The 57,671-nt window shown below is 63.8% G+C and carries 46 protein-coding genes and 8 pseudogenes (1 of these 54 running past the window's edge); 29 read left to right on the forward strand and 25 right to left on the reverse strand.

What is annotated here, in order from left to right:
* Nucleotides 1-274: 274 nt before the first annotated feature.
* Both ACFQDL_RS00005 and ACFQDL_RS00010 read left to right on the forward strand, forming a co-directional pair.
* Nucleotides 275-1,041, forward strand: a pseudogene (locus tag ACFQDL_RS00005) (SDR family NAD(P)-dependent oxidoreductase).
* Between the two features lie 24 nt (nt 1,042-1,065).
* Nucleotides 1,066-1,820, forward strand: a pseudogene (locus tag ACFQDL_RS00010) (SDR family NAD(P)-dependent oxidoreductase).
* 102 nt (nt 1,821-1,922) lie between these two features.
* Here ACFQDL_RS00010 and ACFQDL_RS00015 read toward each other — a convergent pair.
* From ACFQDL_RS00015 to ACFQDL_RS00025, 3 genes are read right to left on the reverse strand one after another with little or no spacing between them, the layout of a single operon-like run.
* Nucleotides 1,923-2,183 (reverse strand): response regulator, encoded by a 261-nt coding sequence (locus tag ACFQDL_RS00015; protein WP_379907211.1) that lies wholly within the window; start codon nt 2,181-2,183, stop codon nt 1,923-1,925.
* Entirely contained in the window at nt 2,183-3,115 is a 933-nt protein-coding gene (locus tag ACFQDL_RS00020) for a response regulator (RefSeq protein WP_379907212.1), read from the reverse strand. The genes ACFQDL_RS00015 and ACFQDL_RS00020 overlap by 1 nt, the downstream gene beginning before the upstream one ends.
* Nucleotides 3,115-4,320: an EAL domain-containing response regulator gene (locus tag ACFQDL_RS00025; RefSeq protein ID WP_379907213.1), complete on the reverse strand. Its 1,206-nt coding sequence runs from the start codon at nt 4,318-4,320 to the stop codon at nt 3,115-3,117. The genes ACFQDL_RS00020 and ACFQDL_RS00025 overlap by 1 nt, the downstream gene beginning before the upstream one ends.
* Before the next feature lie 394 nt (nt 4,321-4,714).
* Here ACFQDL_RS00025 and ACFQDL_RS00030 point away from each other — a divergent pair, with 394 nt between their 5' ends.
* The 5 genes from ACFQDL_RS00030 to ACFQDL_RS00050 all read left to right on the forward strand — a co-directional run bounded on the left by ACFQDL_RS00030 (nt 4,715) and on the right by ACFQDL_RS00050 (nt 11,738).
* The gene (locus ACFQDL_RS00030) at nt 4,715-5,170 is read left to right on the forward strand and encodes a hypothetical protein (RefSeq protein ID WP_379907214.1); all 456 of its coding nucleotides are present in this window, start codon (nt 4,715-4,717) and stop codon (nt 5,168-5,170) included.
* Entirely contained in the window at nt 5,152-9,612 is a 4,461-nt protein-coding gene (locus ACFQDL_RS00035) for a PAS domain-containing hybrid sensor histidine kinase/response regulator (RefSeq protein ID WP_379907215.1), read from the forward strand. Before ACFQDL_RS00030 ends, ACFQDL_RS00035 begins: the two co-directional genes overlap by 19 nt.
* Nucleotides 9,613-10,019: 407 nt before the next feature.
* Entirely contained in the window at nt 10,020-10,319 is a 300-nt protein-coding gene (locus ACFQDL_RS00040) for a patatin-like phospholipase family protein (RefSeq protein WP_379907216.1), read from the forward strand.
* Nucleotides 10,235-11,020, forward strand: coding sequence for a patatin-like phospholipase family protein (locus ACFQDL_RS00045; RefSeq protein ID WP_379907217.1), 786 nt, complete (start codon nt 10,235-10,237; stop codon nt 11,018-11,020). Before ACFQDL_RS00040 ends, ACFQDL_RS00045 begins: the two co-directional genes overlap by 85 nt.
* Nucleotides 11,021-11,024: 4 nt before the next feature.
* A complete protein-coding gene (locus tag ACFQDL_RS00050; protein WP_379907218.1) occupies nt 11,025-11,738 on the forward strand; it encodes a GntP family permease in 714 nt (237 codons plus the stop codon).
* A 1,718-nt stretch (nt 11,739-13,456) separates the two neighbouring features.
* Here ACFQDL_RS00050 and ACFQDL_RS00055 read toward each other — a convergent pair.
* The 3 genes and pseudogenes from ACFQDL_RS00055 to ACFQDL_RS00065 all read right to left on the reverse strand — a co-directional run bounded on the left by ACFQDL_RS00055 (nt 13,457) and on the right by ACFQDL_RS00065 (nt 17,752).
* Nucleotides 13,457-14,827: an FAD-dependent oxidoreductase gene (locus tag ACFQDL_RS00055; RefSeq protein WP_379907219.1), complete on the reverse strand. Its 1,371-nt coding sequence runs from the start codon at nt 14,825-14,827 to the stop codon at nt 13,457-13,459.
* 190 nt (nt 14,828-15,017) lie between these two features.
* A pseudogene (locus ACFQDL_RS00060) lies at nt 15,018-16,474 on the reverse strand (aldehyde dehydrogenase family protein).
* A 96-nt stretch (nt 16,475-16,570) separates the two neighbouring features.
* The gene (locus tag ACFQDL_RS00065) at nt 16,571-17,752 is read right to left on the reverse strand and encodes an aromatic ring-hydroxylating oxygenase subunit alpha (protein WP_379907220.1); all 1,182 of its coding nucleotides are present in this window, start codon (nt 17,750-17,752) and stop codon (nt 16,571-16,573) included.
* A 774-nt stretch (nt 17,753-18,526) separates the two neighbouring features.
* Between ACFQDL_RS00065 and ACFQDL_RS00070 the strand changes: the two genes are divergently transcribed.
* The gene (locus tag ACFQDL_RS00070) at nt 18,527-20,224 is read left to right on the forward strand and encodes a BCCT family transporter (RefSeq protein WP_379907221.1); all 1,698 of its coding nucleotides are present in this window, start codon (nt 18,527-18,529) and stop codon (nt 20,222-20,224) included.
* Between the two features lie 169 nt (nt 20,225-20,393).
* Nucleotides 20,394-21,311: a transcriptional regulator GcvA gene (gene gcvA, locus ACFQDL_RS00075; protein WP_379907222.1), complete on the forward strand. Its 918-nt coding sequence runs from the start codon at nt 20,394-20,396 to the stop codon at nt 21,309-21,311.
* 16 nt (nt 21,312-21,327) lie between these two features.
* Here the strand turns inward: gcvA and ACFQDL_RS00080 are convergent, their stop codons facing one another.
* Both ACFQDL_RS00080 and ACFQDL_RS00085 read right to left on the reverse strand, forming a co-directional pair.
* Nucleotides 21,328-22,575, reverse strand: coding sequence for a M24 family metallopeptidase (locus tag ACFQDL_RS00080; protein ID WP_379907223.1), 1,248 nt, complete (start codon nt 22,573-22,575; stop codon nt 21,328-21,330).
* A 113-nt stretch (nt 22,576-22,688) separates the two neighbouring features.
* Nucleotides 22,689-23,669, reverse strand: coding sequence for a LysR family transcriptional regulator (locus tag ACFQDL_RS00085; RefSeq protein WP_379907224.1), 981 nt, complete (start codon nt 23,667-23,669; stop codon nt 22,689-22,691).
* Nucleotides 23,670-23,834: 165 nt separating this feature from the next.
* Here ACFQDL_RS00085 and ACFQDL_RS00090 point away from each other — a divergent pair, with 165 nt between their 5' ends.
* The 3 genes from ACFQDL_RS00090 to ACFQDL_RS00100 all read left to right on the forward strand — a co-directional run bounded on the left by ACFQDL_RS00090 (nt 23,835) and on the right by ACFQDL_RS00100 (nt 25,564).
* Nucleotides 23,835-24,983 (forward strand): NAD(P)/FAD-dependent oxidoreductase, encoded by a 1,149-nt coding sequence (locus tag ACFQDL_RS00090; protein WP_379907225.1) that lies wholly within the window; start codon nt 23,835-23,837, stop codon nt 24,981-24,983.
* Nucleotides 24,980-25,141: a hypothetical protein gene (locus ACFQDL_RS00095; RefSeq protein ID WP_379907226.1), complete on the forward strand. Its 162-nt coding sequence runs from the start codon at nt 24,980-24,982 to the stop codon at nt 25,139-25,141. Before ACFQDL_RS00090 ends, ACFQDL_RS00095 begins: the two co-directional genes overlap by 4 nt.
* A 72-nt stretch (nt 25,142-25,213) precedes the next feature.
* Nucleotides 25,214-25,564 carry an ethanolamine utilization protein EutQ gene (locus ACFQDL_RS00100; protein ID WP_379907227.1) on the forward strand — a complete coding sequence of 117 codons (351 nt, stop codon included), beginning with the start codon at nt 25,214-25,216 and terminating at the stop codon, nt 25,562-25,564.
* Nucleotides 25,565-26,136: 572 nt separating this feature from the next.
* Here the strand turns inward: ACFQDL_RS00100 and ACFQDL_RS00105 are convergent.
* From ACFQDL_RS00105 to ACFQDL_RS00135, 7 genes are read right to left on the reverse strand one after another with little or no spacing between them, the layout of a single operon-like run.
* Nucleotides 26,137-26,556: an amidohydrolase family protein gene (locus ACFQDL_RS00105; RefSeq protein ID WP_379907228.1), complete on the reverse strand. Its 420-nt coding sequence runs from the start codon at nt 26,554-26,556 to the stop codon at nt 26,137-26,139.
* A complete protein-coding gene (locus ACFQDL_RS00110) occupies nt 26,553-27,299 on the reverse strand; it encodes an amidohydrolase family protein (protein ID WP_379907229.1) in 747 nt (248 codons plus the stop codon). The genes ACFQDL_RS00105 and ACFQDL_RS00110 overlap by 4 nt, the downstream gene beginning before the upstream one ends.
* Nucleotides 27,287-27,760, reverse strand: coding sequence for an amidohydrolase family protein (locus tag ACFQDL_RS00115; RefSeq protein WP_379907230.1), 474 nt, complete (start codon nt 27,758-27,760; stop codon nt 27,287-27,289). Before ACFQDL_RS00115 ends, ACFQDL_RS00110 begins: the two co-directional genes overlap by 13 nt.
* 45 nt (nt 27,761-27,805) lie before the next feature.
* Complete coding sequence (locus ACFQDL_RS00120; protein ID WP_379907231.1) at nt 27,806-28,858, reverse strand: extracellular solute-binding protein; 1,053 nt, start codon at nt 28,856-28,858, stop codon at nt 27,806-27,808.
* Nucleotides 28,859-28,883: 25 nt separating this feature from the next.
* Nucleotides 28,884-29,681 carry an ABC transporter permease gene (locus ACFQDL_RS00125; protein WP_379907232.1) on the reverse strand — a complete coding sequence of 266 codons (798 nt, stop codon included), beginning with the start codon at nt 29,679-29,681 and terminating at the stop codon, nt 28,884-28,886.
* Nucleotides 29,678-30,595 carry an ABC transporter permease gene (locus ACFQDL_RS00130; RefSeq protein ID WP_379907233.1) on the reverse strand — a complete coding sequence of 306 codons (918 nt, stop codon included), beginning with the start codon at nt 30,593-30,595 and terminating at the stop codon, nt 29,678-29,680. Before ACFQDL_RS00130 ends, ACFQDL_RS00125 begins: the two co-directional genes overlap by 4 nt.
* A 1-nt stretch (nt 30,596) precedes the next feature.
* Nucleotides 30,597-31,607, reverse strand: a complete 1,011-nt coding sequence (locus ACFQDL_RS00135) for an ABC transporter ATP-binding protein (RefSeq protein ID WP_379907234.1) — start codon at nt 31,605-31,607, stop codon at nt 30,597-30,599.
* 211 nt (nt 31,608-31,818) lie between these two features.
* On the opposite strand from ACFQDL_RS00135, the gene ACFQDL_RS00140 reads away from it, so the two are divergent.
* Nucleotides 31,819-32,514 carry a GntR family transcriptional regulator gene (locus tag ACFQDL_RS00140; RefSeq protein ID WP_379907235.1) on the forward strand — a complete coding sequence of 232 codons (696 nt, stop codon included), beginning with the start codon at nt 31,819-31,821 and terminating at the stop codon, nt 32,512-32,514.
* A 64-nt stretch (nt 32,515-32,578) separates the two neighbouring features.
* Nucleotides 32,579-32,845 (forward strand): hypothetical protein, encoded by a 267-nt coding sequence (locus ACFQDL_RS00145; protein ID WP_379907236.1) that lies wholly within the window; start codon nt 32,579-32,581, stop codon nt 32,843-32,845.
* Between the two features lie 50 nt (nt 32,846-32,895).
* Here ACFQDL_RS00145 and ACFQDL_RS00150 read toward each other — a convergent pair whose 3' ends face one another.
* The 10 genes from ACFQDL_RS00150 to paaN form a co-directional block, all read right to left on the reverse strand.
* Nucleotides 32,896-33,396: a DUF2254 family protein gene (locus tag ACFQDL_RS00150; protein ID WP_379907237.1), complete on the reverse strand. Its 501-nt coding sequence runs from the start codon at nt 33,394-33,396 to the stop codon at nt 32,896-32,898.
* On the reverse strand, nt 33,353-34,243 hold the full coding sequence (locus ACFQDL_RS00155; protein WP_379907238.1) for a DUF2254 family protein: 891 nt from the start codon (nt 34,241-34,243) through the stop codon (nt 33,353-33,355). Before ACFQDL_RS00155 ends, ACFQDL_RS00150 begins: the two co-directional genes overlap by 44 nt.
* 76 nt (nt 34,244-34,319) lie before the next feature.
* On the reverse strand, nt 34,320-36,116 hold the full coding sequence (locus ACFQDL_RS00160; RefSeq protein ID WP_379907239.1) for a SulP family inorganic anion transporter: 1,797 nt from the start codon (nt 36,114-36,116) through the stop codon (nt 34,320-34,322).
* A gap of 391 nt (nt 36,117-36,507) precedes the next feature.
* Nucleotides 36,508-36,693 carry a hypothetical protein gene (locus ACFQDL_RS00165; RefSeq protein ID WP_379907240.1) on the reverse strand — a complete coding sequence of 62 codons (186 nt, stop codon included), beginning with the start codon at nt 36,691-36,693 and terminating at the stop codon, nt 36,508-36,510.
* A 305-nt stretch (nt 36,694-36,998) separates the two neighbouring features.
* On the reverse strand, nt 36,999-37,961 hold the full coding sequence (locus tag ACFQDL_RS00170; protein ID WP_379907241.1) for an MBL fold metallo-hydrolase: 963 nt from the start codon (nt 37,959-37,961) through the stop codon (nt 36,999-37,001).
* Nucleotides 37,962-37,996: 35 nt separating this feature from the next.
* Nucleotides 37,997-38,221, reverse strand: a complete 225-nt coding sequence (locus tag ACFQDL_RS00175; protein WP_379907242.1) for a DUF2783 domain-containing protein — start codon at nt 38,219-38,221, stop codon at nt 37,997-37,999.
* An 11-nt stretch (nt 38,222-38,232) separates the two neighbouring features.
* Nucleotides 38,233-39,909 carry an FAD-dependent oxidoreductase gene (locus ACFQDL_RS00180; protein ID WP_379907243.1) on the reverse strand — a complete coding sequence of 559 codons (1,677 nt, stop codon included), beginning with the start codon at nt 39,907-39,909 and terminating at the stop codon, nt 38,233-38,235.
* A 190-nt stretch (nt 39,910-40,099) separates the two neighbouring features.
* Complete coding sequence (locus tag ACFQDL_RS00185; RefSeq protein ID WP_379907244.1) at nt 40,100-40,939, reverse strand: LysR family transcriptional regulator; 840 nt, start codon at nt 40,937-40,939, stop codon at nt 40,100-40,102.
* Between the two features lie 522 nt (nt 40,940-41,461).
* Nucleotides 41,462-42,055: a phenylacetic acid degradation protein PaaY gene (paaY, locus tag ACFQDL_RS00190; protein WP_379907245.1), complete on the reverse strand. Its 594-nt coding sequence runs from the start codon at nt 42,053-42,055 to the stop codon at nt 41,462-41,464.
* Nucleotides 42,056-42,060: 5 nt separating this feature from the next.
* Entirely contained in the window at nt 42,061-43,749 is a 1,689-nt protein-coding gene (paaN, locus tag ACFQDL_RS00195) for a phenylacetic acid degradation protein PaaN (protein WP_379907246.1), read from the reverse strand.
* 508 nt (nt 43,750-44,257) lie between these two features.
* Between paaN and paaF the strand changes: the two are divergent.
* The 15 genes and pseudogenes from paaF to ACFQDL_RS00270 all read left to right on the forward strand — a co-directional run.
* Nucleotides 44,258-45,029, forward strand: a pseudogene (gene paaF / locus ACFQDL_RS00200) (2,3-dehydroadipyl-CoA hydratase PaaF).
* Nucleotides 45,030-45,145: 116 nt separating this feature from the next.
* Nucleotides 45,146-45,936 (forward strand): annotated as a pseudogene (gene paaG / locus ACFQDL_RS00205) (2-(1,2-epoxy-1,2-dihydrophenyl)acetyl-CoA isomerase PaaG).
* A gap of 69 nt (nt 45,937-46,005) precedes the next feature.
* Nucleotides 46,006-46,734, forward strand: a pseudogene (locus tag ACFQDL_RS00210) (3-hydroxyacyl-CoA dehydrogenase NAD-binding domain-containing protein); the annotation flags it as partial.
* 136 nt (nt 46,735-46,870) lie between these two features.
* Complete coding sequence (locus ACFQDL_RS00215; protein WP_379907247.1) at nt 46,871-47,479, forward strand: 3-hydroxyacyl-CoA dehydrogenase family protein; 609 nt, start codon at nt 46,871-46,873, stop codon at nt 47,477-47,479.
* A gap of 116 nt (nt 47,480-47,595) precedes the next feature.
* On the forward strand, nt 47,596-47,940 hold the full coding sequence (gene paaI, locus ACFQDL_RS00220) for a hydroxyphenylacetyl-CoA thioesterase PaaI (protein WP_379912782.1): 345 nt from the start codon (nt 47,596-47,598) through the stop codon (nt 47,938-47,940).
* A complete protein-coding gene (locus tag ACFQDL_RS00225; protein WP_379907248.1) occupies nt 47,937-48,077 on the forward strand; it encodes a hypothetical protein in 141 nt (46 codons plus the stop codon). The genes paaI and ACFQDL_RS00225 overlap by 4 nt, the downstream gene beginning before the upstream one ends.
* Nucleotides 48,074-49,284, forward strand: a pseudogene (pcaF, locus tag ACFQDL_RS00230) (3-oxoadipyl-CoA thiolase). The gene ACFQDL_RS00225 and the pseudogene pcaF overlap by 4 nt, the downstream one beginning before the upstream one ends.
* Before the next feature lie 90 nt (nt 49,285-49,374).
* A complete protein-coding gene (gene paaK, locus ACFQDL_RS00235; RefSeq protein WP_379907249.1) occupies nt 49,375-50,694 on the forward strand; it encodes a phenylacetate--CoA ligase PaaK in 1,320 nt (439 codons plus the stop codon).
* Nucleotides 50,695-51,132: 438 nt separating this feature from the next.
* Nucleotides 51,133-52,122, forward strand: coding sequence for a 1,2-phenylacetyl-CoA epoxidase subunit PaaA (gene paaA, locus ACFQDL_RS00240; RefSeq protein WP_379907250.1), 990 nt, complete (start codon nt 51,133-51,135; stop codon nt 52,120-52,122).
* A gap of 16 nt (nt 52,123-52,138) precedes the next feature.
* Nucleotides 52,139-52,420 (forward strand): 1,2-phenylacetyl-CoA epoxidase subunit PaaB, encoded by a 282-nt coding sequence (gene paaB, locus ACFQDL_RS00245; protein ID WP_379907252.1) that lies wholly within the window; start codon nt 52,139-52,141, stop codon nt 52,418-52,420.
* A 12-nt stretch (nt 52,421-52,432) separates the two neighbouring features.
* The gene (paaC, locus tag ACFQDL_RS00250) at nt 52,433-53,194 is read left to right on the forward strand and encodes a 1,2-phenylacetyl-CoA epoxidase subunit PaaC (protein ID WP_379907253.1); all 762 of its coding nucleotides are present in this window, start codon (nt 52,433-52,435) and stop codon (nt 53,192-53,194) included.
* 124 nt (nt 53,195-53,318) lie between these two features.
* Entirely contained in the window at nt 53,319-53,762 is a 444-nt protein-coding gene (gene paaD, locus ACFQDL_RS00255; protein ID WP_379907255.1) for a 1,2-phenylacetyl-CoA epoxidase subunit PaaD, read from the forward strand.
* A 151-nt stretch (nt 53,763-53,913) separates the two neighbouring features.
* Nucleotides 53,914-54,987, forward strand: a complete 1,074-nt coding sequence (paaE, locus tag ACFQDL_RS00260) for a 1,2-phenylacetyl-CoA epoxidase subunit PaaE (protein ID WP_379907256.1) — start codon at nt 53,914-53,916, stop codon at nt 54,985-54,987.
* Between the two features lie 15 nt (nt 54,988-55,002).
* Nucleotides 55,003-57,047, forward strand: a pseudogene (gene paaZ / locus ACFQDL_RS00265) (phenylacetic acid degradation bifunctional protein PaaZ).
* A gap of 242 nt (nt 57,048-57,289) precedes the next feature.
* Nucleotides 57,290-57,671: the 5' end (the start) of a TRAP transporter substrate-binding protein gene (locus ACFQDL_RS00270; RefSeq protein ID WP_379907257.1), read on the forward strand. It continues 638 nt past the right edge of the window; only the first 382 of its 1,020 coding nucleotides appear in the window; the start codon lies at nt 57,290-57,292; its stop codon lies off the right edge, out of view.

Here is a 57,671-nt window from a genome sequence, read left to right on the forward strand (position 1 = left end):
ATGACCCCAATCGAGTTTCGCGACAAGTTCCGGCTGCTGGCGTCCGTCAACTTCGATCAGGCCCGTATCGATGCCATCACCGCCGCAATCGACGATCTCGAACAGGCCGAAGACTGCAGCGAACTTCTCGAACAGGTTCTCAGCATCTGAGGAATGGTGTTGGGTTGCGGCCCTGCGGGCCTCTACCCAACCTACGCTCGAACCTTGATGTTACATGTTGGTTGGAGCCGAGCGCCCCCAACACCATTAATCATTGTAAAAAGGAATAATAACAATGCGATTCAACAATAAGGTCGTTGTGATCACCGGCGGCGCCGGCGGTGTCGGTCAAACCCTGGTCAGGCTGTTCGCCAGCGAAGGCGCGCGCATCATGATTGCCGACATGAACGAGGCCGGCTGCCGGCCGTGGCCGAAGAGGCCCGCCGGCTCGGTGCCGAAACCGAGTACCTGGCCGGCAACCTGCGTGAAAAGGAGTACTGCGAAGCGGTGATTGCCGGCAGCGTCGAGCGCTTCGGCGGCGTCGACATCCTGCTCAACAATGCCGGTATCATTCCCCGCGGCACCATCGAGGAGACGACCGACGAGATGTGGTTCACGGCGATGGACGTCAACCTCAACGCCGTCTTCTTCCTCTGCCGCGCCGCCATTCCCCATATGAAACAGCGCGGCGGCGGCGCCATCGTCAACACCTCCTCGGTCTGGGGCACCTATCCGGGGCCGGCCCACGTCGCCTACTGCACCAGCAAGGGCGCGGTCGCCGCCCTGACGAAGAATCTCGGTCGCGACTGCGCGCCGCTCGGTATCCGCGTCAATGCGGTCTGCCCGCACGAGATCAACACGCCGATGATCCGCAGCGGTTTCGAGCGCCGCGGCCTCGACCCGGAGAAGGCGATCGAGGAGCTGAACAGGACGGTGCCGCTGGGGCGCATTGCCGAACCCGAGGACATCGCCGACGTCATCGCCTTCCTGGCGTCCGATCAGGCCCGCTATATCGCCGGCGAATGCGTCGAAGTCACCGGCGCCAAACCCGTATCCGGTTGAAAAGCCCGCTAGAGGAAAAACGAGATGAAGTTGAACGACAAAGTGGCCGTCGTCACCGGCGGCGGTCGCGGCATTGGCCGGGGCATCACCGAAAAGTTGCTCGACGCCGGCGCCGTGGTGCTGGTCGCCCAGCGCCAGCCGCTGGACGAAGCGCTCGCCGGCCATCCCGGCGTCGCCTGGACCGGGGTCGACCTGGCCGACCGCGAAGCGCCCTATGCCATCGCCCAGGCGGTCGAAGAGCAGTTCGGCGGCGCCGATATCCTGGTCAACAACGCCGGCTTCATGTTCGAACGATCGCTGGACGAAATGACCGAGAACGACTGGGACCGGTTGATGATCGTCAACATGCGCGCCCCGGTATTCCTCGCCAAGGCATTGCTGCCGCATGCGCGCCGCGGCGGCGGCAGCATCGTCAATATCGGCTCGATCGAGGGGCTCGGCGCCAACCCCGGCATGCGGCCTACTGCGGCTCCAAGGCCGGCGTCCACGGCTTCACCCGCGCGCTGGCGGTGGATCTCGGCCGTGACGGCATCCGCTGCAACGCCATCGCGCCGGGCTGGATCAACTCGGACCTGAGCGATGCCTATATCGACGCCCAGCCCTACCCTGAGCAGGTCCGTCAGGAGCTGCTGCGGCTGCACCCCGTCGGCCGCACCGGGGAACCCGGCGATATCGGTGCGACGGTGGCCTTCCTCGCCTCGGACGATTCGGCCTTCATCACCGGCCAGGTGATCGTCGTCGACGGCGGCCGCACCGCCAAGCTGCCACTGCCGTTCTGATACGGAGATCGAGCGCTGCGGCACAGCGGCTTGGTGATGCCGCCGTGCTTCCGGCTGCAAACCACTCGGACGCCATGTACCGCTCATGAAGGTTCCGCCCGATCAGGCGTCGAGCTCGCGGTTCAAGAAGACGCTCAGCTTGCGCATCAGGACAGCCTTTTCGAACGGCTTGACGATAAAGTCGGCGGCGCCGACCTTGCGGCTTTGGATCACCGTTTCCTTCTGCCCGTGATGGCCGGTGATCATAACGACCGGTATCTGGGCGAACGTCTTGACCGACTTGATCCGGCGGGTGGTGTCGATGCCGTTGACATCGGGCAGGCCGACATCCATCAGCACCAGGTCCGGGCGCCTGCGGTGCATCAGCGCCGGGCCTCGCTGCTGGAGGCCGCAAAACACAGCTCCAGATCCACGCCGGCCAGCACCCGCCGCAGCAGCCGGTGCTGGAACTCATCGTCATCGACAATCAGCACCAGCGGTTTTACAGCATCGGACATTTGCTGCAGGGTGCGAATCGACTCCATCTGCGGCTCGAGCTGCTGCTTCAGCTGATAGGCCCACTGCCGAATCGGCTCGATCGACGCCCGGGCGGCGCTCAGGTTCTGGCCGATCTGCCCCTGCTTGAGCTGATCGAGTTCCCGGGCCAGACGGTCGATGGCCGCTTCAAAGCCGCCGCGGTCCCAGTGCTCGAGCAGTTCGCCACGCTGTTCCGAGGCCAGCCGGCGGGAGAATCCCTCGAGCGCCGTTTCGATTTCATCGCCGGCCCGGTCGAACGACTGGCTGGCAAGATCTAGCTGTTCCTGACCTATCGCCAGATTCTGCTCCAGCATCGCCTCGAGCCCCTGGATGCGACGTGCCTGAGCGGCAAACTCGGCTGCCGTCGGCCCTTCCGCCTCTCCGATGCCCATCTGCTGCAGCGCATGATGGACTTCCATCGGCAGACGGTTCGAATCGTAGCCGAGCGGCCAGAACAGTACATAATTGGCATAGTAGCCCTTCTTGCATAGCACATAGACCTGCTCGAGCTCGCCCTTGCTGCAAAGGATGATGGTACGGTGAGGCATACCGTGTACCTCGGTGCTGAGCCGGTAAAGGCCGAGGTAGTAGGCCTGCGCCTGCGCCAGGGTCGTGAACGCCAGCACCAGGACCGCGGGGCGGTGGGTCTCGAAGTCCTCGACCGCCTTGCCCGGATCGGTGGAAACCGCGACATTGTCGAACTCCCGCCGCAGCATGTCGTGGATGATCCCGGCGTCGTCGACGTCCTCGGCGGCGACCAGAATGTTCTTCGACTCCATCAGGCACGGCCCCCCGTCAGGCCGGTGCTGCGCTTGTCCCAGTCGGCCACCCAGGCGTTTAGAGACTCGGCCGGCAGCGGCCTGGAAATGAAATACCCCTGAACGATATCGCAACTGTGCCGGCGACTCAGGAACTGCCAATCCGCGAGGTTTTCCACGCCTTCGGCAACCGATTTCATGCCGAGCCGGTGGGCCATGTCGAGGCTGGCTTCGAGGATGGCCCGCCGGGCGCTGTCGCGGACGGCATTATGGACGAAGCCGGCGTCCACCTTGAGCTCATTGAAGGGAATGTCACGCAACTGGCTGAGGGACGAATGCCCGGTGCCGAAATCGTCGATCGACAGGGTGACGTTCTTCAGCCGCAGCCGGGTCAGGATGTCGAGCGCCGTCAGCGGATTGTGCATCAGTTGCGACTCGGTGACCTCGAGTACCAACCAGGAGAGGTCGACGCCGGCGTTCTTCGCCGCCGCGGCGACGAACTCCGGAAAATCCAGCCGCACCAGGCTGCTCATCGACAGATTCACCGCGACACTCAGACGCAATCCCCGGTCGTGCCATTGCCGGCACTGGCGCAGGGCGCCGCACAGCACCTGCCGCGTCAGGCCTTCGATGAGGCCGTGCTGCTCGGCCACGGCAATGAACTGATCGGGATAGACCAAGCCGTCCCGCGGATGCTGCCAGCGCACGAGCGCTTCGACGCCAACCACCTCGCCGCTGCGCACCGACACCTTGGGTTGATAGTGATTTACCAGCTCGTCATTGGCGATCGCCGCCTCGACCTCGTCCGCACCGTACTGGATCCTGGTGGCCCTGGCACGGTCATCGGCGCCCTGCTGCTCCGCTTCCAGTATCTGGCGCAACTGCGCCGGCGTGACGGGCTTGCGCAGCGCATCATGCACCTTCAGCCGGTGTGCCGTGGCGAGGCACTGCACTGTGTGCAGAATGCGCTCGTCCTCTCCGCTCATCAGCACCAGGCCGCCGCGGAAACCGATGCCGGCCAGGTAGCGGATCATTTCGACGCCGTCCATCTCCGGCATCTGGATATCACAGAACACCAGGGCCATCGCGTCCGGATCCGACGACAGCACCTCATGCGCATCGGCCGCGCACTGACAGGCCTCAATCTGCGAACAGCCGAGATTCAACAGCTGACGGCCAAGCAGTTTCAGCACGAAAGGATCATCGTCGATGATCAGGATTTTCATCAGTCCTCCTCGATTGCCGTCATCCCTGAACCCTTCGTCTTCGCGCCACCTTGCCGGGCCTCCTTCCCAACGCCGCAAACAGCAGGGGACCTGTCGAGAAAACCTTATGAATTATAGGCCTTAATCCTCCATACCGCGCCGCACAAAGATACCATTTCGAACCGTATCACCTCATTACCTGTGGCGCCAAGACAGCAGTCCCTGTCGCAACCGGATATCAATCTGTTCCCGGACCGAAACCTGCCAACCGGTGGACAGCCGTACCATGAACAAGACGCCGGATCCGGCACTTCCGCTCTCTCCGACTTTTCGCCTGTGTCACTGTGACGACCGGCCAAAGGTGCTAAGCTGCACCACTGTTTTCGTACGTTGACGGCAGTGGCGCAGTTCATCGATGACCCGGCTTCCCGTATCTTTCGAGTTCAGTTTGTTATTCGGCCGCGGCACTGCAACGTTAGCCGCCCTCATTGCGCAGGTCGTGTTGTTTGAACGCCTCGGCGGAGACGCGGCCACCGCCGCCGAAAACCTGCGAATGACGCCGGCGGCCGCGACCGCCCTGCTGCTGTCCGCCCTCGCCCTCTGGTGGTTGAGTCTCGATCAGATTCGCCTCCAGCGGCCAGTCACCATACTGCTGTCGGCAGTCGTGACGCTGATCGGCGCGAGCGCCCTGACCGACTATCTGCTGGCGCCCGAAGACATCGTCGATGCGCCAGAAATCCCCGACTGGCTGACGGCGCGAATGGTCTCGCCCTTCACCGCCATGGCCATGGCCTGCCGGGCCTCGCACTCGCCGGTCTCGGCTGTAACCTGTTGCGACGGCTGGTCCATCCGATGGCGGCGGTCGTCATGATACTGAGCCTGCTGTCGCTGCTGGACCGGCTGCCGACGGCGGCCAGCCTGCTGTCGGCGGGCATGTTCCACAGCATGCCGCCCGAGGCCGCCACCGGCCTGCTGCTGCTGGCGCTCGGCACGCTGTCGCTGAGCGCCCGTGCGAGCCGGGACGGGACGTCGAACCCGCACCAGCATGCGATCGAATTGAAGACGCTCGGCGCCTCGGTCTGTATCTTTATCTTTCTGATTGCCGGCGGCGCCTACACCTACCAGAACGGCCAGCGCTATCTGGACAAAAGCGACGAAATCGAAAACCTCCAGCAGTTCCTGTCCGAGCTCGACCTGCTGGAGCAAAGCGCACGCAATGCCGCGCCTCAATTAATAAAGGAGCTGTTGAGCGGCGAAGAGGAGCCGCAGCAGATCTACTCGCACTACCTCGGCTCGGTCAACGAACATCTGTATCAGCTCGAGGTTCTGGCCGCGAACGATGGCCGGCTTTCGGTTTTCGTACTCGAACTGCAGGTCCTGATCGCCCGTCAGTCCGAAGCCTTCTACAATGCCCTCCAGGCCTATGCGGCACAGGAACCATTCTTCCCCGAACACCTGCTGAACGACCGGTCACTCGACGCGACCCTGGCCGCGATCAACGGGCACACAGCCGGGCTACAGGACCTGGCCGGCAGGATCCTGGAGGAACAGGAGCGCGGCCGGCAGCGGGCGCGTTTACTGATACTGGCATCGCTGCTTGTGACGCTTGCGGGCGCGGCTCTGCTGTTTTTCGTGCTGTTCCGGATCATCAACCGGGAAATGACGCAGCGCACTGTCGCACAACGGGCCCTCGAAAGACGGGAGCACTATATAAGGGCGATCGTCGAGAGCTCGCCGGATATTCTAACCGTCTTGAATCTTGACGGTTATATCGAGCAGGTTTTTCGCCAGAACCAAATTGCTTTTCCCGAAGCTGCTCCGGCAACGCACTGGCTCTCGCTCTGGCAGGGCGACGATGCCAAGGTGGCCAGAGGGGCTCTCGAACAGGCTCGCCGCAGAGAGACCGGCCAGTTTCGCGCGAGCCTTGCGACGTCGAAGGCCGCCACTTCGTGGTGGGACGTCATCGTAACACCGATTTCCGACACCCGCGGGCAGCCCGAGCGGCTGCTGTGCGTATGCCGGGACGTCACAGAGATCCACAATGCCCACGAGGAGATACGCTCGCTCAACAAGACGCTGGTCCGGCGCGTCGACGAGCGGACCCGGGAGCTCGTGCAACACGAAACCCTGCATCGCGAGCTGCTGGAAAATATGGCCGAGGGGGTCGTCGCCTGTGATGCCGATGGACGGATAACATTGCTCAACAGGACTCTGCGCCGATGGCACGGACTCGAAGGGCCGGCGTCCGGACAGGATCCGCAGCTGGACTTTTTTGGGCAGACGGTACCACGCCGATGGCTGCCGAAGAGATTCCGCTCGCACGCGCGCTGCGCGGCGAATCCCTGTCGAACGTCGAGCTTCGAATCCGCTCCGAGGGCCTGCCGGAACGAGCGGTCCGCCAGCGGCGGCCCTCTGATAGGCCCGGACGGAGGAATCGAAGGCGCGGTCGTCACCCTGCACGATATTTCCGAAAGCCAGAAAAGCGCCCGCCGCTTCGCCGACCTGTTCGAATATGCGCCGGATGCCATTCTGATCGTCAACGAGTCCGGAGCCATCCTCCAGATCAACCGCGCGGCGGAACTGATGTTCGGCTGGCGCCAGGCCGAGCTGCTCGGCCGACCTGTCGAAGCGCTGATACCCGACTCCCTGGCATCGCGACACGTATCGCTGCGACGCGAGTATGTCCGCAATCCTGCACCCCGGGCCATGGGAGCCGACAGCCGCTTACTGGGCCAGCGCAAGGATGGCACGACCTTTCCCGTCGATATCAGCCTGAGTCCGATGCAGTCGGGCGACCACCGCCTGGTCACCGCCTTTATCCGTGACGTCAGCCAGCGTGTCGAAGCCGAGCGCAGCATGCGCGAATCGACGGCGATGCTGGATGCGATCGACGACGCCGCCTTGAATTTCGATCCCGATTCGCTCACCTTCAATTATGTCAACGAAGGCGCGCTCAGGATGCTGGGGTACGAACGGGCCGAGCTGCTTGCGATGACACCGCTGGATATCTGCTGCGAGTTCGACGAGGCGGCGTTTCGCAATCGCCTCAAGCCGCTGCGCCGGCAGGAGGTTCCGAGCCTCAGTTTCACGACCGTTTTGAATTGCCGGAACCAGGATGCCGTGACCGTCGATGTGCGCCTGCAATACCTGCTGATCGACGGTACCAAAGCCCGCTTCATCGCCCTGGCGCGGGATGTCGGGGAGCGCGAACAGGTGCTTCAGGAGCTGCAACTGACCTCGCTTCGACTGGCCGAGGCCAACGAGACGGTGCGGCGCGAGCGCGCGCAGCTGGCCGACCGCGTCGCCGAGCGCACAGCGGAGCTGCAGCGCGCTTACCGTGCGCTGGAGGACGCCAAGCACGAGGCCGAGGAGGCGAATCGCGCGAAGTCGGTCTTCCTGGCGACCATGAGCCATGAAATCCGGACGCCGATGAACGGCGTCATCGGCATGCTCGAAGTGCTGGACCAGACCGCTCTGAAGTCCCATCAGCAGGATGCCGTCAACACCATCCGCGAATCGGCCTTTTCGCTGTTGCGGATCATCGACGACATCCTCGACTTTTCCAAGATCGAGGCCGGACAGATGCAGCTCGAGCAGGTCGAGGTCTCGATACCGGAGACCTTCGAAGCGGTGATGGGGGCCCTCGGGGCCGTCGCCCGGCAACGCAATGTCGATCTTTACCTGTTCGTCGACCCGGAGGTGCCGGAGGTGATCGTCGGGGACCCGACCCGGCTGCGCCAGATCCTGTTCAACCTGATCGGCAATGCGATCAAGTTCAGTGCCGGAGACTACGGACGCCGGGGCCAGGTCGAGGTCGAGGTCGCACTGACGGCGCCGCAACGGCTCAGCTTCAGTGTCGCCGACAATGGCATCGGCATGGACGAGGCCACCGTCCGGGGCCTGTTCCGGCACTTCAGCCAGGCCGACGCCAGCACGACCCGGCGCTTCGGTGGCTCGGGGTTGGGCCTTGCCATCTGCAAGCGCCTCACCGACATGATGCAGGCTTCGATCGGCGTCGAGAGCCAGCCCGGCCAGGGTTCGACCTTTACCGTCCGCCTGCCCGTTCAGGCGGCCGAGGCCTGTGCAGACAGCTCCCCGGCCAAGCTGTCCGGCCTGAACATCGTGCTGGTGGGCGACGATGACCCCGACAGCCGCAGCCTGCGCCGGTATCTCGAGCAGCTGAACGTACGGCTGCGTTCAGTGACGAGCCTTGACGAAGCCGCGCGCAGAGTGCCGACGCTGGACAGTCCGATTGTGATCCACGATACCGGCCACCGCTACCGCTCGCCCGAGGCTTTGCAAAAGGCGTTCACGGCGTCGCCTGCCGTACCTCATCTGCTGGTCAGCCGCAATCCACAACGGCCGGACGAAATCACTGCCCTCTCCGTGCTCTATCTCGATGCCACCCAGCTCACCGGACATTCGCTGCGCCGAAGTCTCGCCGTATTGCTGGGGCAGGCATCGCCACCGATCAGCCACGACCCGCAGCACGAGCTGCCGCTGGAAACCGAGATGACGGCGCCTTCCGTTGCCGAGGCGAGGGCCCAAGGCCAGCTCATCCTGATCGCCGAGGACGACACCATCAACCAGAAAGTCATCCTGAAGCAGCTCGAGCTGCTCGGCTACGCCGGCGAGGTGGCCCGCAATGGCCGCGATGCCCTGAATCTCTGGCGCGAAGGCGGCTATGGCCTGATCCTGACCGACCTGCACATGCCTGACGTCGACGGCTTTCAGCTGACGCGGGCCATTCGACAGGAGGAACAGGGCGCCCACGCCATCCCGATACTGGCACTGACCGCCAATGCGTTGCGCGGCGAGAAGGAGCGCGCTCTGACGGCGGGAATGAACGACTACCTCACCAAGCCGGTACAGCTCATGGAACTCGACCAGGCGTTGCAGGAGTGGATGCCCGAAGCGGACGGACTGCCGGTCGAGAGCCAGGATAGCGATGGCCACGATGGCGCGGTCATCGATATCGACGTGCTCGAACAGCTGGTCGGCGACGATCCCGACACCATCCGGGAACTGTTGCAGGCTTACCGGGATTCGGTTTCGGAGTTCTCCCCGCAACTCGAGAAGTCCCGCCAGCAAGGCGATGTCCAGCAGATAGAGTCCATTGCCCACAGGCTGAAATCATCGTCACGCTCGGTGGGCGCCCTGCACCTGGGCGACCTCTGCGCGGAACTCGAAAATGCCTGCAAGTCACGGGATCTCGACTATGTGGACCATTGTATCGAAGAAGTCGAGGCAAGCCTGCGACAGGTGCGTATTGCCCTGCAGTCGAGGCTGAGGGATAGCGGCCGCCTGAAGTGAGGCGGCTCGACAACCGCCGGCGACTTCTTGATTCAAATTTCAGATGGCGCTGTTGTGATGACTGACGCTTCAGGAAGTAACCCGGCAGGATTCGATCGAAATTGCCAAGCCTGGCCGCGGCCGGGCATGGTCACGCAGGCAGGATTAATAGTGTCGTCATCAAGGAAAAGAGGGGTTGTTGACTGGCATCAATTCATCTTTACGATGAAAGCCCACTACAATAGCCAAGCATCGGTATTCGCGCATTTTGACGGAAGGCTGGCGACTACCAGCCGGTCCAACCAAACGCCAGTACGGCCTTTAGGCATCGATCGCCCATAACGAAACCCTTGGGAGCCCTCAGTGCTGCAACACTCTCTGGATCTTGCCCTGCAGGGGGCGGTTCCCACGGCGCCTTTACCTGGGGAGTGCTGGATCGTCTTCTCGAAGATGGAAGCATTCAGATACGTGGTCTCAGCGGAGCAAGCGCCGGCGCGATGAATGCCGTCGTCCTCGCATCCGGTTACGGCACCGGCGGAAGAGACGAAGCTCGACGCCGGCTCCGCTCTTTTTGGGAAACGGTCGGCCGGAAGCAAGCTCACAATCCATTGGGCGTAACGATGTTCGATACGCTGTTCGGGCATTGGGCCCCCTTACGGGTTCGTCGGTATTCAGCTTCTACGACATCATTTCACGGCTCGTTTCACCCTATCAGCTCAACCCACTGAACATGAACCCGCTGCGGGATGTGATCGAGGACCATGTCGATTTCGACGCGATACGGCAGTTGGAAAGCATCAGGGTTTTCGTATCGACGACCAATGTGCGTACCGGTCACCACCGTATTTTCCGCAATTCGGACCTGAATCTGGATGCAGTGCTGGCCTCGACCTGCCTGCCGATACTTTTCCAGGCCGTGGAAATAGACGGGGAAGCGTATTGGGATGGCGGCTATACAGCGAATCCGGCGCTTCTGCCGCTGATCGAGGAGAGCGAGCCGGCGGATCTGGTGTTGGTTCAGATCAATCCCGTCGAGCGGCCCGGCATTCCACGGACTGCCCATACGATTATCGACAGGATCAACGAGATCAGCTTCAACAGCAGCCTCAATCAGGAGCTGCGCACCGTTGCCCTGATCAAGCGCCTTCTCGCCGAAGAGGCGGGTTCGGACCACGGCTACCGCGGCCGCCTGTTCAGCAAGATCGAGGCGCTCTGTGTTCACCGCATCGAAGCCCAGAAGGAGATGCGGAATTTTGGCGCGGCCAGCAAGCTGGCATCGAGCTGGCCTTTTATCGCGCGCCTGCACGATATCGGCTATGACGCTGCACATGTCTGGCTCGAAAAACATCGCGCCGACCTCGGCCAACGATCGACCGTAGAGCTGTTCAGGGAATATGCCGACATCAACGGCGCAGGCAACGGAGAGTAAGACGATGAGCATCGCCGGGATCCTGCTTGCGCTGGCATTACTTATCTATCTCGCCTATCGCGGTTTCTCGGTACTGGTTCTGGCACCCGTCGTCAGTGCCGCTGCTGTTCTGTTCGAGGCTGGATCGCCATTGCTGGCAAGTTACACCCAGGTGTTCATGCCGGCGGCAGGCCGTTTCATAGCGCTTTACTTTCCATTGTTCCTGCTTGGCGCCATCTTCGGCCGTTTCATGGAAGACTCCGGAGCGGCAAATGCCATTGCCGGACGTTTGGTGCGGCAGCTGGGAAAGCACAATGCCATACTTTCGATCGTGCTGGCCTGCGCGATATTAACCTATGGCGGTGTTTCCCTCTTTGTCGTGGCGTTTGCTATCTACCCGATAGCCGCTGAAATCTTCCGGACTGCGGACCTGCCCAAACGGTTGATTCCCGCCACGATCGCCCTTGGCGCCTTTACGTTTACGATGACTGCGCTACCGGGCACACCTGCGATACAGAACGCGATACCGATGCCCTATTTCAACACCACCCCTTCGCGGCGCCGCTGCTGGGCATTATCACCGGGGCGGTCATGTTTATCGTCGGCATCGGCTGGCTCAACTACCGGCGACGTCAGGCCATTCGCAACCAAGAGGGTTACGCTGACTGCTCGAACGGGGTCAGACGTCCTCCACTGCGTGAACTGCGCGAACATGCTCAGGGCGAAGGTTTTGATCTGATCGAAGTGGTTCCGGCCACCTCTCCAGTCGAGCTGCGGATCGGATTCTGGCTGTCAATTTCCCCCATAGCACTCGTAGTGGCCGGCAACTATCTGTTTTCCAGTGTCGTATTGCCCGCTTTGGATGCCAGCTATCTGGCGATGCCGCTCTATGGTGCGACCAGTTTGACATCGGTCATGGGTATCTGGGCCATTATCTGCGCCTTGTTGCTGGCCAATCTGTATCTGGTCGCCATCAGCGCGCCTCTGCGCTCGAACCTCAAGCGCAGCCTGGATGATGGTGCCAATGCCTCGGTGCTGCCGATCTTCAACACCGCATCGCTGGTCGGTTTCGGTGCCGTTATCGCTTCGCTGGCTGGCTTCGCTATGATTCGCGAAAGCATCCTCGGTGTTTCATCAGGCAACCCGATGATCTCGCTGGCAATTGCCGTCAATGTGCTGGCCGGCATCACGGGCTCGGCATCCGGAGGCATGAGCATCGCGCTCCAAACGCTCGGCGAAACCTATCTGAACCTGGCGCAACAGCTGGACCTGAGTCCCGAGCTCCTTCATCGCGTCACTTCCGTCGCTACGGGTGGCCTGGATGCGCTGCCACATAACGGTGCCGTCATCACACTGCTGTCGATCTGCAAGCTGTCTCACCGTCAATCCTACCTCGACATTTTCGTTGTGGCGGTCATCGGCCCTCTGATTGCACTGGTTGTCCTTATTTCACTGGGTACGGTGTTTGGCGCTTTTTGACTGTTATTGTTAGCGACATACACGTGGACGCCGTTGAGTTCAGACGTGCTCGAAAGCTAAAAGTGCGGGCTGCAACCTGAGTAACCGCCGGATTCAGGACCGTACTCGCAAACGTCAATCGCGAAGACCGCGATTTCAGCACCTGCAACGGCCTGATCAGAATTCCGCTTCCGCCGCCATCACCGCAATAGCAACAGTACCGCCGGACTCCTTGCGGGCAATCGCGCTCGCTACCGCCTCGGCGACTTCGCGAACGACCTGCTTCTCGGTCTGGTCTGGGCTATATCCAGACCATCAACGCCTGCGGCACCCTTGTTTGCCTTCACGCGTTTCCAGGCACGCTGCATGTTTTCTCTCGCGAGCACCTGCCTCAGCAGGTCTCGCCCTGCGTCCTCCGACTCTTGTCGCGCAAGGCCGGTTTCATCGCTGGCCGTTTGGGGCAGGGCTTCACCCTGACCGGGCACGACCCGCCCCGCGCAGGCGGGCATCTGATGCATTACCGTTCTCATCGACAAGACGTTTGACGCTCCTTCTCGTTTGGCCCTTCGCCCCTTGCCGGCGGCTACTATGGCCTCTGCTGACTTCTCGCTCCGAGTCTCCACGTCGCCCTTTCAGGCACAAGGCGAGATCTCCCCGGGTAAGAACACACTCCTTCACCGCACAACCGCCGGATATACGCCACTTCGCCTTGGCCACGAGAGCTTCGCGGCTTCTTGCCCGCTCGCCCTGCTCGGCGGCGCCTCATATCCGATTCTTGTTCATCGGCTCACGATTTACGCTCCACGCTTCCTCCCCACGGTCAGTCACCTTTCCGCAGTTGCGCTTCACTTCGTTCGCTGTGGCCAGCTTACGGGAGGACTTGCACCTCCAGAGCGCCCGTGCCGGGCGCACAAAGAGGCCCGCACGGGGCGGGCCAAGGACTTGATGAGGCGGACCGCGATCAACACGGCCCTGGGAACAACAACAAGACGGGATGTATCAGGCGACCGACTGTTCCAGCGGCTGGCCGCAGCGGTCGACCCAGTGCTGGCGCTCGCCCCCCAGGTCACCGGCCAGGACGAAGCCCTGAAGATTGCCTGCGGTGTCGACGAAGAGCGCGCGGGAGCCGCCCTCTTCGGTTTCGATCCGCCAGCCACCCTCGACGCCCGGTGCCGGAGCCAACAGGGTCAACGGCAGCGCCGGGGTCTTGACGATGACCGGCATCGGCGGATACTGCGCCATGGTCGGACGGCCCAGCAGGGTATCGGCCAGCGCACGCATGCCATGGTTGATCGGCGCCAGGTACGGCAGCAGCTGACCGTTGATCTCGGCGCAGTCGCCGATGGCGAAGATATCGGGCGCACTGGTGCGCAGACCGCCGTTGATGACGATGCCGCGCCTGACCTCGATGCCGGTCGCCTCGGCCAGGGCGGTGCGCGGACGCAGGCCCACGGCCGAGATCACCAAGTCGGTTTCCAGCTCGGTGCCATCGCGCAGCTGCAGGCGGTAGCCATCGCCGTCGCGCTCGATGCGCTCGACGGTATTCTCGAGATACCAGCTGACGCCCTGCTCCGACAGTTTCTGCTGCAGCTGCTCGCCGATCGCCTGCGGCATCAGCCGGTCCATCGCCCAGCCGGTCAGGCCGACGACATCGACGCCGTAGCCTGAGGCCGAAAGGTCGTTGGCGAACTCGCAGCCGATCAGGCCGTTGCCGATAATGGTGACGCGCTTGCAGTCTTCCAGGTGATCGCGCATCAGGCGATAGTCCTGCAGGTCGTTGACGCTGATCACGTCACGGGCACCACTGCCCTCGAACGGCAGCCGCACGGGTTCGGCCCCCAGTGCCAGCACCAGCTTGCCGTAGACCAGCTGCCCCGCATCGGTCTCGAGAATTTTGTTCTTCGGATCGATGCTGCGCACGCGGCAACGGCTGTAAATACGGATACCCAGACGCGCTTCGATCTGCAGCGGGGTTTCGCTGACCAGTTCGTTGGCGGACTTGCCGCGCGCCAGGGCATTGGAGAGGGCCGGTTTCGAATAGTGGTGACCATCGTCCGCGGTGAAGACCAGGATCGGCTTTTCCGGGCTGCGCTGACGCAGCGCCTCGGCCATGCCGTAACCGGCGTAGCCGCTGCCAATGATCACGATCGGCGGCTCGTTGCTCGGCACGACGGCGGCGACGGCGTCGGCCGGCTTGACGTCGGCGCTGATCTCGATCATCTCGAAATCGGCCTTGCCGACGTTACAGTCCGGGCACATCCAGTCGTCGGGCACGTCTTCCCAGCGCGTGCCGGGGGCGATGCCGTCGGACGGCCAGCCCTTGGCCTCGTCGTAGATCAGACCACAGATGATGCATAACCACTTTTTCATTATTAGACCCTCTTGAAACACACCGACTCCATGGCCGGCGACTTGGGAGCCTTTCGGACCTGACTGATCGTCGCGAGGGAAAGTCTGTTTTGAGTCAGTTTCTGGGCTCTTTCGAGGCGAATAGTGGTTCTATTCAACGAGAAAGAGCACTGAAAATGGCCAAAATCAGCTTTACCGCAGTAGATCAACGTTAGGTTCGACAGGCTCCCTTTACGCGAATCGCGACATTCTTGGTGCGGACGTAGCTGAACAGGGCTTCCTGGCCTTTTTCGCGGCCGTAGCCGGAGAGGCGGTTGCCCCCGAACGGCGTTTCGATGCCGCCGGCGAACCATTCGTTGACGAACACCTGACCGGCATCCAGCGCGCGGGAGGCGCGCATCGCGCGGCTGATGTCCTGGGTGAAGACGCCGGCGACCAGGCCGTAGTCGGTACCGTTGGCCAGTTCCAGGCTTCCTCCTCGCTGTCGAACGGCGTGATCGCGATCACCGGTCCGAACACCTCGTCGCCGAACAGGCGCATTTCGGGGGTGACGTCGGCGAATACCGTCGGCTGCACGAAGGCACCCGGCAGGCCTTCGACGGCGCCGCCGCCGCAGACCAGGCGCGCACCGTCCTCGACCGCCTGGCGGCAGATCTCGAGGATGCCGTCACGCTGCTGCATCGACACCACCGGCGTGAGGTCGGGATTGTCCTTGCCGGCACCGATGCTCAGGCCCGTGGCCAGTTCCGCGACGCGGGCAACGACTTCGTCGTAAATTTCGCGCTGTACCAGCAGGCGCGACATCGCCGAGCAGACCTGACCGGCATTGAAGAAGATGCCCCAGCGCACGCTCGAGATCAGCTGATCGAGGTCGGCATCGGGGAACACCACCGCCGCGGACTTGCCGCCCAGTTCCATGACGCAGGGCACGGAGTTCTCGGCCGCTGCGCGCATGATGGCGCGACCGGTCGGCACGGAGCCTGTGAAGACGATCTGGTTGGTTTCCTTGTGGGAGACCAGCGCCGCGCCGATCTCGCGACCGGGCCCGGCCAGCACGCTCAGCGCGCCTTTCGGCAGGCCGGCGCGTTCGCAGGCGGTAGCCAGCAGGGTGACCGCCAGCGGCGATAGTTCCGGCGACTTGACGATGACGGCGTTGCCGGCCGCCAGCGCCGGCGCCAGCGAGCGGGCGCAGATCGACACCGGGAAGTTCCACGGTACGATCTGGACCGAGACGCCCTGGGGCTCGTAGCTGGTGAAATCGACGTAGTCCTCGCCCAGCGGGATCGACTTGCCTTCGATCTTGTCGGCCATGCCGGCATAGTATTCGAAGTAGCGCGCCGCTTCGGTGATCTCGTCACGGGCGTCGTTGATCGACTTGCCGTTCTCGCGCGAGGCCAGTACCGCGCCCTCTTCCACCAGCTTGCGAATCTCGGCACCGACGCGATACAGCAGCTCGGCACGCTGGGCCGGGCGCTCGCGGGTCAGAAGGCCTTCCTTTACACATTCGCGGGCGGCGGCAACCGCATGCTCGGCGTCGTCGAGCGTAGCGCTGGCGATGGTCGCGAAAACTTCGTTGGTGGAGGGATCGCGGACTTCGATGCGGGTTTCGCTGTCGACCCACTCGCCACCGATGAAATTGAGCCAGTGGTTGGATGTATTGTTCAGCATAGAAAGCTACCCGTCGTTGTAATGAGTAATCAGCCCTGAAAATGAGCCGGCCGCCGTCTTGCGACGGGCGGCGGCTTCAGGTGCTCGGGTGTTAAATCACTTGGCGGACTCGGCGTACTGGTTGGCGACCCAGGTATGGAAGTGGTGGGTCGGCCCGTCCAGCACCGGCGAGAAGACGCCGCCCTGGAAGCCCGGCGACTTGCGGCCGGCCTGCATGCCTTCCACCGCGAAAACGTCTTCACCGAAGACCACCTTCCAGGCTTCCAGCTGCGCCTGGCGGCAGGCGGCGTATGCATCGCCACAGGCCTCTTCGGTGACGTAGAACAGGCGCAGGTTTTCCAGCGTCCGGTTGTGGGCCTTCGGCTCCAGGATGATGGCGAAGAAGTGATCCGCCTGGATGCCCAGCAGTACGTTCGGGTACAGCGAGACGTACTCGGCCTGACGCAGCTTGTCCTGCGGCCAGTCGGCGAAGCGCGGCAGACGGGTGCCGGCGACGTCGGACAGGTTGTAGGTGTAGCTGCCCTGGCCGGACATGTAGTCGTTGACGATCAGGTTGTAGTGCTGGTCCAGCGGCGAGTAGGTGTTCAGGCTCGGGTGCACCCACGGCAGGTGGTACGCCTCGCAGTAGTTCTCGATCGCCAGCTTGTAGTTGCACTGCACTTCCAGCTGCATCTGGCTTCCGGTCGGCGCGATGTGCAGGTTGTTCCAGCCGTCCCTGCCGCAGAACTCGCTCCAGCGCTGCACCAGCGGCTCGATGAAGGTGTCGAAGTCGACCGCGTCACCGGACAGGTTGATGAACACCATGCCCATCCAGACGTGGGAGCGTACCTGGCGCAGACCGTGCTTCTCGCAGGCGAAGCCTTCGGCCTTGTGAACGCCGACACCGCCGATGTGCGGGGTGCCCTTGAGGTTGCCGTTCAGGTCGTAGGTCCAGGAGTGGTACGGGCAGCGCACCATGCCTTCGACTTCGGTCTCCTCGATCAGCAGGATCATGCCGCGATGGCTGCAGACGTTATGGAAAACGTTGTATTCGCCGTCACGGTTGCGCATGATTGCGAGCGGCAGGCCCATGAAGTCGACGGGCTTGGCGAAACCGTTGCGCGGCAGGTCGCTGGTATAGCCGATCGCGGCCCAGGTTTTGCCCAGCACTTCGTCACGCTCGAATTCGAAAACGGCCGGATCGGCATAGACGGCGTTCGGCATGCCGCCGGCTTCCGCGATCGGCTTGCGTACTTCGTCCAGGACTTCCATCGGAATCAAGCGAGAATTTGTTGTCATGGTGTTCTCTCCACTCTCCGCCTTGCATTCAGGCTCTGCGTTGTCATAGCCGCCGAAACCTTGATATCGCTCAATCAAAAGGCCCCGGCGTTGTGTTAGGGCGCATACTAGTGGCGGGACGGCGGCACGAAAAACGATTTTTCGGCCGCCAAATCATTACCAAAACTCATAGGATGCCAAGTCGCTGGTTTTGGCGGATATTTTGCCGACCTGAGGGCCAACGCCACCCGCTTGCCCAGCTTGTAAAACGCCGAGTAAGCCTGCGGCCCCACATATAACAGGCCATTGAAGCCTCTATTTAACGATATGCCAGGGCGGAGAAGAGGCAGCCAGCTACAGTTCCGCCCGAGGAAATCTGCCACTTTTCGCTGCGAAAACCCGGCCAGACAAGCCCGGATATGCATTCGCAAACGTCATCAACCCTTAAGGCGCCAAGCTGCCTTCCCGCTGGTGACGGTACGCGATGCGAACCGTACGAGTAATGTCATGGTGCGGCGCGCTTCACTTGCCGACACCCTGAACACCGGTAGCAGGCTCTCTATCCCCTTGAAAACAGACACCAGTCACCCCTTCCAGATGAATCATTACAAATACTCATGACCTGCCATCGAAAAACTCGTTTGATCCAGATCAATGTTTTTCCCAGTATTGCGCCGTCGCGGGCCTCCCCGCTTCCCTGCACTGCACCCCCTTCGCAGATCACAGGTATCGCTTCATCGCCCGCCCCGCTGGGCCCCGGCATGACGAAATATAATAAGTAAGGTGGATAACCCAATGAGCAACAATTCCGGCCTTATCCGTGGCGTCGATCCGACCGTCACGATCGTCTCCAAGATCCTGGTCATCGGTTTCGTGATCTTCTGCGGCCTGATGGCCAAGGAAGCCGGCGCCTTTTTCCAGGAAATTTCCGACAGCATCCTGAACAACTTCAAGTGGTTCTACCTGTCCCTCGTGACCGGGGTACTGGGCCTGCTGATCTACCTGATGTTCAGCCGCTACGGGCATATCCGCCTCGGCAAGGACGATGAAAAACCCGAATTCAGCTACCGCTCCTGGCTGGCGATGCTGTTCAGCGGCGGCATGGGCATCGGCCTGATCTTCTGGTCGGTCGCCGAACCCATGTGGCACTATGCCGGCAACCCCTTCGCCGCCACCGGGCTGAGCGACGAAGCGGCACAGACCGCTATGCGTATCACCTTTTTCCACTGGGGCCTGCATCCCTGGGCGATCTTCATCATCGTCGCACTGGTGATGGCCTACTTCGCCTATCGCAAGGGTCTGCCGCTGACCATGCGTTCGGTGCTCTACCCGCTGATCGGCGACAGGATCTACGGTCCGATCGGCCATACCGTCGACATCCTGACCGTCGCCATCACCGCCTTCGGCGTCTCCCAGTCCCTGGGCCTGGGCGTGATACAGATGAACACCGGCCTGAACAACGTCTTCGGTTTCGAAATCAGCATCGGCAACCAGCTGCTGATGATCGGCGCGATCAGCTTCCTGGCCATCATTTCGGTCCTGTCGGGCGTCGGTCGCGGCATCCGCCTGCTGTCCGAGTGGAACATGCTGTTATCGATCCTGCTGGTTGTAGCTGTGCTGCTGATCGGCCCGACGCGCTATATCCTGCACACCCTGATCGAGAGCACCGGTGACTATGTCAGCAACCTGATCACCCTGAGTACCTGGAGCGACGCCCAGGCCGACAGCGGCTGGCAGAACTGGTGGACCGCCTTCTACTGGCCCTGGTGGATGACCTGGTCTCCGTTCGTCGGCATGTTTATCGCCCGCATCTCCCGCGGCCGCACCATCCGCGAACTGATCATGGGCGCGCTGATCGTACCGACCCTGGTCACCTTCGTCTGGATGTCTGTGTTTGGCGGCTCCGCTTTGAAGATGGAGCAGAACGACCGCATCGCCCACCAAGAGCAGGTGGAGGCCGGCACCCTCACCGGCGACGCGGCCGAGTTCAAGGGCGGCGACATCCTGATCGCGACCAAGGCGGAGACCACGTCGGCGATCTTCACGCTGTTCTCGAAGCTGGATTCCGGTATGTTCGGCCAGATCCTGACGATTCTCACGACGCTGCTGCTGGCGACCTACTTCATCACCTCGGCGGATTCCGGCACCCTGGTGCTCTGTACGCTGAATTCGAGGGGTAGCCCGGAACCACCGATGCAGCTGCGCGTTATCTGGGGCGTGATGCAGGCCTTCATCGCCGGCGGCCTGCTCTATGCCGGCGGACTGAAAGCGGTACAGACCGCCTCCATCGTCGCCGGCCTGCCGATCGCGGTACTGACGCTGCTGATGTCGGTGTCCCTGATGAAGGCACTGCGTGGAGAATTCCTGCCGACGACCCCGCGTCCGCTGCGCGCCGCTCATCCGCAACAGGCGCCTGAAAACCTTTCGGCCGAGGCACAGGACTACGACCTGGGCGCCGAGCCGGTACTGCTGCGCGCCAGCGGCGACCGCTAAACGGACTATCGATACAGGGCCTAGAGCCAGGAAAAAGGCCGCCGTCCATTGGACCGGCGGCCTTTTATTGCTCCTTTGCAGGACCCGCTTTTTGGGTTGTTCGGATACGGGTTGCTAAGCTGCCCTGTAAAAGACTACAAGAGGTCGCCCTGATGGAGACAAAGGCACCGTGAAAATCAAACCCCTGCCCCCTCTGAACAGTCTGGTTGCCTTCGAGGCCGCCGCGCGCCACCTCAGCTTCACCCAGGCCGCGAGCGAACTGAACGTTACCCAGGGTGCCATCAGCCGCCAGATCCGCCATCTCGAGGACTATCTCGGCCGTTCGCTGTTCGTGCGCGACAAACGCCAGCTGGCCCTGACCCAGACCGGCGAAGACTATTTCAACAACGTGCAGCAGTCCCTGCTACTGCTTGCCTCCGCCACCGGTGAAGTCCTGGAGTGGCAGGGCAACAGGCAGATCACGGTGGTAACCTCCAACGCCATGGCATCGCTGTGGCTGCTGCCACGGCTGCCGGATTTCGAGGATACCCACCCCGATATAGAGGTGCGCATCCTCGCCACCGACTCGCTGAAAGGCGTGCGACCGTCCGAATTCGATGTCGCCCTCTTCTATTACCGCAAACCGCCGGCCGGCATGACCGCCACCCCGCTGTTCCGGGAACGCGTCTATCCGGTCTGCAGCCCGCGATTTCTCGAAAAGCAAGCACCGCTCGCACATCCCGAGGATATCTTCGCCACCACTCTGCTCTGGCTCGACTCGAGCGAGGACTGGCTGAACTGGAATGAATGGTTCCAGGCGGCCGGCGTCAGGCAGGTCGAACCGAAACGTCGCCTCAACCTTAACAACTATCCAATGCTGATTCAGGCCGCGCTGAACGGCCAGGGCGTCGCCCTGGGCTGGGAGCAGCTGATGGGCGACTACCTCGACAGCGGCCTGCTGGTGCGTCCGGTCCCGACCGAACTCAACACCACCGCCCGCTTCTACATGCTGGAGACCGAAGAGCCGGTACGCCGCAAGCCCGGCGTCGACCAGTTCCGCCAGTGGCTGCTCGACCTGGTCGAGCATGACGAAGAGCTCCTGCATTAACCGCCATCGGCGATGATCAGAGCCAGTCCTCCTCGAACGGCCAGGTCGACAGCGGCACGCAGCCGTCGCGGGTGATCAGCACCTGCTGCTCGAGCTTGACACCCTCGTCGCCGCCCTCGGCACCGATGTAGCTCTCGATGCAGACGGTCATGTTCTCCTCGAACAGGCCGTCATAGCCGCCGCTTTCCCAGTCCCTGCCGGCATGGGCGATGGCCGGGTATTCGTCGGCCATGCCGACGCCATGGGCGACGCAGCAATAGCGGTTCCTGTAGAACGCCTCCGGAATCGGCCAGCACTTTTCACTGAACTCGCGGAAACTCATGCCCGGTTTCAGCACCTCCAGGTTGTACTGGATCTGTTCGTAGGCGGCGCCATACAGGCGACGCTGCTCGCCAGTGGGCGGTACATGGCCAACGGTCCAGGTCCGGGAGATATCCGCACAGTAACCGTAAGGCCCGATCAGGTCGGTATCGAAGGCGAGCAGTTCGCCCTCACGCATGACCCAGTCGCTGCTCTCCTGCATCCAGGGGTTGGTACGCGGGCCCGAGGCCAGCAGACGCGTTTCGATCCATTCGCCGCCGTGACGGATGTTCTCGAAATGCAGCCAGGCCCAGAGTTCGTTCTCGGTCATGCCCGGTTTCAGTTCGTCGTGCATGCGCTGGATGCCACGCTCGCAGACCTGGATGGTCCACTGGATCAGCTCGAGTTCGTCGGCCGACTTGATCGCCCTGGCCTGCTCCAGCAATGGCTGCCCCTGCAGCAGCTCGACGCCGAGGCCGGTCAGGCAGGGCACGCCTTCGGGCTCCATCTTGTCGACCGCCAGGCGCATGTTGCCGCCGCCATGCTGCCTCAGCAGATCGACGATTTCGCCGGCCCACTGCGCCGCCTTTTCCGACACCCGGGGGCCTGCGCCGAAATAGGCCCAGTTGATCGCCAGGCGTACCTCATCGACGGTTTCGAGGTGGTTGCACAGGTGCTCGCAGTTGTGGAACTCCCAGACGATTACGGGCCCCTGGGCGAATACCATCGCATAGCGCGAAGCATTGTGAGAGGTCCAGACCTGCATATTGGATGCATCGGTGGCATAACGGATATTGACGGGGTCGTACAGCAGCACGGCAGCACAGTCGTTTTTGACCAGTTGCTCGCGTACCCGTTGCAGCCGGTAGGCCCGGGCCGCGCGGTGCACCTCGTCGGTCACGGGGTTGGTCAGTGGCCGGTCCCTGGCTTCGTCATTGAGATAGCTGTTCTTGTTGTTGAGCATTGTCCCTCACTCCGGTATTGCGCAGCTTTGGCCAAGCTGCCGCGAGCGCTACCTATAGCAACAAACCCGGAGCGAGGCATCGCTATACGCGACCATCCCTCTATCCCAAAACGCTATCTCAGGTCGAAAGTCTCGTTCAGCTCGAAAGTCGCGGGCGTCAGCCACCGCGCCTTGGCCGACAGTGCATCAAGCACCGGGCCATGGAGAATCTGGCGAATCGCGTCGGCCACCTGGCCGGGAATAGCGCCCATTTCTCCCTCCCGCGCCACCAGGTAGACGGTACGGGCATGCCGACTGCGGTCGAGCTCCAGCAGGCTGACGCCGTCGGTGCGATACAGTACCTGGGCCAGGCAAAGCGCGGTAAGCATCCCCCAGCCATGGCCGTCCTGGACGAAGCTCATCAGGGTATGGGTGTCGTCGGTCTCGTAGCGTACGTTCGCCAAAATGCGCATTCGCCTCAGCACCAATTCGCTGTAGGCGCCGATATGGGTATTGCGTCCATAGCGGATCAACGGCTGCGCCTGTGCCAGAGCCTCGAGCGAGAAGGGCCCTGGCCCCAGGTGTCCATCCGATACCGCCAGCAGTACAGGGTCGCGGAACAGCTCGAAGCGTTCCAGTCCTTCGACGCCGGTCAGCGGGTCATTGGCCACCAGGATGTCTATATCGCGATCGAGAAAGGCCTGCATCAGCGGCGGCGTCAGGCCGCTGCGCAATGTCAGCCGTTCGATAAAGGGGCTCAACCTCGCGATCAGCTTGCTACCGAACACCTCGGAGCAGGAAGTCATCAGCCCGAGCCGGCACTGCACCAGGGCCTTGTCGGCAGCACCGCGCACGGCGGCGCTGAGGCGCCGCAGTTCGCCGATGATGGTATCGGCGTTCTGTTTCAGCACCAGGCCCGCCGCCGTCAGCCGCACCGGCTTGGTGCGGCGCGCCACCAGTTCCGCCCCCATCTGCTCTTCGAGCTGTTTCAGCGCCTGCGATACCGCCGACTGGGTCACGCCGAGACGCTTGGCCGCATCGGTCAGCGAACTCGATTCGGCGATGGTGACGAAGGTATTGAGCAGTTGGGTATCGACCAGTCGACTGTCGGTCATCGAAGCACCTTTTCATAAGTACAACTTATAATGCCAATTATAGTTCGTACTAATCGACATTTAATGTAGTTAATTTAATAAATATCGGAAATAATCGCCGCATCATGACAAGGGGGAACCATCCTGGCCCCCATCCAGAAGTCGATTCTCAAAGCGGGTGTTGCAATGATTCTTCCTCAATACGATGGCAATTGCGGTTGGTACGAGATGCTTGGCAAGGTCTCGGATTTCCCGGCGCTGGAGCAGGATCTGCGTGTCGATGCCGTCGTCATCGGCGGCGGTTTCGTCGGTTGCGCGGCGGCGCGCCGGCTGGCGGAAAACCAGCCCGAGGGCCGCTTCCTGCTGATCGAGGCGCTGAAGATCGGCCAGGGTGCGTCGGGCCGCAACTCCGGCTTCGTCATCGACCAGCCCCACAAGCGCGATCTCGAGTCCAACGACAACGAACTCAAGCGCAAGCTGGTACGGCTGAATCGCGCCGCCGTCGACTACCTGGAGACCCAGATCGAGCGCTACGGCATCGACTGCCAGTGGTCCCATGCCGGCAAGTACCAGGCCGCCGTTGGCGCCCGCGGCGAGAAATTCCTCGACCATTACGAGCAGCTGCTGAAAAACTTCGGCGAGCAGTACGAGCGGCTGTCGCCGCAGCGCCTGCGCGATGTCTTCGGCACCGAGTTCTACAGCGCCGCCATCTTCACCCCGGGCGGTGCCCTGATGCAGCCGGCGGCGCTGATGCGCGGCCTGGCCGACAGCATGCCGGAGAATGTCCGCATCGCCGAGCACACGCCGGTGACCGAAATCACCCGCACCGCCGGCGGTTTCGTACTGAAGACGCCGAAGGCCCGCATCGAGTGCCGTCAACTGGTGCTGGGCACCAATATCTTCACCGCCGAGCTTGGCTTTCTGCGCGACCGCATCCTGCCGGTGATGACCTTCGCCAGCATGACCAGACCGCTGACCGACGAGCAGATGAAGCGTTATGGCGGCGAACTCGACTGGGGCCTGACGCCGGCCGACCATGCCGGCACCACGGTACGCATGACCCAGGATCGCCGCCTGATCATCCGCAACTCGTACCGCTATGCCCACGACTACAACACGCCGCAGGACCTGCTGCCGACGATGCGCGCCCGCCACCGCGAAGCCTTCGATGCGCGTTACCCGCAGCTCGGGGCTGTCGCCTTCGAGTATACCTGGGCGGCGCCAGCAGCCTGTCCGGCAACTTCGAAACCTATTTCGGTCAGCTCGAGGACGGCATCTTCGCCTCCGCCTGCGACCAGAGCGTCGGTGCCGCCCGCGGCACCATCTCCGGCATGATGCTGGCCGACATGGCCTGCAGCCGGAAAACCGAGCTGCTCGACAATATGCTGGAGGTTTCCGGCAAACCGTCGAAGCTGCCGCCCAAACCGCTGCTGCGCATCGGCGTGCCGCTGCGCATGGCGATGGCCCGCTTTGCCAGCCGCTCGGAAGTCTGAGACTGAGCGCCTGGCCCGGGAAGCGAGCCGGCTTCCCTCTTTCTTTACCCTTCAATCGAAAAGTGAAAGCCGATGTCCGCCAAACTGATCCGCGCCTCCAGCCTCAACTTCCAGCACCGCGGCGGCCCGCCCGGCGAAGCCGCCGTCGCCCGTGCCGTTTCGACCGACTTGAGCGCGACGATGGGCGCCGGCGTCGCCCATTTCGATGCCTGCTCCATCGACTGGACCGTGCTCTACGACGAGGTGGTCTACGTCATCGATGGCGTTTTTCGCCTGGTCACGAAGGATGGCGTGCTCGAAGGTCAGCCCGGCGACATCATCTGGATTCCGGAAGGTACCGAGCTGAAATACGAAGGCGAGCACGCCTCGATCTTCTATGCCGTCTATCCGGGCAACTGGAAGGAGATCCACGGCCTCGCTTGAAAGGCAGCTGCAAGCGCTGCGGAGGCATTCGTCACGCCCTTTTGGAGCTACAGCCACGCCGATCCCGATCCGGCTCCCCCGCCCAACACTCTACCGGATCATTCTCGAAGGGTGCCACGCATTAGCCGGCGAGCGCCCCTTTAGCGGGCCAGCTGCAGCAGCCAAAGCGTCCTCATCCCCTTCGCCGCTTTAATAGAGCATATTGCGGCCCTACCAGGCCACCGGTGCCGCGACGGCGGCAGACCGATTTGTACGACATGGCGACCGACGACACCAGCAGCACCAGGAACTCCAGCTACCTGCTGGCGCGAATGCCGACTGCGGCGGAGACCTCGGACATCACTTACATCACCTTTCGATTCCGGCGGGGATGGCGATAGGCAAGGAGGACCTCAGTGTTCGTCGACAAGCGGCATCGCCTCATCGAGCCCGGCCAGCCCCCGGGCCTCGTCCCAGTACATCCGCATACCGCCGTCCCGCGCGAGGTAGCCCATGCCGCTCATGTGGTAGGGGCCGAGATAGGTGCGCAGGCCAAGGCTCGCCGACTCCTCCGCAACGCCGGCGAACTCCGCCTAGCCCTCGGCCCAGCGCCGGTAGAACATCGAGTTGATCGGCATCGCCGTGGTAACGCCGTTGCGGATCAGCCGGCTGAAGGCGTAGCGGTACTTGAAAAGCTCCTGCCCGGGGCTATAGGCATCGCGCGGCCCCACGTCGAGGTATTCCTGGCTCCACAGGCGTCCCATCCATTCGACCGGACCCTTCTCCGGCGGCAGCACCGTGGAGTCAACGTCGTCAAGGGCATCGAGATCGATGAAGCCCGGGCCGATCAGCGCCTCGTCGTAATCGACCCAGCAGTCGACCGGCCCCGGGTAGTCGCGGCCGACGAACAGGATGAGGTCGCCGGCGAACACCACTTCACCATGACGCCACATGACATGCTGCCGACCGTCAAAGCGCACCACCCAGCCGGTTCTCAGGCCGGTGACGCTCATCGCCCGGCCCTCGGGTCGAGCAGCAGTTCGCCGTCCTCGACGATGACCTGCCCGGCGCGCAGCAGGGTCCGTGCCGCCGGCCGGTTCACCACCGCATCGGGCAGGTTTTCCGCCGGCAGCAGCAACAGGTCGGCCCGGTCGCCGACGTAGAGTCCGTAGCCCTCCAGCCCCAGCGCCCGGGCACCGCAGAGACTCGCCGCGTCGAAGGCCGCCACCAGCTCGTCGTCCTTGCAAAGGTCGAAGCGGTACGCCTGCATCATCGCCTTTTCCAGCATGTCGCCGTTGCCCAGCGGCGACCAGGCGTCGCGGATGCCGTCGCAGCCGAGGCAGACGTTGACGCCGGCGGCGCACAGTTTCAGGAACGGCGGCACCGTCCTGTCGGCCGGCGCCGTGGTCGCCAGCGAAATGCCGTTGGCGGCAAGGCGCTCGGCCTGCGGCGCGACCCGCTGCCAGGGTACGCTGCCGAGGCAGTAGGCGTGGCTGATCATCACTCGCCCCTGCCGCTCGAAACGTTCGGTGAAGTCGACGATGCGGGCGATCTGCCAGATGCCGAGTTCGCCGGGGTCGTGCAGGTGGATATCGATGCCGCGGTCGAACTCCGCCGCCAGCGAGAAGATCGCCTCGAGGTGGCGGATCGGGTCGCCGTCGATGCCGCACGGATCCAGCCCGCCGACGGTTTCGACGCCGAGCCGGACCGCCTCGCGCATCAGTTCGAGGGTCCCGGGGCGGCTCAGCAGGCCCATCTGCGGAAAGGCGACGAACTGCAGGTCGACCCAGGGGCGTACAGTTCGCGCAGCGCCAGCATGCCCTCGACGTGACTCAGGCCGATATCCGGCGCCACGTCGACATGGCTGCGCAGCGCCAGGGTGCCGCGGCGGATGTACTGTTCCAGCAGGTCGCCGGCGCGGGTCAGGATCGGCGCCTCGACCCCGGCCAGCACCCGGCGCTCGTTGTCGATGTAGTCCTTCAGGGTCGGCCCGGCGCTGTTGGACCGCCAGGGCTGGCCCCAGAGGGTTTTGTCCAGGTGGGCGTGGCTCTCCACCAGCGCCGGCAGCAGCAGCCGGCCGCGGCCGTCGATCCAGCCGCCGTCGCGATCGCCGGCCGCAGCGGGACGCCGCTCGGCGATGCACCCGTCGGCGATACGGATGTCCTCGGCGTCTCCGCCACGGGGGCGGACGTTGCGCAACCAGAGGGTCTCGGTCATGGGTTCTCCTTCGATGACGGGGCCGCCCGGCGGCGGCCCCGGGGTTCAGCCTTTCAGTTTGGTCCAGATCTTGTCCTGCAGCGCCCGGGCCTCGTTGCTGCACTCCTTTTCCAGCCGCAGCCGGTCCTGGAATTCCGACGGCATGTTGATGGCATTCATCTTCTTCCACTTGTCGTCGAGGAAGGCGTCGCTTTCGATGCCGTTGGAATAGGCGATGGCGTTCGAGACCGCGGCGGCGTTTTCCGGCGCCATCATCCAGTTGATAAAGACGCGGGCGTTCTCCGGATGGGGCGCCTGCGCCGGCACGGCGAAGTTGTCCTGGAACATCGCCAGCCCCTCCTTCGGATAGACGTAACGCAGGCTGTCGCGCTGCGACGTGGCCCTGGCGGTGGAGCCGTTCCAGTTCTGTGCCATGGCCACCTCGCCCGACGCCAGCCGGTCGACGGTGCCGTCCGAGCTGTACAGCTTCAGGTGCGGCTTCTGCTGCTCCAGCAGCGCCAGGATCTTCTTGGCGTCCTGGGGGTCCTCGGTGCACTGGTCCACGCCCAGGTAGTGCGCCGCCGCGGTGATCAGGGTGCTGGAGGTGTCGAGCGCGGCGATCTGGCCGCTGAGCTCCGGCCGCGGCTCGAAGAACTCCTTCCAGGACTCTTCCAGTTCGCCGCCCGGCACCTTGCTGCTGTCGTAGGCGAAGCCGGTGGTACCCCAGAGGTAGGGCGCCGTGTACCGGCGGCCCGGGTCGAAGGAGGGATCGCGGAACGCCGGCTTCACGTACTCGAAGTTCACCATCCGGGGCGCATCGATCGGCTGCAGGAACTGCTGCCCGATCAGCGTGCCCATGATCGAGTGCGTGGCGATGATGACGTCGTACTTGGCGCCGCCGGCCTGCAGCTTGGCCAGCAGGGTTTCGCTGCTGTCGTAGCCGTCCAGCGTCACCTTGATGCCGGTCTCCTGCTCGAACTTGTCGAGCAGCTCCACCGGGTAGTAGTCGGTCCAGTTGTAGAAATAGAGCTCCTTCGCCTCCTCGGCGGCGGCGTTGCCGGCGACGGTCGCCGCCAGTGCCAGTCCCAGGATGCTTTTCTTCAATGCGGTTCCAGTCATGGTTTTTCCCTTTGTTGTTGTTCGATCAGCGCTGCCGGGCCATTTTGCCGCTTTGCCCGAGGCGGTAGGAAACGACGACCAGGACGACGGACAGCACCAGCATCAGGGTCGAAATGGCATTGATCTCCGGCGTCACCCCGGCGCGGATCGCCGAGAAGATGTACACCGGCAGCGTGGTGGCGCCGGGGCCCGAGACGAAGAAGGTCATGATGAAGTTGTCGAGGCTGACGACGAACGCCAGCACCGCCCCGGACAGCACGCCGGGCCAGAGCAGCGGCAGCGTCACGCGACGGAAGGTGCGGTAGCGGTCGGCGTAAAGGTCCTGCGCCGCCTCCAGCAGGTGCTGGTCCATGTTGTTGAGGCGCGCCCGGATCGGCAGGTAGGCGAAGGGGATGCAGAAGCCGATATGGGCCACCGTCACCGTGACCAGCCCGAGCTCCACCTGCAGCGCCATGAACAGCAGCAGCGTCGCCACCGCGATGACGATCTCCGGCAGCAGCAGCGGCAGGCTGATGCCCGCCTCCACCAACTTGAGCCCGCGGAAGGCGCGACTGGTGGCCAGCGCCGCCAGCAGCGCGATCAGGGTGGCGCAGAGGGTCGCGATGGTACCGACGATCAGGGTGTTGACCGCCGCCGCCTGGATCGACGCGTTCGTCAGGATGCGCCCGTACCAGGCGACGGAGAACTCGGTCCAGACCGTCGCGGTCCGGTTGGCGTTGAAGCTGTAGGCCACCAGCACCAGCACCGGCAGGTACATGTAGGCCAGCATCGCCAGGCTGATTTCCCGGGTGAACGGCAGTTTCTTGAGCGATGAAGCGATCATGACGGGACTCCCGGGGCGGTTCGACGGGACAGGCGCTTGCCGTAGAGGACGTAGGCCAGGATCGCCAGCAGCATCAGCGCGAGCAGCAGGAAGGACAGCGAGCTGCCCAGCGGCCAGTTGCGCGCCGGACCGAACTGTTCCTGGATCAGGTTGCCGATCATCATCGTCTTGCCGCCGCCGAGCAGCGCCGGCGTGATGAAGGCGCCGATGCTGGGCACGAACACCAGCAGCGAACCGGCCACCACCCCCGGCAGCGACAGCGGCAGGATCACCCGCCGCAGCGCCTGCCAGCGCGTGGCGCCGAGGTCGTAGGCGGCCTCCACCAGGCGCCAGTCCAGCTTCTCGAGGCAGGAATAGACCGGCAGCACCATGAACGGCAGGAAGGAGTAGATCAGGCCGACGGCGACGGCGAAGTCGTTGTACAGCAGCGTCACCGACATGCCCTCGGGCAGCAGGCCGTTGAGCGTCTGCGACAGCCAGCCGTTCTCCCGCAGGATGATCAGCCAGGCGTAGTTGCGGATCAGCAGATTGGTCCAGAACGGTATGGTGATCAGCAGCACCATCAGGTTGCGCTGGCGTTCCGGCAGGCTCACCATCCAGAGCGCAATCGGGAAACCGAACAGGAAGCAGACCAGGGTGGTGACGCCGGCCTGCGCCAGCGAGCGCCACAGCGTCTGCAGGTAGGACCAGTTGATTTCCCAGTTGTTGTCGAAGTCCTGCTCCATGAACAGCAGACGGTAGCTGTCCCACTGCATCGCGGCGTGCCAATCGACGCCGCCGAAGGTATTGCGGGGCAACAGGCTGATGTAGCCCATGATGGCCAGCGGCACGAAGATCAGCAGCACCAGCGAGCAGGCGACGGGGAGCAGCAGCATCAGCCGGCGCTGCAACGGATTTTCCAGGCAGTGGCGCATATCAGCCCTCCAGTAGCAGACAGGCCTGCGGCGGCAGCGACAGCGCCACCGGATCGCCGACGGCGGGTCCCGCGAGACTGCCACCCTCCCGCACCTGGATGCGGGTACCGTTGCCGGTGCGGCACTGGTACAGGGTGGCGGTGCCGAGATAGAGGATGTTCTCGACCCGGGCCTGCAGCTGGTGCGCCTCCCCGGGGGCGACACGGCGGATATTCTCGGGCCGGATCGCCAGGTGACGCCGCCCCGGCACCACCCGGTCGGCCAGTTCGCAGGGAATCCGGATCTGCATCTCGTCGGACCGGAACAGCGCATCTCCGTTCGCGCCCTGCTCCAGCGCGCCGGCCAGCAGGTTGATGTCGCCGATGAAATCCGCGACGAAGCGGCGGCGCGGGCGCTCGTAGATCTCGGTCGGTGTCCCCACCTGCAGGATGTGCCCGGCCGACATCACCGCGATCCGGTCCGACAGCGTCAGGGCCTCCTCCTGGTCGTGGGTCACGAAGATGAAGGTGATGCCCGCCTCCTGCTGCACGCGCTTGAGCTCGACCTGCATCTCCTTGCGCAGCTTCAGGTCCAGCGCGGACAGCGGTTCGTCCAGCAGCAGCACCTCGGGTTTCGGCGCCAGCGCCCGCGCCAGCGCGACCCGCTGCTGCTGCCCGCCCGACAGTTCCGCCGGCCGGCGCCGGGCCAGTTGCTCTAGCTTCACCAGCGCCAGCATCTCCCGTACCCGCGCCCTGCGGGCGTCGCCGTCGACGCCCTTCATCTCCAGCCCGAAGCCGATGTTCTCCTCGACCGTCATGTGCGGGAAGAGCGCGTAGCTCTGGAACACGGTATTGATGTTGCGGGCATAGGGCGGCAGCTCGTTCATCCGCCGGCCGCCGATGCGGATCTCGCCACCATCGACCTGCTCGAAGCCCGCGATCGCCCGCAGCAGCGTGGTCTTGCCGCAGCCGGAGGGACCCAGCAGGGTGAAGAATTCGTTGTTCTCGATGACCAGTGACACGGCGTCCAGCACGGGGGCAGAGCGGGATCCTGCGTGAAGCGCTTGCTGACGCGGCGGATGTTGACGGCGCAGTTGGGTAGATTCATCCCGGCTCCTTCTTGTTCTTTTTTGCATGCAAATATTGCATGCAATTTATATTGGACGAGTTTTTCAGGGATGCAAGGATGCGCAGGAAAAAATGTGTTATTAACTGTCCGGGAAGAAGGAAGTACCAGGAGACCGCATGCCGAAAGCCACCTCCGGGGTCATGATGGAGCGCGTGGCCAGCCAGATTCACCAGGCCATCGTCGAGCACCGCTTCGCGCCGGGCATGAAGCTCGGCGAAGCCGATCTGGCCAAACTCTACGGTGTCAGCCGCACCACCGTCCGCAGCGCACTGCAGCTGCTCGCGGGCACCGGCGTCGTTACGCTCTACCCCAACCGGGGCGCCTGGGTCAGCCTGCCGAACCGCCAGGAGATCGAGGCGCTGTTCAATGCGCGCCGGCTGGTGGAGATGGGCGTGGTGGCGGAACTCTGTAAACGGGCGTCGCCGCAGTTGCTGGCGCCGCTGCGGGCCCATACCGCCCGGGAAAAGCAGGCCGCCGACGAGGAAAACTACGCCCAGCTCATCAAGCTGCTGGGCGAGTTCCACCTGAAGCTGGCGCAGTCGGTCGACAACCAGGCGCTGATGGCCTGGTTCAACAACCTCACCGAGCGCACCTCGCTGTTCGTCGCCACCCTCGGCGGCGACCGACCGAAAACCTGCCGCGGCAACGAGCACGACGCCCTGCTGGACCTGATCGAAGCCCGCGACCTCGACGCCGCGCTGGACAATATCTCCAGCCACCTGCTGGAGATCCAGGAGGCCACCTGCGCCCAGGCGGACCGGATGCAGGGCGACTACCACCCGCTGAAGAGCCTGATGGCGCTGGAAAGCTGAAGCACCGGACCGGTTTCACGCTCCACTTCCAGGCTCGAGTGAAAGACTTCGCCGATCGTCGATTGTGCCAAGGTCGCGCAGGTGGCGCCATCCTGCCGGCGTCGCCTGTTTCGATGCCTGCTCCATCGCCTGGACCGTGCTCTATGACGAAGTCGTCTATGTTATCGATGGCGTTTTTCGCCTGGTCACGAAGGATGGCGTGCACGAAGGCCAGCCCGGCGACATTATCTGGATTCCGGAAGGTACCGAGCTGAAATACGAAGGCGAGCACGCCTCAATCTTCTATGTCGTCTATCCGGGCAACTGGAAGGAGATCCACGGCCTCGCCTGAGGCGTTGAAAAGGTTCGGGGCGCGCCAGGCCGGATCGTTCTAAGACCGGGTCATGGCCGGCCGTTCCCGGGTCGCTGCAACCCCGCCACCTCCGCCCAGGCCGTCAGGGTTCGGACGGCCTCGACCTCCTCGGGCAGCCTCAGCGCCTGCTCCGCATGTCGCAATGCCAGCTGCGCATGGGACAGTGCCGCCTGGGCCATATCTCTGTCGGGCAGCATGAACAGCGAACGCAGCCCCTTTTGCAGTCGAATACAGACCTCCACCGTCTGGGCACCGTCCCGGGCCAGGGCGCTGAAGGCGTCGTCGAACATGTCCTCCAGCTGCAGCGGCGGGATTTCGACTCGGTCGAACTCGACCGTAGGCGCCTCTTCCGGTTCTTCGCACCAGAGTGTAAAGAGCCGCACCAGGGTGCCAATGACATCGATCGCCGTTCCCGGATCGTTGACCGCGGGCGACAGCGCCCGGCTGGCGATCTCCGACAACACCACCAGCCCGAAACGGGGATCGTCATCGAAGGTTCTTTTCCCGCCGATGACGAAGGCCTGCCCCACAGCGCCCAGGCTCTCCTGCGCGAGCGCGCGGCCCTGCTTTCCCGATATCAGCGCCGGGCCGCTCCCGGGATACGAAGGTACCGGGCAGCGCGACGACACGGATAAGCAGGTCATGATCTTCGGCGAACAGCTGCAATGCCGCCACATCGATATGCTGAACATAGCCGACATCGGGCGCCTGGACCGCCACGCCGTCAGGCGGCCCACCGGCCTCGCGCGCCCCCAGCGTCGGGTGTCGGCGCCGCCGGCGCAACGCCTTGCCCGCGGCCGCCTCGACCTTGTCGATGGTCTCGCCCATGCGCCCCAGCCGGGCGATACGGTCGACCCAGCGCACGAAACTGAGAATCACGACGGCAAAGACCGCTATCGTCAGCAGGAAAAGCGCCAGTCGCCCGACCCGGTCGTAATAGTCGTTGAGCAGCGCGACCAGGGCGATGGTGCTGAAGATGAAAGCGCCGATGAAGGTCGAGAGCGCATTCTGGGAAACATCGTCGGCGACGACGACGGCGAACGCGCGCGGCGTTGCACCATTGCTCGCCGAGGTATAGGCCGACAGCATGGCCCCCACGGCCAGTACGGCCATCACCAGCATGCTGGATGACATGACGGTCAACAGCTTTTCGATCGACGCCAGGCTGATCTCCGGCAGCGCACCGGCCGGATCCAGTGCTTCGAAGAGGCCGGCCAGAAAGACCACCAGGATCGACAGCAGACAGATCGCCAGCGGCTTCACCCAGAGCCGCTCCCGCACCCGGTTCAGCAGAAAACCGAGGCGGCCATCCAGACTTATACCCTGCTTGAGAAACCTGCTCAGACCGCCTTTGTTGCTATTGGAACGCCTTGTCATTGCGGCTCCCTCCGGTTGACGCCTGGCCAGCGGGACCAAACCGCGACCGCCCCCGATCAAGCATAGCCGATGGCCGTCAAGGGGCCTCGGCGTCTTCAGACACCCCTTCCCGATCACTGGCGATCAGGCCGGCGCCCGGCAGGTTCTCGCACTCGAGCCAGATCCTCTTGGTGCAGTGGGCGCAGATTCCGTAATCGAGCCCGTAGATGGCATCCTCCAGCGCTTCGGCCTTGGAGATGTAGATATTCTCCTCGCCAAGTTCGTCGACCACATGAAAGCGCCGCAGTTGCTCCAGCAGCGGCAGCGCCAGTGCGATACGGAAGGAGCCGCCCCGCGCCCGGGCCGCGCGGATCTCGTGCCGCAGCAGGTCGGCGCCGGCCAGATCCATGGTCCCCATGCCCTTGAGATAGAAGACGATGTGTTTCTGGTCCGGCTTGGTCAGCTCGAGCAGGCGAAACTGCTGCTCGACATAGTCGACCGAGCCGAAAAACAGCGGTCCGTCCAGACGCACCACCAGCATCTGCGGGCACTCGGTCAGGTTGTGCCGTTCGGCGTTGCGAAAGTAGCGGCGGCCGGCGCGACCCGGTGTCGGCGCGGTGGCTCTCAGTACCGCCCGCGAGCTGTTGAAAATGAAAACCGCAAAAGAGGCGATCACACCCACATAAATCGAGAAGTCCAGCTTGATCAACAGTCCGGCGGTCAGGGTCAGCAGCAGGATCATCGTCTCGGGCCGGCTGCTCCGGAACACCCGTCCGAACTCGCGAAAATCGATCAAACGCCAGGCGACGTAGAGAATCAGGCCGGCAATGGCCGGGGTCGGGATATAGGCCACCAGCGGTGCCACCAGCAGCAGGATCAGCGCCAGCAATATACAGGAGAGCATCGTCGCCAGCGGCGTTCGGGCACCGGCTTCGGCATTGACCCCGGACTTGGTAAAGGAACCGGAACCGACGTAGCACTGAAAGAAACCGCCGCCGAGGTTGGACAACCCCTGTCCGATAATCTCCTGATTGGCATCGAAACGCTCGCCCCGGCGCAACGCGAAGGCCCGGCCGATCGAAATCGCTTCCAGCAGCCCCACCAGGGCGATGGCCGCCGCCCCCGGCGCCAGCACCCGGACATCGCCGGCCGAAACGTCGGGCAGATGAAACACCGGGAACACCGACGGCAGGGTCCGATCATGCCGACACCCCGCTCGCCCGCGTCCAGCGCCCATCCCAGCAGGCTGCCGGCCACCAGCGCAATCAGAAAGCCCGGCAAGCGGCGATAGCGCGTTTGCAGCACGGCCACCAGCAGCAGCGTCGTGCCGGCAATGGCTGCTGCCAGCGGTTCGGTATCGCCGATGGCGGCAAGCACGCGCGCCAGCCGGTCGAATACCGTGCCCCCCTTCAAGCTCGAGTCCCAGGGCGACGCCGAGCTGGCTGACCGCTATCAGCAGCGCCGCGGCGGCGGTGAAGCCGGTGATCACCGAATGGGAGACAAAGGCCACCAGGGCGCCCAGCCGGGCGATACCGGCCGCCAGTTGAAAGACGCCGACCAGCAGCGTCACCAGCAGCGCCAGTTCGATGTAGTACGCCGAGCCCGGTTCCGCCAGGCTCACCAGCGAGGCAAACAGAATCGCCGAGAGCGCCGTCGTCGGCCCCGAGATCATCACCATCGAGGAGCCGAAAAAGGCCGCAACGAAGGCGGTCACCATGCTGGCATAGAGTCCGTACTCGGGCGGCAGCCCGGCAATGATCGCGAAGGCGACACCCTGCGGCAGCGCCACGGCGGCATTGGTGACGCTGGCCATGAGATCGGCCCGCAGATTGGCCGGCGTGATACGATCACGCCAGTTGAGAACAGGGAGTAAGGTATTGAGCCTGGGCTTCATCGGTCACTGCAATCCCTTGGCCGGCAATTGGCAAATCCGACTTAAAGGATAGGCAGAGATGAGGCGGCCCCGCGAGCCCGGTCAAGAAAACCATTCGCAGCGAGGACGCCCTTTTGGGCATCCGCACTATCCAGGCGCTGCAAAACCCATGAGGGGGTTGGGATGCAGGGCAATCGCACTACCTGACGACTGTGAGTGCCAGTCCGGGCCGGCGGTACCGTTTCCGGGCGACACGCTTTACGTCGTCCCTGACCGCTCGGCTGCCGCCCTCCCTGGCGGCAGACGGTCGCCCTGAAGCGGTACCCCCCTCGACAGCGCGGTGCCAACCGACAGACGCACCGAACCCGGTTCGCTACCCGACAATGGCCAGGCATGCCGGCGGCGAGAACCATCAGTGCACTCGCGGCGTCAGCTGCAGCACCGAGGCCCGGAAGGCGTCGTCATAGGCAGCACGCAGCCGTTTATTCTTGATCCCGGGTTTGGAGCCCTTGGCCTGGCGCAGGAGGTTCAGGGCGAAGCGCCGGATGGCAGCATGGCAACGGTTTCTGCAAATACCGGAATTAAGCAGTTTTCGCACCGGCACCGGGCTCGCCGAGGCTGATGTGGTCGGGTCTGGCTGACCGTCTGCCGCCAGGACGGCGGCAGCCAAGCCCTCAGGGACGAGTTCACGGCGTGTCAGACAGGCCCGACCACATCGACCCTGACGTTCTTGTTATCGCCTCGTGATAGTGCGATTGCCCTGGGTTGGGGTGCCTTCTTCAACGTCTATGCCACCGGAAACCAGGGTGCCGTTGGCGCCCATGATGGGTTACGCCGCAATAGGACCGGTGCCACCAGACAATCAGGTGATATTGCGGCGTAACCCATCCTACGATTCAGTCTTCAGTCCTGCAGCTGATCCCAGACTTCCTGGTCGCGTTCGGCAGTCCAGATACGCGGCCAGTCGATGCCGTTGTACTCGTCCCACAGGCGCTGGACGTCGAACGGCAGGCAGTGCTCGAAGATCGGCCACATGCCGAACTTCGGCGCCAGGTGGTCGCGGGTCGCCTCGAAGGCCTCCTTCAGGGTACCGCCACGCTTGTGCACCTCGCCGACTTTCTCTTTCATGCCATTGAGGAAGCCGCGGGTCTGCTCGATGGCGGCATCAACCTCGTCACGGCCGCGGGCCACGGCGCCACGACCACCGATCAGGATCTCGGCCCCGTAGGCCTTGACCTTGTCCAGCGTCTCGGTGGACCAGTCGAAATGGAAGGCATCGCCGGTATAGAGGGCAGCCGCCGCCTCCACCAGGTCGCCGGCGAAGAGGATCTTGTGCTTCGGCAGCCAGGCGACGATGTCGCCGGCGGTGTGCCCGCGGCCGCAGTATTCCAGGATCAGGCTGCCACGATCGCCGCCCAGCGGGATTTCCAGCCGATCGTTGAAGACGATATCCGGATGGGTCAGGCCCTTGATACCGTCCGGCTCGCGGAACAGCCGGGGCATGCGGCCGTATTCGCTGGCCCAGTCCTGCATGCCACGCTCCTCGACCAGGAACCTGGTCTTTTCGTGGGCGATGATGCTCTGCGCTTCGAAGGCCGCAGCGCCCAGCACGCGCACGGCGTGGTAATGGGACAGCACCAGGTATTTTACCGGCTTGCCGGTGTACTGGCGCAGCTGCTCCAGCCAGTCGCTGGCCGCTTTCGGTGTGGCGCGGGCCTCGAAGGCGATAATGAAGTCTTCGGCCTCGATGGCACCGACGTTGGGATCGCCTTCGGCCGTCAGCGCATAAACGCCGTCTGCCAGCACTTCGAGGGTTTCCGTCTTTTCACCGAGGTCCGCGGAGGACGCAAAGGGTTTCTTGGCCATGTCGTTGAGTACCTTTTGTCGATTATTGATAGTTATCAGATTGCCTGCCGAAGCTCCGATGCCCGGGGCAAATGTTCACGGGCGATCGCTGTCGCCTCTTTCAGCACATCGTAGTCGCCGATATGGTTCGTCAGCAGCAGTATCAACCGGGCGTTGACGTCGGCACTCTGCCCGGGTGCCAGGTCACGATGCAGTTCGGTCAGCAGCGCGTAGACGTCGTCCGGCACGGCCATGTTGTTGTCGAGTATCAGGTTCGCCATTGTTTCGCTCCTCAGTAACCGATCGCTCTGCGCTGCATCGCCACCAGGCGATCCGCATCGAAGGTACGCATGCGACCACAGACATGCTGGTCCGGACGCATTAGATAGCAGCTGCCGGGCTGGCCGTCGAAACGTTCGACGACAACCCCCAGGGTATCGACCAGCAGCTCGACGCCCTGTGGCAATACAAGTCCGAGCGGCTGCGAGGACACCAGCAGCGTCTGGATCGGCAGTTCTAGCTCCGCCAGCAGCGCCAGTTGCTGCAGCTCCCCGGCCGACGGCGGATTGCGCGGATCGATGAACCACAGCGTCTTGAAGTCGTTGCCGAGGCAACTGAGCAGGAAGTCCTCTCGGCCATTGCGCAGCACCGGACCGTCGGTGCTTGGCGTACCCGGTACCATATTGCCGCTGAAGGTTTCACGATCCGGCGTATTGAGGCTCGAATCGACGTAGGCAGAGGGCACCGACAGGCGTCCCGAATTGACCAGACTGCGGGCGAACGGGTACCGGCGCGACAGGTTCAGCACCGCATCGCGGAACTGGCGGCTGGCCTCGTTCTTGGGCGTGATGAAGTCGGTCGACCGGGTCGAGTTTTTGATGTTCTCGTCAGCGGCAAAGAGGCGCTCCTCGGTGTAGGTATCCAGCAGCGACTCCGGGGCCTGGCCGTTCAGCACCAGCGCCAGTTTCCAGGCCAGGTTATCGGTATCCTGCACTCCGGAGTTGGCACCGCGGGCACCGAACGGCGAGACCTGGTGCGCCGAGTCGCCGGCAAACAGTATCCGGCCATGTCGGAAATCGTCCATGCGGCGACAGCAGAAGGTATAGACGCTGGCCCAGTCGAGCTCGAATTCGACATCGTCGCCGAGGAAGGCCTTGACCCGGGGAATGATCTTCTCGGGCTTTTTCTCCTCCTCGGGATCGGCATCCCAGCCCAGATCGAAGTCGATGCGCCAGACGTTGTCGGGCTGGCGATGCAACAGCGTCGACTGGCCGTCGTGGAAAGGCGGATTGAACCAGAACCATCGCTCCGGCGGAAAGCGCTTCGGATCCATCACCACATCGGCGATCAGGAAGCGATCCTCGAATATCTGGCCGCTCGACTTCAGTCCGCACATCGTACGGATATCGGAGTTGGCGCCGTCACAGGCGATCAGGTAGTCCGCCTCCAGACGGTAGGGGCCGTCCGGCGTCTCGACCGTCAGCAACACGCCCTCGTCGTTCTGTTCCAGGGCCGTGATCCTGTTCTTCCAGCGCAGATCGACCTCGTCGAGCTGTTGAATGCGGTCGACCAGGTACTCCTCGATGTAATACTGCTGCAGATTGATAAAGCCGGGGCGGCGATGATGCTCCTCCGGCAGCATGTTGAAGCTGTAGACCGGCGCCTCCTCGAAGAATACCTTGCCGACGTTCCAGGTCACGCCTTTTTGCATCAGGCGCTCGCCGATGCCGAGGCGGTCCATGACTTCCAGCAGGCGCTTGGCGTAGCAGACCGCGCGGGAGCCGAAACTGACGGTGTTGTTGTCGTCGAGCACCACCACCGGGATCCGGTGCAGGGCCAGGTCGATCGCCATCGCCATGCCGACAGGACCGGCGCCGCCGATCACCACCGGCCGGCGCACCGCCACTGCAGCATCCTGATCGGCACTGCGGATATAGGGATATTGCGGAAATTCGTAGGTTTTGATCATTGTCGGGCTCTTCTTCTTATAGCCAAAGTCGACCGGGGGCCGATGCCATCGGACCCTGTCTGAATCGGAATCAGCTTATCGAAGAAGACGGCCCGGATAATCGGGCCCGGACGCACAACATTGTTTCCGGTATGGAAAGAGTCGTGACGCGTTACACCCAAGGGCGCGAGGGCAGCCTACCTGCCCCTCGTCAGCTGTCGCCTGTATTCGCATCCGTCAACGTCTGTGGCAGATTGTCGGCCAGCCAGGCCTCGAAGAACTCGACGAAACGGCTGATCTTGAGGGTCGTCGACTCGCGGCTGGGAAAGAAGACATAGACTGCCAGGCACTCGGGCCTGGCTTGCGGAAACACCGGCACTATCTCGCCGCTGGCAACCAGCGGAGCGATGACGAACGACGCCAGATTGGCGATGCCACGGTGCGCCAGCACGGCTTCGCGCACCACCAGGCTGTTGTTGGCGCGCAGGTCGCCGCTGACCTCGACCGGCTCCGGCGTCTGGCCGGGCATGCTGACCAGCCACTGATGGGCGTTCTCGGCATGGACGAAGATCAGGCAGTTGTGTTGTCGCAGGGCCTGGGGACAGTCCGGCACGCCCTTGCTGGCCAGGTACTCTGGGGTCGCGCAGACGAACATCGGCAGATCGCAAAGCTTGCGGGCAACCAGGCTCGAGTCCGGCAACTGCAGCCCCTTGACACGGATCATCAGGTCATGGCCCTCACGCACCATATCAGGCGTACGGTCATCCAGGGTGACTTCTACCCGGACCTCCGGATAACGCGCCATGAATTCCGGCAGTGCCTTCGCCAGCACCAGCTGGCCGAAGGTCATGTTGCAGGATATGCGCAGCAGCCCACGGGGTTCGCCCTGAAGGCCCGCCACCAGGTTCTCGGTATGCCCCACCTCCTCCAGTACCCTTTTGCACTGGTGATAGACGGCATCGCCGATATCGGTGACGTTGAGACTGCGGGTCGTGCGGTTCAGCAGCCGGGCGTTGAAATGCTGCTCGAGCATCGCCACCTGCTTGCTCACCGCCGAACTGGAAACCCCTGTTCGTCCGCAGCCCGGGTAAAGCTCTCGAGCTCGACCACCCGCACAAAGAGATTCATAGCCGACAACAGATCCATGGAAGTTCCAGTAAACAGATTCGAGTTAACAGTTAACAGTGACCAGTGCGTAGGATGGGTGAAGCGATGCAAATGACGTTGTCGATCGATATCCGCACGGTTCGCGGCATCGCGTAACCCATCACATCGATCGTATTGCAGCTCGATTGGTTGCGGCGGGCACCTTGGGCTATCGGGCGGATCAATCGGCTCCCGCGCAGCTGCCGCCCAGGGCCCCATGATGGGTTCCCTGACAACAGCTCCTGCGTTTTCAGGATTTCCGCGGGGCGGCCATCCGCCGTCCCTGGCGGTTGCGCCGCCCCAAGCGCAGTGCCATCTGATCAGAACGCACTCAGGCGGCTTCACTATCCTGCGCACTTACGCTTTACGCTTCACCAGCATCCCACATTTCTTCCGGAAATTCACGAATGCTCGAGCAGCTCGGAGTTCAGGACCTGTACTTGGGCACCACCTCGCTGCCGCCCATTCTCGGCCGGTCCGGCTCGACCTCGGTCAGCGCCTCGCATGGCTCGAGAGACGCCTGGCAGCGGCGGGTCAGCAGCTGATATTCGGCGGTCCCCTGCGACTTCCAGCGCACCTCGTCGTCGCTCAGGGTCCGCAGCACCTTGGCCGGCGAGCCCACCAGCATCGACCGGGGCGGGCATTCGAATCCGGCCTTGACGAAGGCGTTGGCCGCGACGATCGATTCCGCACCGATTTGGGCGCCGTCCATCACCACCGCATTCATGCCGACCAGGGCATTGCGGCCGATGCGGCAGCCGTGCAGGATGGCGCCGTGGCCGATATGGCCATCGACCTCGACCACGGTATCAGTATCGGGAAAGCCGTGCATGACGCAGTTGTCCTGGACGTTCGAACCTTCTTCCAGCACCAGCCGGCCGAAATCGCCGCGCAGGCTGGCGTTGGGTCCGACATAGCAGCCGGGGCCGACGATGACGTCGCCGATCAGCACCGCGGTCGGGTGCACGTAGGCGCTGGGATCGACCACCGGGGTCAAACCGTCGATTCTGTAGATCGGCATGATGTTCAGCCCTCCTGCGTTACGGGAACATCGCGGCGGTTCTGTACCACCAGGAAGCGCCGGCTGACGAAGGCGGCATCGGTCAGGCTGGCATTGGCCGCCGGATTGCCGCCGGTGGCGTGGAAATCGCTGAAAGCCGCCGACTGATTGACGAGGATACCGCCGCCGAGGTTGCATGACAGCGCCACCTTGACGTCCAGCGCCAGCGCCTCCGCCCTCTCCAGCACGGCATCACGGATGGAATAGACGCCGAGCGTGATGGCGCCCCTGTCACCGATCACCCGGCGCGCCAGCTCGAAGCTATGGTCGGTGCTGTCGGTGGCAATCAGGAAGCTGATCGGGCCGAAACGCTCCTCGCCGTAGACGTCGATATCGGCACCCTCGACCTTCAGCAGCAGCGGCGTGCGGATACGGGCATTCGGAAAATCGGGGTGCTCGAGCGCCCGGCTTTCCAGCACCACTTCCCCGAGTCCGCCGCAGGCGTCGATACGCGCCAGGGTGTCGCGACTCTGGATGGCGCCCAGGACATTGACCGCGACCTCAGTATTGGCAGTGAATTTGGCGATGCCGGCGGCCAGCGCCTCGGCCACTTCGTCGAAGCTCAGGTGACCGTCGGCGGTTTCGATGCCGTCGCGCGGAATATAGATCGCCTGCGGCGTCGTACACATCTGGCCGGAATACAGGCTCAGCGAAGTGGTCAGATTGCGCACCACCGGCTTGAGACTTTCGACACTGTCGATGATGACGGTGTTGACCCCGGCCTTTTCGGTAAAGACTTCGGCCTGGCGGCAGTTGTCTTCGAGCCAGTTGCCGAAGGCGCTGGAACCGGTGAAGTCGATCAACCTGACGGCAGGATGCTGCGCCAGCTTCCTGGTGACCGGCGCGGCCTGGCTGTCCGGCACCATCGACACCAGGCTCGGGTCGAAACCGGCTTCGGCCAGCACCTGCTGGGCCACCTGCACGCTGATGGCGACCGGCAGCACGGCCCCCGGGTGCGGCTTGACGATCACCGGGTTGCCGGTCACCAGGCTTGCAAAGAGGCCCGGGTAGGTATTCCAGGTCGGGAAGGTGGCGCAGGCCACGACCAGGCCGATGCCGCGCGGCACGATGTGGAAACGCTTTTCCTGCGCCAGCGGCGGATTCTTGCCCTGCGGCTTGACCCACAGCGCGCGCTGCGGCACCTCCTTCATTGCGCTCCAGGCGCGGGCCACGGCTTCGAGGCCGCGGTCCTGGGCATGGGGGCCGCCGGCCTGGAACGCCATCACGAACCCCTGGCCGGTGGTATGCATGACTGCATGGGCCATTTCGAAACTGCGCTTGTTGAGACGATCCAGGATCTCCAGGCAGATACCGGCCCGGATATCGGGGCCTGCATCGCGCCAGACCGACATCGCGCCCTGCATGCGGGCGACCAGGGCTTCGGTGTCGGGTTGCGCATAACGCACCCCGAGCGCGATGCCGTAGGGCGACGCCTCTTCACCGACTTCCGCCGTAACCTCGGCACATGCCAGCTCGAAGGGCTTGCCCAGGTAGCTTTCGAAACGTGCGCGCCCCTCGGCACTGGCGTTTTCACCGTAGAGACGGCCGCTGGGCGCCTCCGGATAGGGGGACCAGAATTCGCGGCTGCGATTGGCGGCGACCGCCTGTTGCAAGGTATTCGAATGGGCGTCGAAGAACGCCTGGGCCTTTGACATAAACCGGTCTCCTGATGCTGGCGCGGGATGCCGTCGGTGGCGGAACTGCCTGCTGTTTGCTGTGTGCAGTTCAGGGGCGGCGTACGCGCCCCCGGGGCCAGCGCCTGCCACTCGACCTGCCATTGTTCAAGCCCAGATGCTAGTTACACGGAATTTCATTGTCAAATATCAATAAAGTAACACTTGGTTCCCATTCGGTTCCGATCGACTTGCCGGGACCCGCCTCCCGACCCTTAAACACACCGGCCAGAACACATAAATATCTCTATTTATCAATAAATTAAAATGCATCACCTGATGCATGGCGTTCACATGACACCTCCCTCACCCTGTCAGCAACCACCACCGAAGCGGTCCGGCATCATGAACAAAAACCAACAAAGAGACACGTATATTTACTTTTTATCTATTTATTTGTATCCCTTTTGGCGTTATCTTGACTTTAGTCAATAACAGCCGCGCTGTCGCACCGGCGACGGGCGGCCCGACCAGGTAAATGGAAAGCGCCATGCCGAACTATCTGCTGACCGAAACGCCCGACGAGGGCGTGCTGCTGATCAGACTGAATCGCCCCGACGCCCTCAATGCCCTCAACACGGCCCTGCTCGAGGAGCTGGCCGCCCTGCTCGACGTCGCCGCCGGCGATGAAGGAGTGCGGGCCGTGGTCATCACCGGTAACGAACGCGCCTTCGCCGCCGGTGCGGACGTTCGCGAAATGGCCGGGCTCGATGCCGTCGGCGTGATGCAGGATCCCCGCCCCCGCCACTGGGCCCGCATAGCCGCCTTTGCGAAACCGCTGATCGCCGCGGTGAACGGTTACTGCCTGGGCGGCGGCTGCGAGCTGATGATGCACGCCGATATCGTGGTCGCGTCCCGCGATGCCCAGTTCGGCCAGCCCGAGATCAACCTCGGCATCATCCCGGCGCCGGCGGCACCCAGCGTCTGATCCGCGCCGTCGGCAAGGCCCTGGCCTCGCAGATGGTGATGACCGGCCAGCCGATCGGTGCCGAACGGGCGCTGCAGGCGGGCCTGGTCTCGGAGCTGACGCAGCCGGAGCTCTGCCTCGAACGCGCGCGGGAAATCGCCCGCCGCATCGCACGCCGGCGCCGCTGGCGATGCAGCAGGCCAAGGACGTGTTGAACCGCGCCCAGGAATCGCACCTTGCCGAAGGCCTCGCTTACGAACGCAAGGCGTTCACGCTGCTGGCGGCCACCGAGGATCGCAACGAGGGCATCCGTGCCTTTATCGAAAAGAGGAGCCCGCGCTATCGCGGCTGCTGACCCCTTTCCATTCGGAGGAACGCAATGAGGGCATTCGCGCCTTTATCGCAAAGCGAAGCCCGCACTATAGCGGCCGCTGAGCCCCTTTATTGCATCAGATGCAGGAGTCCCCTTTGATGAGCTATCAGCATATCGAGTACCGCGTCGACCAGGGCGTGGCCGTCCTGACCTTCGACCGTCCGGCCAGCCTCAACAGCTTCAACGCCGAAATGCACGCCGAGGTACGCGACGCCCTGAAAAGCGCGCGCCGGGATCCGGCGGTGCGCTGCCTGATGATCACCGGCAACGGCCGCGGTTTCTGCGCCGGCCAGGACCTGTCCGACCGCAACGTCGCCCCCGGCGCCGAACGTCCGGACCTCGGCCGCTCGATCGAGCAGAACTACAACCCGCTGATCCGCTCGCTGCGCGACTTCCCGGCCCCGGTGATCTGTGCCGTCAACGGCGTGGCCGCGGGCGCCGGCGCCAACATCGCCCTGGCCTGCGACATCGTCTTCGCCGCCCGCTCCGCCAGTTTCATCCAGGCGTTCTGCAGGATCGGCCTGGTGCCGGATTCCGGCGGCACCTGGATACTGCCGCGCCTGGTCGGTGACGCCCGCGCCCGGGCCCTGTCGCTGCTGGGCGAGAAGGTCGGCGCCGAACAGGCCGAGCGCTGGGGCATGATCTGGTCCTGCGTCGACGACGAGGCGCTGCAGGACACCGCCCTGGCCTGCGCCCGCCAGCTGGCGGCCCAGCCGACCAGGGGCTTTCGCTGATCAAGCGCGCGCTCAATGCCAGCAGCACCAACAGCCTCGACCAGCAGCTGGATCTTGAACGCGATCTCCAGACCCTGGCCGGCCGCACCGACGACTACCGCGAAGGCGTCGCCGCCTTCTTGGAGAAGCGTCAGCCCAGCTTCACCGGCAACTGAGGACCGAGGGAATCACCGATGACCGCATTACATAAAGACGTCACCGTCGCCGTGATCGGCGCCGGCGCCATGGGCGCCGGCATCGCCCAGGTCGCCGCCGCTTATGGCCACCCGGTCCTGCTGTTCGACAATGCACCGGGAGCCGCCGAGAAAGGCATCGCCGGCGTCGCCGCCGGCCTCGACAAGCTGGTGTCCCGCGGCAAGATGGATCCGGCGACCCGCGACGCCATCATCGGCCGCCTGACGCCGGTCGCGCAGCTGGAAGCGCTGGCGCCGGCCAGGCTCGTCATCGAGGCGATCGTCGAGAACCGCGAGATCAAGCAGCAGGTCTTCGCCCGCCTCGAGGCGATCTGCGCCGACGACTGCATTCTCGCCAGCAACACCTCGTCGATCTCGATCACCTCGCTGGCCACCGCCCTCGAACGACCGCAGAACTTCGCCGGCCTGCACTTCTTCAACCCGGCACCGGTGATGAAGCTGGTCGAGGTCGTTTCCGGCCTGGACACGGACCCGGCGGTCGCCGCCTGCCTGCATGCCACCGCGACGGCCTGGGGCAAGCAGGCGGTGCATGCCAGGTCGACGCCGGGCTTCATCGTCAACCGCCTGGCCCGCCCCTTCTACGCCGAGGGCCTGCGACTGCTCGAGGAAGGTGCCGCCGATGCCGCGACGCTGGACGCCCTGCTGCGCGAGGCCGGCGGCTTCAGGATGGGCCCCTTCGAGCTGATGGACCTGATCGGCCATGACGTCAACTATGCCGTGACCCGCTCGGTGTTTGACGCCTACTACGGCGACAAGCGCTTCCTGCCGTCCCTGACCCAGCAGGCGCTGGTCGAGGGCGGACGCCCTGGGCCGCAAGAGCGGTCGCGGCTTTTACGACTACGGCGACGAGGCCCTGCGCGCGGAACCGGCGAGCCTCTCGGCCGACGCCGCGGCCGTGCCGGCGAGCATCGTCGTCGAGGGCAGCCTCGGCGTCGCCGACGCCCTGGTCAAGCGGCTGCGCGGCGCCGGTATCGAGATCGTCGAGCGCGACGGTCCGGGCCGTATCCGTGTCGGCGACAGCGTGCTTTGCCTGAGCGACGGCCGCATGGCCAGCGAGCGCGCCGCTGCCGAGGGCATCCGCAACCTGGTGTTGTTCGACCTGGCGCTGGACTATGGCCGCTGCAGCCGGCTGGCCGTGGCGGTCGCCGACCAGGCCGACAACCAGGCCCTGGCACCGGTGGTCGCGCTGTTCAACGCCGTCGGTATCCAGGTCTCCCGTCTCGACGACCTGCCGGGCCTGGCGGTGCTGCGCACCGTCGCGATGCTCGCCAACGAAGCCAGCGATGCGGTGCTGCAGGGCGTCTGCAGCGCCGCCGATGCCGACACAGCCATGCGTTACGGCGTCAACTATCCCTGCGGGCCTCTGGCCTGGGCCGAACAGATCGGCCTTGCCGCGGTACACCGTATTCTCGGCCACCTGCAGCAGAGCTACGGCGACGACCGTTACCGCCCATCGCTGCTGCTGCGCCACAAAGCCTTTTCCGGAGCCACCTTCCATGACTGATCCGAATCCGCAACAGCTGGCCGAAGCCTGCGCCGAGGCCATGTACGCCAGGACACCGCCACCCGGGCCCTGGACATGAAGATTCTCGAGGTGTCGCCGGCAGGGCCGTGCTGTCGATGCCGGTCGCCGAGGCGATGATCCAGGGTCACGACAGCTGTCACGGCGGCTATATCTTCACCCTGGCGGACTCGGCCTTCGCCTTCGCCTGCAACACCTATAACGCCATTACCGTCGGCGCCGGCTGCACCATCGACTACCTGGCGCCGGCCAAGCTCGGCGACCTGCTGACCGCCCGCGCCCAGGAGCGCTCGCGCAGCGGCCGCACCGGCGTCTACGACGTCAGCATCGAGAACCAGCACGGCACCACCGTCGCCCTGTTCCGCGGCCGCTCCCACCAGGTCCGCGGCACCCTGCTGCCCGAACAACCCGCCGAATCCACCACAACGGAGGCCTCCGCATGAACGAAGCTCTGATCATCGACGCGATCCGTACGCCGCATTCCGGGATCGCCAGATATGCCGGCACCCTGGCCGGCATTTGCGCCGACCACCGCGGCACTCCGCTACTCGAAACGACTGCAACGGAGGCCTCCGCATGAACGAAGCTCTGATCATCGACGCGATCCGCACGCCAATCGGCAGATACGCCGGCACCCTGGCCGGCGTACGTGCCGACGACCTCGGCGCGGTGCCGCTGAAGGCGCTGATGGAACGCAATGCCGGCATCGACTGGTCGACGGTCGATGACGTCATCTACGGCTGCGCCAACCAGGCCGGCGAGGACAACCGCAACGTCGCGCGCATGTCGTCGCTGCTGGCGGGCCTGCCGGTCAGCGTGCCCGGCACCACGGTCAACCGTCTCTGCGGCTCCGGCATGGACGCGGTCGGCCTCGCCGCCCGCACCCTGAAGGCCGGCGAAGCCAACCTGATGATCGCCGGCGGCGTCGAGTCGATGTCCCGCGCGCCTTTCGTCATGGGCAAGGCCGAAACCGCCTTCAGCCGCAGCGCGGAGATCTTCGACACCACCATCGGCTGGCGCTTCGTCAACAAACTGATGAAGCAGCAGTTCGGCGTCGACTCGATGCCGGAAACCGCCGAGAACGTCGCCGCCGACTTCGCCATCTCCCGCGAGGACCAGGACGCCTTTGCGCTGCGCAGCCAGCAGCGCACCGCCGCGGCGATCGAATCGGGACGCCTGGCACGCGAGATCGTGCCGGTCAGCATCCCGCAGCGCAGGGCGAGCCGGTGCTGTTCGACACCGACGAGCACCCGCGCGCCGGCACCACCCTGGAAGGGCTGGCGAAACTGCCGACGCCGTTCCGCGCAGGCGGCAGCGTCACCGCCGGCAACGCCTCGGGCGTCAACGACGGCGCCTGCGCCCTGCTGCTGGCGAACCGCGAAACCGCCGAACGCCTCGGCCTCAAGGCCCGCGGCCGCGTCGTCGGCATGGCCACCGCCGGCGTCGAGCCGCGTATCATGGGCTTCGGACCGGCGCCGGCGGTGCGCAAGGTACTGGCGCAGACCGGACTGACTCTCGCCGATATGGATGTCATCGAGCTGAACGAAGCTTTTGCCGCCCAGGCCCTGGCGGTGCTGCGCGATCTGGGCCTGTCCGACGATGCCGGGCACGTGAACCCCAACGGCGGCGCCATTGCCCTCGGCCACCCGCTGGGCATGAGCGGCGCGCGTCTGGTCACCACCGCACTGAACGAGCTGGAACTGCGCGGCGGCCGCTACGCCCTCTGCACCATGTGCATCGGCGTCGGCCAGGGCATCGCGATGGTAATAGAGCGAGTTAACAGTTAAGAGTGGGCAGTTAACAGGAAAGGCCCGACGAAACCCTTACTGTTGACTGTCAACTGGCCACTCACAACTAATAATTAAAGAGATTGCACAATGAACATGACGGCCAAGACCATGACCCATCTACTGGAACCGATCGAGACCGCCAGCATCGACGAGCTGCGCCATGTCCAGCTCGAGCGCATGCGCTGGAGCCTGATGCACGCCTACGAGAACGTGCCCTTCTATCGTCAGAGCTTCGATGCCGCCGGCGTCCATCCGCGTGAACTCAACAGCCTCGCGGACCTGGCGAAGTTCCCGTTCACGCTGAAAAGCGACCTGCGCGACAACTACCCGTTCAACATGTTCGCGGTACCGATGCGCGATATCGTGCGGCTGCATGCCTCCAGCGGCACCACCGGCAAGCCGACCGTGGTCGGCTACACCCAGAACGATATCGACACCTGGGCCAACGTCGTCGCCCGCTCGCTGCGGGCCGCCGGCGCCCATGCCGGCGACCTGGTTCACGTCGCCTACGGTTACGGCCTCTTCACCGGCGGCCTCGGCGCCCACTACGGCGCCGAGCGGCTGGGCTGCACCGTCATCCCGATGTCCGGCGGCCAGACCGAAAAGCAGGTCCAGCTGATCCGCGACTTCAACCCGGACGTCATCATGGTGACACCGTCCTACATGCTGAACCTCGCCGACGAGATGGAGCGCCAGGGCATCGATCCCCACAAGCTGAAGCTGCGCCTGGGGGTATTCGGCGCCGAGCCCTGGACCGGCACCATGCGCACCGAGCTCGAGAACCGGCTCGGCATCGATGCGATGGACATCTACGGCCTGTCCGAAGTCATGGGACCAGGCGTCGGCATGGAGTGCCGCGAATCCAAGGACGGCCCGACCCTCTGGGAGGATCTCTTCTATCCGGAGATCATCGACCCGGCGACCGGCGAGGTGTTGCCGGACGGCGAATACGGCGAGCTGGTGTTCACCTCCCTGACCAAGGAGGCACTGCCGATCATTCGCTACCGCACCCGCGACCTGACCCGCCTGCTGCCGGGTACGGCCCGGCCGATGCGCCGTATCGACAAGATCACCGGTCGCAGCGACGACATGCTGATCATTCGCGGCGTCAACGTCTTCCCGACCCAGATCGAGGAGCAGATCCTCCGCGTCGCCGAACTCTCGGCCCACTACGAGATCGTCGTCAGCCGCGACGGCAACCTCGACCAGGTGGAGGTAAAGGTCGAGCTCAAGCCCGACGCCGCTGGCATCGGCGAAGACGGTACCGCACGCGTGGTGAAGGAGCTCTCGCACCACATCAAGTCCTATATCGGCATCAGCACCCGCATCAGCGTCAATGCGCCGGGCACCCTCGCCCGCTCCGAGGGCAAGGCCAGGCACGTGACCGATCTGCGTCGAAAGCCGTGACGGGTCAGGCGTTGGGCGTTAGGCGTTAGGCGTTAGGCGTCGCGCCTCGAACAACGGACCTCATCACCATTGGCCGGATCTTCCGGCCTTTTTTCGGTTCATCGCGCTTTAGCGGGAAGAAGGCATCATTCGTAGGATGGGTGGAGCCGCAATGGCACTCCGCTGTCGGTTGGCAGCGCAGGTGGCGCGGCGCAACCCATCAATGACTCCAGCTTCCGCGGCGCTGACTTGACACCCCAAGATGGGTTACACGACGCCCTGGCCGCGTCGGAATCGGCTATCCCTTGTCCCCGCGTCGTTTCACCCATCCTACGATTCTCACCACTCACAGACAAATGACACGTCAAAATTGCTTTACATCAACTTTCTGTGTCATATAATCCTAAGTATCCGACAGCGACGGAGCACCTTCGCCCGCCACGAACCACAGGAGCCGCCATGTACGCCCAACTCGTAGATACCGGTGTCAAGCGCGTCAAGCGCCTCGAGGAGATGTCGCCCGAAGAGCGCGCCTTCCAGGAAAAGATCGATGCCGACATCAAGATCGAACCGAAGAACTGGATGCCGGACGCTTACCGCCGCACCCTGATCCGCCAGATGTCCCAGCATGCGCACTCCGAAATCGTCGGCATGCTGCCGGAGAAGAACTGGCTGACCCGGGCGCCGAACTTCAAGCGCAAGCTGCAGCTGCTGGCCAAGATCCAGGACGAGGCGGGCCACGGCCTCTACCTCTACAGCGCCATGGAAACCCTGGGCGCCGACCGCGACGAGGAAGTCGCCAAGCTGCACAGCGGCGAGGTGAAGTACTCCAGCATCTTCAATTACCCGACCCTGAGCTGGGCCGACATGGGCACCGTCGGCTGGCTGGTCGACGGCGCCGCCATCGTTAACCAGGTTGTATTACAAAGAACATCTTACGGTCCGTACTCCCGTGCCATGATTCGCATCTGCAAGGAAGAGAGCTTTCACCAGCGCCAGGGCTACCAGATCCTGCTGCACATGATGCGCGAGGGTACCGAGGAGCAGAAAGCGATGGTGCAGGAGTCGATCAACCGCTTCTGGTGGCCGTCGCTGATGATGTTCGGTCCGCACGACGGCGACTCGCCCAACTCGGCCCAGTCGATGCAGTGGAAGATCAAGCGCATGTCCAACGACGATCTGCGTCAGCGCTTCATCGACCAGACGGTGCCGCAGCTCGAGCTGCTCGGCTGCACTGCCCCGGACCCGGATCTGAAGTGGAACCCCGAACGCGGCCACTACGACTTCGGCGAGATCGACTGGAGCGAGTTCTACGCGGTTCTCAAGGGCAACGGTCCCTGCAACCGCGACCGCCTGCGCACCCGCCGCAACGCGATCGAAAACGGCGCCTGGGTTCGCGAAGCGGCCCGCAAGCATGCCGAAAAACATAACAAGGCCGACGCGGCCTGAGGCAGGAGATTCCAATATGTCCGACTGGACCCTTTTCGAAGTATTCGTACGCAGCAAGCACGGCCTGAACCACAAGCACGTCGGCAGCGTCCACGCCGCCGATGCCGCCATGGCGCTGGAAAACGCCCGCGAGCTCTACACACGCCGCAGCGAAGGCGTAAGCCTTTGGGTCGTCCCCTCAGTACAGATCACCGCCTCCTCGCCTGACGAGAAGGAGCCGCTGTTCGACCCGTCCGACGACAAGGTCTACCGCCATGCGACCTTCTACGACCTGCCCAAAGAAGTCGGCCACATGTAACGGAGGCGGGACATGAATCAGCAACAAGCACTTTTTGAATACCTGCTGCGACTGGGCGACAGCGACCTGATCCTCGCCCAGCGCCTGTGCGAACTGGTCGGCCACGCGCCGGCTCTGGAAGAGGAGATGGCCATCGGCAACGTCGCCCTGGACCTGCTGGGCCAGGCCCGCTCCTGGCTCAAATATGCCGGCGAGGTCGAAGGTGCCGGCCGCGATGCCGATGCCCTGGCCTTCCTGCGCAACGAGCGTGAATACCGCAACCTGCTGATCGTCGAGCAGTCCAACGGCAACTTCGCCGACACCCTGGCGCGCCAGTACCTGTTCGACGCCTGGCACTACTACCTGCTGCAGGCGCTCAGCGCATCCGCCGACGAACGCATTGCGGCCATCGCCGCCAAGGGGCTCAAGGAGGTGACCTATCACCTGCGCCGCTCCAGCGCCTGGGTCAGGCGTCTTGGCGACGGTACCGACGAGAGCCACGCCAAGATGCAGGTCGCGATCGACGAGATCTGGACCTACAGCGGCGAAATGCTGGTCGCCGACGAGGCGGACAAGCTGCTGCAGGCCGCCGGTATCGGCGCCGATCTCGAGCAGGTGAAGCAGCAGTGGCAGGCCCATGTCGCCGCGACCCTGGCCGAAGCGACACTCGAGCAGCCGGCCGAGGACAGCTACATGCAGACCGGCGGCAAGCAGGGCTACCACACCGAACAGCTGGGCTTCCTGCTGGCTGAAATGCAGTACCTGCCGCGGGCCTACCCGGGCGCGTCCTGGTAAACACGAAGACGATCGAGGTGATTCTGGTGGAGCAACGGCAAGCGGACAACCTGATCGCGACGGACCGCCCTGGCCTGCGGGCACGCGCCCGTCGCTGGATGCCGTCTGGCAGCTGCTCGAGCAGGTGCCGGACCCCGAGGTACCGGTGGTCAACGTCGTCGAACTCGGCATCGTGCGAGACCTCTGCTGGCAGGACGACACCCTCGAGGTCTGGGTCACGCCGACCTACTCGGGCTGCCCGGCGACGCATTTTATCGAGGAGGAGATCAGTACCGCCCTGAACCGGGCGGGCCTGACGAATCACCGGCTGAAGCAGCGGCTGGCGCCGGCCTGGACCACCGACTGGATCACCGAGACGGCGCGGGAAAAGCTGCGCGCCTTCGGTATCGCACCGCCCGAGGGCAGTGCCGGCAAGCGCAGCCTGCTCGGCGAGGATCCGGCGGTGACCTGCCCGCAGTGCGGCTCGACGCACACCGAGCGGGTCAGCGAGTTCGGCTCCACCGCCTGTAAGGCGCTGTACCGTTGCCGCGACTGCCTCGAACCCTTCGACTATTTCAAATGCATCTAAGCCGGCTGCCCGGTGTTGGGTTTCGGCCTAGCGGCCTTCACCCAACCTACTTCAATAGCTGGATCGTAGGTTGGGTGGAGCGAAGCGTAACCCAACACCTTTGCGAAGCTCAAAGGGGCAGCGGGTTTGAAATAAAAGAGAGAGAACAATTATGAGCCGTTTTCATCTGCTGGAAGTGGCGGACGTGCGCCAGGAAACCCGCGATGCGATCTCGATCGCGTTCGCGGTTCCGCAGGAGCTGAAGTCCGCGTATCAATACCGCGAAGGCCAGCACCTGGTCCTGCGCAGCCTGATCGATGGCGAGGAGGTACGCCGCTCCTACTCCATCTGTTCGTCGCCTTCGGACGCCGAGTTGCGTATCGCCGTCAAGCGGATATCGGGCGGGCTGTTCTCCAACTATCTCAACGACCAGGCGCGCAAGGGACTGGCGATCGAGGCGATGCCGCCGGCCGGCCATTTCCACGTCGAGCTGGACCCGGCCCGCGCCGGGCGATACCTCGCCGTGGCGGCGGGCAGCGGCATTACGCCGATCTACTCGATCGTCAAGACCACGCTGGAAACCGAGCCGAACAGTGAATTCACCCTGTTTTACGGCAACCGGGCCACCACCAGCACCATCCTGCGAGAGCAGCTCGAGGACCTGAAGAACCGCTTCATGGACAGGTTCAACCTGATCTACATCATGACCCGCGAGCAGCAGGACATCGATCTGTACAACGGCCGCATCGATGGCGACAAGTGCAAGGTGCTATTCGAGCACTGGCTCGATGTGCCCCACCTGACCGCCGCCTTTCTCTGCGGTCCACAAACGATGATCGAAACCGTCAGAGGTCAGCTCGAAGCACACCGGCTCGAACGCTCCCGCATCCATTACGAGCTGTTCGCACCGACAGGCGGCAACCAGGCTCGGCCGCGCCGGGTGCCCGAGAAGACCGGCAGTGTCCAGATGTGCGATATCACAGTGATTGCCGATGGGCGCCAGGTCAGCTTCGAGCTGGCGCGCGATACCGACAACATCCTCGATGCCGGCAATGCCCAGGGCGCCGATCTGCCCTACTCCTGCAAGGCCGGCGTCTGCTCCACCTGCCGTGCCCGCGTCGTCGAGGGCGAGGTGGATATGGACGCCAATTTCGCCCTCGAGGACTACGAAGTGGAGGCCGGCTACGTGCTGTCCTGCCAGTGCTACCCGGTGAGCGACAGGGTCGTCCTCGATTTCGACCACTGAGTGAAAGGTATTGCCATGAAATTGAAAAGTTATATCCACGGCCAGTGGCACGAAGGCAGCGATGCCGGCACCGAGGTGTTCAACGCCGTCAACGGCGAACCGGTTTGCAGCGTCAGCAGCAACGGCATCGACTTCGCCGACGCCGTCCGCCATGCCCGTGAACACGGGGGACCTGCTCTGCGCAGGATGACCTTCCACGAAAGGGCCAATGCGCTGAAGACACTGGCGCAACGGCTGATGGAGAAAAAGGAGGCTTTCTACCGCATCTCCGCCTGGACCGGCGCGACCCGCACGGACAGCTGGATCGACATCGAGGGCGGCATCAGTACCCTCTTCACCTACTCCAGTCTGGTGCGACGCGAACTGCCGAACGAGACGTTCCTCGTCGAGGACGACGCCATCCGGCTGTCCGGCCAAGGTTCCTTCATCGGCCGCCACCTGCTGGTGCCGAAGGAGGGCGTCGCGGTCCACATCAACGCCTTCAACTTCCCCTGCTGGGGCATGCTGGAGAAGATCGCCCCGAGCCTCGCCGCCGGCGTACCGGTGATCGTCAAGCCCGCGACGGCGTCGGCCTATTTGACCGAAGCGATGGTGCGCGAGATCGTCGCCAGCGGCCTGCTGCCGGAAGGTTCGGTCCAGCTGATCTGTGGCGGCGTCGGCAACCTGCTCGACCTGCTCGACGAGCAGGACGTGGTCACCTTCACCGGCTCTGCCGCCACCGGCCGGAAACTGCGCAGCCATCCCAATATCGTCGCGAAGTCGATCCCCTTCACGATGGAAGCCGACTCGCTGAACTGCAGCATCCTCGGCGACAGCGTGGAGCCGGGCTCGGCGGAGTTCGACCTCTATGTGAAGGAAGTCGCGCGGGAGATGACCGTCAAGGCCGGTCAGAAGTGCACCGCCATCCGCCGCGCCATCGTGCCGCGCAACCGCGTCGAGGCGGTCGCCGAGGCACTGAAGGCACGCCTCGACAGGATCACCGTCGGCGACCCGTCGGTCGAGGGCGTGCGCATGGGGCCGCTGGTCGGCCGCAGCCAGGTCGAGGACGTCTGGGGCCGGGTCGCGGAACTTCGCCAGAGCTGCGAGCTGCTGTTTGGCGGCGAGCGTGACTTCCCGGTCCTCGGGGGCAACACCGAAACCGGCGCCTTCTTCCCCGCTACCCTGCTGTATGCGGACCAGCCGCTGCAGAACGAGGCTCCGCACGCGATCGAAGCCTTCGGCCCGGTCTCGACGCTGATGCCCTATGAAGGCATCGATCAGGCCATCGCCATCGCCAAACGGGGCAGGGGCAGCCTGGTCGGCTCGATCGTCACGGCGGACGATCGCGAGGCACGGGACCTGGTGCTCGGCTGCGCGGCCTGGCATGGACGCCTGCTGGTGCTGAACGCCGACTGCGCGAAGGAATCCACCGGCCACGGCTCGCCGCTGCCGACGCTGGTCCACGGCGGTCCGGGCCGCGCCGGCGGCGGCGAGGAACTGGGCGGCCTGCGCGCGGTGAAGCACTATATGCAACGCACGGCAATCCAGGGCCACCCGACCACCCTGACGGCGATCACCCGGGAATTCAACCCGGGCTCCGAGGAGATCACGGATCCGGTACACCCTTTCCGCAAGTACTTCGAGGAGCTGAAGATCGGCGAAACCCTGATCACCCACCGCCGTACCGTCACCGAAGCGGATATCGTCAATTTCGGCTGCCTGTCGGGCGATCATTTCTACGCCCACTTCGACGAACTGGCGGCCAGGGACTCGATGTTCGGCAAGCGCGTCGCCCACGGCTACTTCGTCATTTCGGCGGCCGCCGGCCTGTTCGTCGAGCCCTCCCCGGTCCGGTGCTGGCCAACTACGGCATGGAGAACCTGCGCTTCGTCGAACCGGTCGGTATCGGCGACACGATTCAGGTACGCCTCACCTGCAAGCAGAAGATCAGGAAGGACCGCCGTTCCGAGGATGAGCAACCCAACGGCGTGGTGGTCTGGGACGTCGAGGTCAGAAATCAGCACGACCGGCCGGTCGCGCTGTACAACATCCTGACACTGGTCGCCCGCCGGGAGGATTGACCCGGACCGTTGACAGCGGGCTGTCCTTCTAAACGGGGGACAGGCCCGCCCCCGGAAACGGTTAATCTTCGGTTGGACCTTATCGAGGGATTTGTTCCATAGGGGAAACAATATTGTGAGCGGAAGGTTCATGATCCCCGCCGCCGCTTCAAATAAGATTGCTGAATATCAAGTTCGCATGCGCCGGTCGTCGGTGCTCCGATCATTGAACGAAAGTTGATAACCATAATAAGGAAACTTCGATGAACGTTAAAAAACTCCTCACTGCCGCTGCCTCCATCGCCGCCTTCAGCGCCCTGCCCGCGCTGGCCCAGACAGAGATGCACGTCGCCAGCTGGCTGCCGCCGACCCATCCCCACAATGCCGTGGTGCTGCCCACCTGGGGCAAGTGGATCGAAGAGGCGACCGAAGGCCGTGTGACGCTGAAGATCGACTATGATCTCGGTCACCCGAAAGATCTGTTCACCCTGGTCGAAGACGGCGTCGCCGATGCCGGCTGGTCCTTCCACGGCTACGTGCCCGGCCGTTTCCGCCTGACCCAGATCGTCGAACAGCCGCTGCTCGGCGCCGGCGCCGAAGCCGCCTCCGTGGCCTACTGGCGTGTGTACGAGAAGTACCTGAAGC

It is taken from the genome of Marinobacterium aestuariivivens (assembly GCF_042661465.1).
Taxonomy (GTDB): domain Bacteria; phylum Pseudomonadota; class Gammaproteobacteria; order Pseudomonadales; family Balneatricaceae; genus Marinobacterium_A; species Marinobacterium_A aestuariivivens.

Coding starts and splice junctions, on each gene's coding strand:
- ACFQDL_RS00015 (WP_379907211.1), bottom strand. CDS start 2,183: ATGCACCGCAGGCGCCCGGACCTGGTGCTGATGGATGTCGGCCTGCCC.
- ACFQDL_RS00020 (WP_379907212.1), bottom strand. CDS start 3,115: ATGGAGTCGAAGAACATTCTGGTCGCCGCCGAGGACGTCGACGACGCC.
- ACFQDL_RS00025 (WP_379907213.1), bottom strand. CDS start 4,320: ATGAAAATCCTGATCATCGACGATGATCCTTTCGTGCTGAAACTGCTT.
- ACFQDL_RS00030 (WP_379907214.1), top strand. CDS start 4,715: ATGACCCGGCTTCCCGTATCTTTCGAGTTCAGTTTGTTATTCGGCCGC.
- ACFQDL_RS00035 (WP_379907215.1), top strand. CDS start 5,152: ATGGCGGCGGTCGTCATGATACTGAGCCTGCTGTCGCTGCTGGACCGG.
- ACFQDL_RS00050 (WP_379907218.1), top strand. CDS start 11,025: ATGAGCATCGCCGGGATCCTGCTTGCGCTGGCATTACTTATCTATCTC.
- ACFQDL_RS00055 (WP_379907219.1), bottom strand. CDS start 14,827: ATGAAAAAGTGGTTATGCATCATCTGTGGTCTGATCTACGACGAGGCC.
- ACFQDL_RS00065 (WP_379907220.1), bottom strand. CDS start 17,752: ATGACAACAAATTCTCGCTTGATTCCGATGGAAGTCCTGGACGAAGTA.
- ACFQDL_RS00070 (WP_379907221.1), top strand. CDS start 18,527: ATGAGCAACAATTCCGGCCTTATCCGTGGCGTCGATCCGACCGTCACG.
- ACFQDL_RS00080 (WP_379907223.1), bottom strand. CDS start 22,575: ATGCTCAACAACAAGAACAGCTATCTCAATGACGAAGCCAGGGACCGG.
- ACFQDL_RS00085 (WP_379907224.1), bottom strand. CDS start 23,669: ATGACCGACAGTCGACTGGTCGATACCCAACTGCTCAATACCTTCGTC.
- ACFQDL_RS00090 (WP_379907225.1), top strand. CDS start 23,835: ATGATTCTTCCTCAATACGATGGCAATTGCGGTTGGTACGAGATGCTT.
- ACFQDL_RS00095 (WP_379907226.1), top strand. CDS start 24,980: ATGATGCTGGCCGACATGGCCTGCAGCCGGAAAACCGAGCTGCTCGAC.
- ACFQDL_RS00100 (WP_379907227.1), top strand. CDS start 25,214: ATGTCCGCCAAACTGATCCGCGCCTCCAGCCTCAACTTCCAGCACCGC.
- ACFQDL_RS00105 (WP_379907228.1), bottom strand. CDS start 26,556: ATGAGCGTCACCGGCCTGAGAACCGGCTGGGTGGTGCGCTTTGACGGT.
- ACFQDL_RS00110 (WP_379907229.1), bottom strand. CDS start 27,299: ATGGGCCTGCTGAGCCGCCCCGGGACCCTCGAACTGATGCGCGAGGCG.
- ACFQDL_RS00115 (WP_379907230.1), bottom strand. CDS start 27,760: ATGACCGAGACCCTCTGGTTGCGCAACGTCCGCCCCCGTGGCGGAGAC.
- ACFQDL_RS00120 (WP_379907231.1), bottom strand. CDS start 28,858: ATGACTGGAACCGCATTGAAGAAAAGCATCCTGGGACTGGCACTGGCG.
- ACFQDL_RS00125 (WP_379907232.1), bottom strand. CDS start 29,681: ATGATCGCTTCATCGCTCAAGAAACTGCCGTTCACCCGGGAAATCAGC.
- ACFQDL_RS00130 (WP_379907233.1), bottom strand. CDS start 30,595: ATGCGCCACTGCCTGGAAAATCCGTTGCAGCGCCGGCTGATGCTGCTG.
- ACFQDL_RS00140 (WP_379907235.1), top strand. CDS start 31,819: ATGCCGAAAGCCACCTCCGGGGTCATGATGGAGCGCGTGGCCAGCCAG.
- ACFQDL_RS00155 (WP_379907238.1), bottom strand. CDS start 34,243: ATGACAAGGCGTTCCAATAGCAACAAAGGCGGTCTGAGCAGGTTTCTC.
- ACFQDL_RS00160 (WP_379907239.1), bottom strand. CDS start 36,116: ATGAAGCCCAGGCTCAATACCTTACTCCCTGTTCTCAACTGGCGTGAT.
- ACFQDL_RS00170 (WP_379907241.1), bottom strand. CDS start 37,961: ATGGCCAAGAAACCCTTTGCGTCCTCCGCGGACCTCGGTGAAAAGACG.
- ACFQDL_RS00175 (WP_379907242.1), bottom strand. CDS start 38,221: ATGGCGAACCTGATACTCGACAACAACATGGCCGTGCCGGACGACGTC.
- ACFQDL_RS00180 (WP_379907243.1), bottom strand. CDS start 39,909: ATGATCAAAACCTACGAATTTCCGCAATATCCCTATATCCGCAGTGCC.
- paaY (WP_379907245.1), bottom strand. CDS start 42,055: ATGCCGATCTACAGAATCGACGGTTTGACCCCGGTGGTCGATCCCAGC.
- paaN (WP_379907246.1), bottom strand. CDS start 43,749: ATGTCAAAGGCCCAGGCGTTCTTCGACGCCCATTCGAATACCTTGCAA.
- paaI (WP_379912782.1), top strand. CDS start 47,596: ATGCCGGTCGCCGAGGCGATGATCCAGGGTCACGACAGCTGTCACGGC.
- ACFQDL_RS00225 (WP_379907248.1), top strand. CDS start 47,937: ATGAACGAAGCTCTGATCATCGACGCGATCCGTACGCCGCATTCCGGG.
- paaK (WP_379907249.1), top strand. CDS start 49,375: ATGAACATGACGGCCAAGACCATGACCCATCTACTGGAACCGATCGAG.
- paaA (WP_379907250.1), top strand. CDS start 51,133: ATGTACGCCCAACTCGTAGATACCGGTGTCAAGCGCGTCAAGCGCCTC.
- paaB (WP_379907252.1), top strand. CDS start 52,139: ATGTCCGACTGGACCCTTTTCGAAGTATTCGTACGCAGCAAGCACGGC.
- paaC (WP_379907253.1), top strand. CDS start 52,433: ATGAATCAGCAACAAGCACTTTTTGAATACCTGCTGCGACTGGGCGAC.
- paaE (WP_379907256.1), top strand. CDS start 53,914: ATGAGCCGTTTTCATCTGCTGGAAGTGGCGGACGTGCGCCAGGAAACC.